Annotated in this window: 52 protein-coding genes and 1 pseudogene (1 of these 53 running past the window's edge); 38 read left to right on the top strand and 15 right to left on the bottom strand. The window is 71.2% G+C overall.

What is annotated here, in order from left to right; all coding sequences use genetic code 11:
* Positions 1–73 precede the first annotated feature (73 nt).
* Positions 74–3,547: a phosphodiester glycosidase family protein gene (locus tag ACX27O_RS24660; RefSeq protein ID WP_358133040.1), complete on the top strand. Its 3,474-nt coding sequence runs from the start codon at positions 74–76 to the stop codon at positions 3,545–3,547.
* A 45-nt stretch (positions 3,548–3,592) separates the two neighbouring features.
* On the opposite strand, the gene ACX27O_RS24655 is transcribed toward ACX27O_RS24660, so the two are convergent.
* A complete protein-coding gene (locus ACX27O_RS24655) occupies positions 3,593–4,489 on the bottom strand; it encodes a phosphatase domain-containing protein (protein ID WP_030333148.1) in 897 nt (298 codons plus the stop codon).
* 275 nt (positions 4,490–4,764) lie between these two features.
* On the opposite strand from ACX27O_RS24655, the gene rpmE reads away from it, so the two are divergent.
* Together rpmE and prfA are read left to right on the top strand one after the other, a co-directional pair.
* A complete protein-coding gene (rpmE, locus tag ACX27O_RS24650; protein ID WP_030333150.1) occupies positions 4,765–4,989 on the top strand; it encodes a 50S ribosomal protein L31 in 225 nt (74 codons plus the stop codon).
* A gap of 133 nt (positions 4,990–5,122) precedes the next feature.
* Positions 5,123–6,211 (top strand): peptide chain release factor 1, encoded by a 1,089-nt coding sequence (gene prfA / locus ACX27O_RS24645; protein WP_030333152.1) that lies wholly within the window; start codon positions 5,123–5,125, stop codon positions 6,209–6,211.
* Positions 6,212–6,271: 60 nt separating this feature from the next.
* Here the strand turns inward: prfA and ACX27O_RS24640 are convergent, their stop codons facing one another.
* Complete coding sequence (locus ACX27O_RS24640; protein ID WP_358125171.1) at positions 6,272–7,816, bottom strand: GGDEF domain-containing protein; 1,545 nt, start codon at positions 7,814–7,816, stop codon at positions 6,272–6,274.
* A 73-nt stretch (positions 7,817–7,889) separates the two neighbouring features.
* Between ACX27O_RS24640 and prmC the strand changes: the two genes are divergently transcribed.
* The 4 genes and pseudogenes from prmC (at position 7,890) to ACX27O_RS24620 (ending at position 12,337) form a co-directional block, all read left to right on the top strand.
* On the top strand, positions 7,890–8,804 hold the full coding sequence (prmC, locus tag ACX27O_RS24635; protein WP_030333155.1) for a peptide chain release factor N(5)-glutamine methyltransferase: 915 nt from the start codon (positions 7,890–7,892) through the stop codon (positions 8,802–8,804).
* Positions 8,770–9,484 (top strand): annotated as a pseudogene (locus tag ACX27O_RS24630) (L-threonylcarbamoyladenylate synthase). The gene prmC and the pseudogene ACX27O_RS24630 overlap by 35 nt, the downstream one beginning before the upstream one ends.
* Positions 9,485–10,096, top strand: a complete 612-nt coding sequence (locus tag ACX27O_RS24625; protein WP_030333159.1) for an arsenate reductase/protein-tyrosine-phosphatase family protein — start codon at positions 9,485–9,487, stop codon at positions 10,094–10,096.
* Positions 10,097–10,225: 129 nt separating this feature from the next.
* On the top strand, positions 10,226–12,337 hold the full coding sequence (locus tag ACX27O_RS24620) for a transglycosylase domain-containing protein (protein WP_030333161.1): 2,112 nt from the start codon (positions 10,226–10,228) through the stop codon (positions 12,335–12,337).
* Between the two features lie 119 nt (positions 12,338–12,456).
* On the opposite strand, the gene ACX27O_RS24615 is transcribed toward ACX27O_RS24620, so the two are convergent.
* On the bottom strand, positions 12,457–13,920 hold the full coding sequence (locus ACX27O_RS24615; RefSeq protein ID WP_030333163.1) for an SDR family oxidoreductase: 1,464 nt from the start codon (positions 13,918–13,920) through the stop codon (positions 12,457–12,459).
* Positions 13,921–13,955: 35 nt separating this feature from the next.
* Here ACX27O_RS24615 and ACX27O_RS24610 point away from each other — a divergent pair, with 35 nt between their 5' ends.
* From ACX27O_RS24610 to ACX27O_RS24550, 13 genes are all read left to right on the top strand, one after another.
* Positions 13,956–15,245 carry a serine hydroxymethyltransferase gene (locus ACX27O_RS24610; protein WP_030333165.1) on the top strand — a complete coding sequence of 430 codons (1,290 nt, stop codon included), beginning with the start codon at positions 13,956–13,958 and terminating at the stop codon, positions 15,243–15,245.
* A complete protein-coding gene (locus tag ACX27O_RS24605; protein WP_030333167.1) occupies positions 15,238–15,663 on the top strand; it encodes a hypothetical protein in 426 nt (141 codons plus the stop codon). The genes ACX27O_RS24610 and ACX27O_RS24605 overlap by 8 nt, the downstream gene beginning before the upstream one ends.
* Positions 15,664–15,844: 181 nt before the next feature.
* Positions 15,845–16,081 carry an AtpZ/AtpI family protein gene (locus tag ACX27O_RS24600; protein ID WP_030333169.1) on the top strand — a complete coding sequence of 79 codons (237 nt, stop codon included), beginning with the start codon at positions 15,845–15,847 and terminating at the stop codon, positions 16,079–16,081.
* A gap of 11 nt (positions 16,082–16,092) precedes the next feature.
* Positions 16,093–16,887, top strand: a complete 795-nt coding sequence (atpB, locus tag ACX27O_RS24595) for a F0F1 ATP synthase subunit A (RefSeq protein ID WP_030333171.1) — start codon at positions 16,093–16,095, stop codon at positions 16,885–16,887.
* Between the two features lie 66 nt (positions 16,888–16,953).
* Positions 16,954–17,196 carry an ATP synthase subunit c family protein gene (locus tag ACX27O_RS24590; protein WP_030333173.1) on the top strand — a complete coding sequence of 81 codons (243 nt, stop codon included), beginning with the start codon at positions 16,954–16,956 and terminating at the stop codon, positions 17,194–17,196.
* Between the two features lie 26 nt (positions 17,197–17,222).
* Positions 17,223–17,762 carry a F0F1 ATP synthase subunit B gene (locus tag ACX27O_RS24585; protein ID WP_030333175.1) on the top strand — a complete coding sequence of 180 codons (540 nt, stop codon included), beginning with the start codon at positions 17,223–17,225 and terminating at the stop codon, positions 17,760–17,762.
* Complete coding sequence (locus tag ACX27O_RS24580) at positions 17,762–18,583, top strand: F0F1 ATP synthase subunit delta (RefSeq protein ID WP_030333177.1); 822 nt, start codon at positions 17,762–17,764, stop codon at positions 18,581–18,583. The genes ACX27O_RS24585 and ACX27O_RS24580 overlap by 1 nt, the downstream gene beginning before the upstream one ends.
* Positions 18,584–18,676: 93 nt before the next feature.
* Positions 18,677–20,329 carry a F0F1 ATP synthase subunit alpha gene (atpA, locus tag ACX27O_RS24575; RefSeq protein ID WP_030333179.1) on the top strand — a complete coding sequence of 551 codons (1,653 nt, stop codon included), beginning with the start codon at positions 18,677–18,679 and terminating at the stop codon, positions 20,327–20,329.
* Positions 20,330–20,333: 4 nt separating this feature from the next.
* On the top strand, positions 20,334–21,263 hold the full coding sequence (locus ACX27O_RS24570; RefSeq protein WP_030333181.1) for a F0F1 ATP synthase subunit gamma: 930 nt from the start codon (positions 20,334–20,336) through the stop codon (positions 21,261–21,263).
* Positions 21,263–22,699: a F0F1 ATP synthase subunit beta gene (gene atpD, locus ACX27O_RS24565; protein WP_030333183.1), complete on the top strand. Its 1,437-nt coding sequence runs from the start codon at positions 21,263–21,265 to the stop codon at positions 22,697–22,699. Before ACX27O_RS24570 ends, atpD begins: the two co-directional genes overlap by 1 nt.
* Before the next feature lie 224 nt (positions 22,700–22,923).
* Entirely contained in the window at positions 22,924–24,066 is a 1,143-nt protein-coding gene (locus ACX27O_RS24560; protein ID WP_458940109.1) for an LCP family protein, read from the top strand.
* Between the two features lie 88 nt (positions 24,067–24,154).
* Positions 24,155–24,436 (top strand): F0F1 ATP synthase subunit epsilon, encoded by a 282-nt coding sequence (locus ACX27O_RS24555; protein WP_030333186.1) that lies wholly within the window; start codon positions 24,155–24,157, stop codon positions 24,434–24,436.
* Between the two features lie 12 nt (positions 24,437–24,448).
* Complete coding sequence (locus tag ACX27O_RS24550) at positions 24,449–24,904, top strand: DUF2550 domain-containing protein (RefSeq protein ID WP_030333188.1); 456 nt, start codon at positions 24,449–24,451, stop codon at positions 24,902–24,904.
* Positions 24,905–25,244: 340 nt separating this feature from the next.
* Here ACX27O_RS24550 and ACX27O_RS24545 read toward each other — a convergent pair whose 3' ends face one another.
* A complete protein-coding gene (locus ACX27O_RS24545; protein ID WP_279519245.1) occupies positions 25,245–25,817 on the bottom strand; it encodes a cob(I)yrinic acid a,c-diamide adenosyltransferase in 573 nt (190 codons plus the stop codon).
* Here ACX27O_RS24545 and murA point away from each other — a divergent pair.
* Together murA and ACX27O_RS24535 are read left to right on the top strand one after the other, a co-directional pair.
* Positions 25,816–27,258 carry a UDP-N-acetylglucosamine 1-carboxyvinyltransferase gene (gene murA, locus ACX27O_RS24540; protein ID WP_030333192.1) on the top strand — a complete coding sequence of 481 codons (1,443 nt, stop codon included), beginning with the start codon at positions 25,816–25,818 and terminating at the stop codon, positions 27,256–27,258. The genes ACX27O_RS24545 and murA overlap by 2 nt on opposite strands.
* A 100-nt stretch (positions 27,259–27,358) precedes the next feature.
* On the top strand, positions 27,359–28,207 hold the full coding sequence (locus ACX27O_RS24535) for a 3-hydroxyacyl-CoA dehydrogenase family protein (RefSeq protein ID WP_458940108.1): 849 nt from the start codon (positions 27,359–27,361) through the stop codon (positions 28,205–28,207).
* A gap of 40 nt (positions 28,208–28,247) precedes the next feature.
* Here the strand turns inward: ACX27O_RS24535 and ACX27O_RS24530 are convergent, their stop codons facing one another.
* Together ACX27O_RS24530 and ACX27O_RS24525 are read right to left on the bottom strand one after the other, a co-directional pair.
* A complete protein-coding gene (locus tag ACX27O_RS24530) occupies positions 28,248–29,093 on the bottom strand; it encodes an ABC transporter permease (RefSeq protein ID WP_030333195.1) in 846 nt (281 codons plus the stop codon).
* A complete protein-coding gene (locus ACX27O_RS24525; RefSeq protein WP_458940107.1) occupies positions 29,090–29,941 on the bottom strand; it encodes an ABC transporter ATP-binding protein in 852 nt (283 codons plus the stop codon). The genes ACX27O_RS24530 and ACX27O_RS24525 overlap by 4 nt, the downstream gene beginning before the upstream one ends.
* A 151-nt stretch (positions 29,942–30,092) precedes the next feature.
* On the opposite strand from ACX27O_RS24525, the gene ACX27O_RS24520 reads away from it, so the two are divergent.
* Positions 30,093–32,099, top strand: coding sequence for a protein meaA (locus ACX27O_RS24520; RefSeq protein ID WP_458940106.1), 2,007 nt, complete (start codon positions 30,093–30,095; stop codon positions 32,097–32,099).
* A gap of 30 nt (positions 32,100–32,129) precedes the next feature.
* Here ACX27O_RS24520 and ACX27O_RS24515 read toward each other — a convergent pair whose 3' ends face one another.
* Both ACX27O_RS24515 and ACX27O_RS24510 read right to left on the bottom strand, forming a co-directional pair.
* The gene (locus ACX27O_RS24515) at positions 32,130–32,426 is read right to left on the bottom strand and encodes a DUF1540 domain-containing protein (protein ID WP_030333201.1); all 297 of its coding nucleotides are present in this window, start codon (positions 32,424–32,426) and stop codon (positions 32,130–32,132) included.
* Positions 32,427–32,506: 80 nt separating this feature from the next.
* Positions 32,507–33,124 (bottom strand): DUF4126 domain-containing protein, encoded by a 618-nt coding sequence (locus ACX27O_RS24510; RefSeq protein ID WP_030333202.1) that lies wholly within the window; start codon positions 33,122–33,124, stop codon positions 32,507–32,509.
* Positions 33,125–33,195: 71 nt separating this feature from the next.
* Here ACX27O_RS24510 and nucS point away from each other — a divergent pair, with 71 nt between their 5' ends.
* Complete coding sequence (gene nucS / locus ACX27O_RS24505) at positions 33,196–33,855, top strand: endonuclease NucS (protein ID WP_030333204.1); 660 nt, start codon at positions 33,196–33,198, stop codon at positions 33,853–33,855.
* A gap of 176 nt (positions 33,856–34,031) precedes the next feature.
* Here the strand turns inward: nucS and ACX27O_RS24500 are convergent, their stop codons facing one another.
* Both ACX27O_RS24500 and ACX27O_RS24495 read right to left on the bottom strand, forming a co-directional pair.
* Positions 34,032–34,688 (bottom strand): methyltransferase domain-containing protein, encoded by a 657-nt coding sequence (locus tag ACX27O_RS24500; RefSeq protein ID WP_030333206.1) that lies wholly within the window; start codon positions 34,686–34,688, stop codon positions 34,032–34,034.
* Between the two features lie 80 nt (positions 34,689–34,768).
* Positions 34,769–36,265: an aldehyde dehydrogenase family protein gene (locus ACX27O_RS24495; RefSeq protein WP_210861178.1), complete on the bottom strand. Its 1,497-nt coding sequence runs from the start codon at positions 36,263–36,265 to the stop codon at positions 34,769–34,771.
* Positions 36,266–36,522: 257 nt separating this feature from the next.
* Here ACX27O_RS24495 and ACX27O_RS24490 point away from each other — a divergent pair, with 257 nt between their 5' ends.
* The 7 genes from ACX27O_RS24490 to ACX27O_RS24460 all read left to right on the top strand — a co-directional run bounded on the left by ACX27O_RS24490 (position 36,523) and on the right by ACX27O_RS24460 (position 42,956).
* Complete coding sequence (locus ACX27O_RS24490) at positions 36,523–36,939, top strand: FHA domain-containing protein (protein WP_210861176.1); 417 nt, start codon at positions 36,523–36,525, stop codon at positions 36,937–36,939.
* Between the two features lie 80 nt (positions 36,940–37,019).
* A complete protein-coding gene (locus ACX27O_RS24485; RefSeq protein ID WP_209444570.1) occupies positions 37,020–38,090 on the top strand; it encodes an alpha/beta hydrolase in 1,071 nt (356 codons plus the stop codon).
* Positions 38,091–38,240: 150 nt separating this feature from the next.
* Positions 38,241–40,031, top strand: coding sequence for a 3-hydroxyacyl-CoA dehydrogenase family protein (locus ACX27O_RS24480; protein WP_210866395.1), 1,791 nt, complete (start codon positions 38,241–38,243; stop codon positions 40,029–40,031).
* Positions 40,032–40,071: 40 nt separating this feature from the next.
* Positions 40,072–40,566: a SigE family RNA polymerase sigma factor gene (locus tag ACX27O_RS24475; protein ID WP_030333215.1), complete on the top strand. Its 495-nt coding sequence runs from the start codon at positions 40,072–40,074 to the stop codon at positions 40,564–40,566.
* Entirely contained in the window at positions 40,563–41,612 is a 1,050-nt protein-coding gene (locus ACX27O_RS24470; RefSeq protein ID WP_458940105.1) for a hypothetical protein, read from the top strand. Before ACX27O_RS24475 ends, ACX27O_RS24470 begins: the two co-directional genes overlap by 4 nt.
* Positions 41,613–41,655: 43 nt before the next feature.
* On the top strand, positions 41,656–41,979 hold the full coding sequence (locus ACX27O_RS24465; protein WP_244236068.1) for a hypothetical protein: 324 nt from the start codon (positions 41,656–41,658) through the stop codon (positions 41,977–41,979).
* A gap of 167 nt (positions 41,980–42,146) precedes the next feature.
* Positions 42,147–42,956, top strand: a complete 810-nt coding sequence (locus ACX27O_RS24460; RefSeq protein WP_030333223.1) for an alpha/beta hydrolase — start codon at positions 42,147–42,149, stop codon at positions 42,954–42,956.
* A gap of 325 nt (positions 42,957–43,281) precedes the next feature.
* Here ACX27O_RS24460 and ACX27O_RS24455 read toward each other — a convergent pair whose 3' ends face one another.
* Positions 43,282–44,361 (bottom strand): AI-2E family transporter, encoded by a 1,080-nt coding sequence (locus ACX27O_RS24455; RefSeq protein WP_030333225.1) that lies wholly within the window; start codon positions 44,359–44,361, stop codon positions 43,282–43,284.
* Between the two features lie 713 nt (positions 44,362–45,074).
* Between ACX27O_RS24455 and ACX27O_RS24450 the strand changes: the two genes are divergently transcribed.
* Positions 45,075–45,500: a DUF559 domain-containing protein gene (locus ACX27O_RS24450; protein WP_458940104.1), complete on the top strand. Its 426-nt coding sequence runs from the start codon at positions 45,075–45,077 to the stop codon at positions 45,498–45,500.
* Between the two features lie 67 nt (positions 45,501–45,567).
* On the opposite strand, the gene ACX27O_RS24445 is transcribed toward ACX27O_RS24450, so the two are convergent.
* From ACX27O_RS24445 to mce, 4 genes are all read right to left on the bottom strand, one after another.
* Positions 45,568–47,673 carry a coiled-coil domain-containing protein gene (locus ACX27O_RS24445; protein ID WP_458940103.1) on the bottom strand — a complete coding sequence of 702 codons (2,106 nt, stop codon included), beginning with the start codon at positions 47,671–47,673 and terminating at the stop codon, positions 45,568–45,570.
* Between the two features lie 177 nt (positions 47,674–47,850).
* Positions 47,851–49,113, bottom strand: a complete 1,263-nt coding sequence (locus ACX27O_RS24440; RefSeq protein ID WP_030333231.1) for a DivIVA domain-containing protein — start codon at positions 49,111–49,113, stop codon at positions 47,851–47,853.
* A 277-nt stretch (positions 49,114–49,390) separates the two neighbouring features.
* The gene (ccrA, locus tag ACX27O_RS24435) at positions 49,391–50,746 is read right to left on the bottom strand and encodes a crotonyl-CoA carboxylase/reductase (protein ID WP_030333233.1); all 1,356 of its coding nucleotides are present in this window, start codon (positions 50,744–50,746) and stop codon (positions 49,391–49,393) included.
* Positions 50,747–51,238: 492 nt separating this feature from the next.
* Positions 51,239–51,712 (bottom strand): methylmalonyl-CoA epimerase, encoded by a 474-nt coding sequence (mce, locus tag ACX27O_RS24430; RefSeq protein WP_030333235.1) that lies wholly within the window; start codon positions 51,710–51,712, stop codon positions 51,239–51,241.
* A 62-nt stretch (positions 51,713–51,774) separates the two neighbouring features.
* Here mce and ACX27O_RS24425 point away from each other — a divergent pair, with 62 nt between their 5' ends.
* The 6 genes from ACX27O_RS24425 to ACX27O_RS24400 form a co-directional block, all read left to right on the top strand.
* Complete coding sequence (locus ACX27O_RS24425; RefSeq protein ID WP_030333237.1) at positions 51,775–52,959, top strand: acetyl-CoA C-acetyltransferase; 1,185 nt, start codon at positions 51,775–51,777, stop codon at positions 52,957–52,959.
* Positions 52,956–53,960: a methylmalonyl Co-A mutase-associated GTPase MeaB gene (meaB, locus tag ACX27O_RS24420; RefSeq protein ID WP_030333239.1), complete on the top strand. Its 1,005-nt coding sequence runs from the start codon at positions 52,956–52,958 to the stop codon at positions 53,958–53,960. Before ACX27O_RS24425 ends, meaB begins: the two co-directional genes overlap by 4 nt.
* A 148-nt stretch (positions 53,961–54,108) precedes the next feature.
* Positions 54,109–54,528, top strand: a complete 420-nt coding sequence (locus tag ACX27O_RS24415; protein ID WP_030333240.1) for an Asp23/Gls24 family envelope stress response protein — start codon at positions 54,109–54,111, stop codon at positions 54,526–54,528.
* A gap of 162 nt (positions 54,529–54,690) precedes the next feature.
* Positions 54,691–55,104 carry an Asp23/Gls24 family envelope stress response protein gene (locus ACX27O_RS24410; protein WP_030333243.1) on the top strand — a complete coding sequence of 138 codons (414 nt, stop codon included), beginning with the start codon at positions 54,691–54,693 and terminating at the stop codon, positions 55,102–55,104.
* A gap of 122 nt (positions 55,105–55,226) precedes the next feature.
* Positions 55,227–56,915 carry an acyl-CoA mutase large subunit family protein gene (locus ACX27O_RS24405; protein ID WP_030333245.1) on the top strand — a complete coding sequence of 563 codons (1,689 nt, stop codon included), beginning with the start codon at positions 55,227–55,229 and terminating at the stop codon, positions 56,913–56,915.
* Between the two features lie 197 nt (positions 56,916–57,112).
* Positions 57,113–57,397 carry the start of a tetratricopeptide repeat protein gene (locus ACX27O_RS24400; RefSeq protein ID WP_210857628.1) on the top strand. 639 nt of this gene lie beyond the right edge of the window, so only the first 285 of its 924 coding nucleotides appear in the window; its start codon is at positions 57,113–57,115; its stop codon lies off the right edge, out of view.

Raw genomic sequence — 57,397 nt, 5'->3', positions numbered from 1 at the left:
CATTGTGGAGTTTTCCTTCGCTTCAGTCCAGGGGTCTTGAAACTTCTATTCAGGACCGGGTTGACTGTCGTCCATGCGTACCCGCAGACGATCCGCCCGCCGCACCGGCGTCCTGCTGCTGACGCCACTGCTCTCGCTGGCCGCGCCGCTGCCGGCCACCGCCGCCCCGCCGGCCCCGTCCACCGTCGCCCCGTCCACCCTCGCCGAGGACGCGCCGTCCGCGTCGTCGTGGCCGTTCGGTTCCGTCGGGCTGGTCACCGACCCCGCCGCGACCGCCTCGACCTCGGCCACCGACGGTCTGGAGCCGGCCGGCGGACTGGAGACCACGAAGACCACCCGACCGGTCGCCCCGGGCGTGCAGCTCACCTCCTTCGACCGGTACGACGCCGACGGCTGGCTGCGCGCCGACGCCCTCACCACCGACCTCGCCGGTGGGTCCACCGTCGACTACGTCAACTCCGGGGCGGTCAGCCGGGCCGAGCCCCTGCGCACGGCGGCGGACGCCACGCGGGCTGTCGCCGCCGTCAACGGTGACTTCTTCGACATCAACAACTCCGGTGCCGCCCAGGGCGTCGGCATCCGCGACGGCGAGCTGATCCAGTCGGCGGTCGGCGGCCACCACAACGCGGTGGCGGTCACCACGAGCGGGCTCGGCCGGGTGATCGAGGTGAACTTCGACGGCAGCGCCACCCTGCCCACCGGGCCGGTGCCGCTGACCCAGTTCAACAACATGGTGCAGGCCGACGGCATCGGCGCGTTCACCGAACTCTGGGGGACGTACTCCCGGCAGCGGGCGGTGGAGGGCGCGGCCCGGGTGGTCGAGGTCACCGTCTCCGGCGGTCGGGTGACCGGGGTGAGCGCTGTGGCCGGCAGCGGACCGATCGCCGCCGGCAGCACCGTGCTGCTCGGCCGGGACGCCGGTGCGGACGCCCTCGCCGGTCTTCGCCCCGGTGACCCGGTGACGGTGGCCTGGCGTCCGAAGCCGTCCGACGGCAGCAGCCTGCACGCTGCCGTCGGAGGCGGCAACGTGCTGGTCCGCGACGGCGTCGTCCAGAGCATCGCCGACCCGACGCTGGCTCCGCGCACCTCCGTCGGCTTCAGCGCCGACGGGCGAAAGATGATCATGTTGACGGTGGACGGCCGGCAGGTCGACAGCCGCGGCGTGACGCAGACCGAGATGGGCCGGATGATGGCCGAACTCGGTGCCCATCACGCGCTCAACCTCGACGGTGGCGGCTCGTCCACGCTGCTGGCCCGGGAGCCGGGCGCACCGGCTGTGCAGGTGGAGAACGGCCCGTCGGACGGGACCGAGCGGGCCGTGCCCAACGGCCTGGCCATCTACGCGCCGAAGGGCAGCGGCCGGCTCACCGGCTACTGGGTCGAGACGGCCAGCGACCCCACCGCCGCCCCGGGCATCTCGCCGGTGCGTGGTGGCCGGCCCGACCGGGTCTTTCCCGGTCTGACCCGCGTCCTCACCGCCGCTGGTTACGACGAGACGTACGGCCCGGCGGCCGGCGCCCCCAGCTGGCGGGTGACCCCGGCGGTACGCGGCCGGGTCGGCGGTGACGGGGTGTTCCACGCCGGCACACCGGGGGCCAGCACGGTCACCGCGGCACGTGGCCGGGCCACCGGCTCGCTGGGTCTCACCGTGCTCGGCCCGCTGACCCGGATCGGCGCCACCGTGCCGCGCGTCGGGCTGACCGGGCGGGACGGCAACGCGGTGGTCGGCGTGGTCGGGTACGACGGCGACGGCAACACCGCGCCGATCGAGCCGGCCGACCTGACCCTCGACTACGACAGGGACCTGCTACGGATCACTCCGACCGCGGACGGCAACCTCGCGGTCAGCGCGCTGCGGGACACCGGCTCCGCCCTGGTCACCGTGCACGTCGGACGGAGCAGCACCGTCCTGCCGGTCACCGTCGGGCTGACCGACGTGCCGGTGGCCGGCTTCGACGACGCCGGATCCTGGCGGTTCAGCCAGGCCCGCGCCAGCGGGTCGGTAGCGCCGGCGCCGGGACACACCGGCACGGGCCTGCGGATGACGTACGACTTCAGCCAGTCCACCGGCACGCGGGCCGCGTACGCCGACCCGCCGGCCTGGATCGAGGTGCCCGGCCAGCCGCAGGCGTTCGGCATGTGGATCCACGGCAACGGCACCGGGGAGTGGCCGAGCCTGCACCTGCACGACGCCCAGGACACCCAGCACGTGCTGCGCGGCCCGCTGATCACCTGGACCGGCTGGCGGTACGTGGAGTTCGCGGTGCCGGCCGGGGTGCAGTACCCGGTGCGGGTGCGCCGGTTCTACGTGGCCGAGACGAACGCCGCGGCGCAGTACACCAGCGAGGTGATCATCGACGACCTGGTGGCGAAGGTGCCCCCGACCGTCGACGTGCCGGCGGTGCCGCCGCGTACCGATCGGGTGGTGGTCCGCGACGGCACCGTGGACGGCGCGCCGTGGCGGTTCGCGGTGCTCTCCGACGCCCAGTTCGTCGCCGCCGACCCGGACAGTGACCTGGTCGCCCAGGCCCGCCGGACGCTGCGCGAGGTCAAGGCCGCCAGGCCGGACTTCCTGCTGATCAACGGTGACTTCGTGGACACCGCCTACCCGGCCGACTTCGCGCTGGCCAAGCGCATCCTCGCCGAGGAACTGGGCGATGCCCTGCCCTGGTACTACGTGCCCGGCAACCACGAGATCATGGGCGCGCCGATCAGCAACTTCGAGGCCGCCTTCGGTGCCACCTCACGGGTGTTCGACCACAACGGCACCCGGTTCGTCACGCTGAACTCGTCCACCGGGACGCTGCGCGGCGGAGGCTTCGACCAGGTGCGGATGCTGCGCGAGACGCTGGACGCGGCGGCCACCGACCGACGCGTGGGTTCGGTCGTCGTGCTGCACCACCACCCGGCGCGCGACCCCAGCCCGGCGCAGGCCAGCCAGCTCGGTGACCGCAAGGAGGCGGCGCTGCTGGAGCAGTGGATGGCCGACTTCCAGCACCGCACCGGAAAGGGCGCGCTGTTCGTGGGCGGGCACGTCGGCACGTTCCACGCCGACCGGGTGGACGGGGTGCCCTACGTCATCAACGGCAACGCCGGCAAGACGCCATCCACCCCCGCCGACCAGGGCGGCTTCACCGGCTGGACGGAGTTCGGCGTGGACCCGGTCACCCCGGCCGAGGCCGAGCGCGCTCGCCGGGACCCGCTCGCCGAGGGGCCGGCCTGGGTGGACGCGGAGTTCCACGCGCACGCCGACCGGCTCACGGTGACCGCCCCGGCCAGCGTCGCGGTGGGCACCCCGGTGTCGGTCAGCGCCACGCTGACCCAGCCCGGCGGGCGTACGGTCCCGGTGGCCGCGCCGGTCAGCGCCGACTGGTCCGGGTCGCCGCAGGTGCACATCGGCTCGGCGGCGGGGGTGCGCCAGTGGCACACCGCCCGCTTCGACCCGGCCACCGGCACCCTGACGGCACTGCGGTCCGGCGCGCCGATACGCCTGATTGTCACTGTCAACGGCCTCAGCGCCGAGGCCACCATCGCCCTCACCCGGTGAGCAGCGGGCGGGGCCCTTCCGGCGCGGAGGGCCCCCGCCCGGGGCTCAGAAGTCCCCCTCGGCCACCTGGAAGACGGTGAGGCCGAGGGCCCGCCACATCTGGACCACCTGGACGCGGTCGTCGAAGACGCCGGCCACCCGGTAACGGTCCCGGATCTCCCGGTCGTAGATCTCCCGCTTGACGATCGAGTCCTTGCGGGAGTCACCGACCGCCCGGAGGTGCAGACCCAGGTAGGGCACTCGTACGTGCCGGGCCAGCCAGGCCTCGGTGGCCGCGCGGGCGGAGGCGTCCCGCCCCGAGCAGAAGACCACCCCGTACCCGGCGGCGTGCATCGCCCGGACCGCCGCGATCACCGCCGGGTTCGGCTGGTCCTCGCCCACCCGGGTCATGTCGTACGGGCTGCGGGAGACGGCCAGCGCGACGGTGCCGTCGATGTCCACCAGAACGATCTCCGGTGGCTCGGTCGACGACGGGTGCACGGTTCCGGGGCGTCCGGTACGTGCCTGTGGCACCGGCAACGGCAGGGTGCGCCCCCGCAGGTACCGCTCGTGCAGCCGGCGGATCGCGTCCGCACCCACCTGGTCGGCGGCCGGACGGGCGGCGTCGCGGCGCAGGCACTCGTCCAGCGGGACGTCGGTGAAGTCGTGCACCTCGAACTGCGCGCCGTGCCGGGCGGCCAGGTCGGCCCAGCCCCGCAGGGTCCGCGAGCGCAGGTTGGTGTCGTCCACGCAGACGTCCGCGCGGGCCCGCAGCAGCGCCTCGACCTGAGCCTGCTGCACGGCGGTCACCTGCGCCTCGGCCCACTGGGTGAACAACCGTTCGCCGTGCAGCATCCGGCGCAGGTCGTCCCGGTTGACCCGCGCGACGGACGGCTGGAGCGTGCGGGCGAAGGTCGTCTTGCCCGAGGCGGGCAGTCCCCGGGTGGCGATCAGGCGGGTCATCGACGCACCTCCGGCTCGACGGGCGTACCCCGGCCGGGGTACCGGGCGGCGGTCCGCCGGGTGCGCGAATGCCCCGTCGGGCGGTGGGAATGCGGACGGGTAGGCACGTGTTGACGATGCCGGACGAGGTGTGCGGCCCGATTACCGGGTCGGCTCAGGCCCATGGCACACTGGTCAATCGGCCACCGGTTCCGGTTCACGCCCGAGCCCGTCGCGTACGGCGCGACGAGCGATGACGGCGACCCGGCGACCACCAACGAGAGGACCGAGGCGAGATGAAGGCAAACATCCACCCGGAGTACGTGACCACCGAGGTCAGCTGCTCCTGTGGCAACACGTTCACGACCCGCAGCACCGCCAAGGGCGGGGCGATCCACGCCGAGACCTGCAGCGCCTGCCACCCGTTCTACACCGGTAAGCAGCGCGTTCTCGACACCGCCGGCCGGGTCGCGAAGTTCCAGCAGAAGTACGCCAAGGTTCAGGCCAAGAAGGCCAAGTAGCTCCTCGTTCGGCGCCCGCGTCCGGTTTTCCGCCGGACGCGGGCGCCGTCCGCATTTCCCTCAGTTTTCCGCCCGGCCGCTGGCCCCCCGGCCCGGCCCGGTCGTCGCGCACCGTCGAAGGAGCATCCGCAGCATGAGCAGCGAGCGTCTGGCCGGCCTTCTCGACGAGTACGCGCAGCTGGAGAAGCGGTTGGCCGACCCGGCCATCCACGCCGACCAGGCCACCGCGCGCAGGGTCGGCCGCCGGTACGCCGAGCTGGTGCCGCTGCACAAGGCCGCCGACGAGTTGGAGCAGGCCCGCGCCGATCTGGCCGCGGCTCGCGAGCTGGCCGCCGAGGACCCGTCCTTCGCGGGTGAGGCGGAGTCCATCGCCGAGTCCCTGCCGGTGCTGGAGGAGCGCCTCGCCGAGCTGCTCATTCCGCGCGACCCGCACGACGCCAAGGACGTGATCGTCGAGATCAAGGCCGGCGAGGGTGGCGAGGAGTCGGCGCTGTTCGCCGGTGATCTGCTGCGGATGTACACCCGCTACGCCGAGCGGCACGGTTGGGTCACCGAGGTGATCGACGCGCAGGATTCCGACCTGGGCGGGGTCAAGGACGTCTCCCTGTCGATCAAGACCAAGGGTGTGCCGGAGGGCGGCAACGGCGTCTGGTCGCGGCTCAAGTGGGAGGGCGGCGTACACCGGGTGCAGCGCGTCCCGGTGACCGAGTCGCAGGGCCGGATCCACACCAGCGCCGCCGGGGTGCTGGTGCTGCCGGAGGCCGAGGACGTCGACGTCACCATCGACCAGAACGACCTGCGCATCGACGTGTTCCGCTCGTCCGGCCCGGGCGGCCAGTCGGTCAACACCACCGACTCGGCGGTGCGGATCACCCACCTGCCGACCGGCATCGTCGTCTCCTGCCAGAACGAGAAGTCCCAGTTGCAGAACCGGGAACAGGCGATGCGGATCCTGCGGGCCCGGCTGCTCGCCGCCGCGCAGGAGCAGGCCGACGCCGCCGCCTCGGACGCGCGCAAGGCGCAGGTACGCACTGTGGACCGCTCGGAGCGGATCCGCACCTACAACTTCCCGCAGAACCGGATCACCGATCACCGGATCGGCTACACCGCGTACAACCTGGACCTGGCGCTCGGCGGCGAGCTGGACGGGGTGCTGGACGCCCTCACCGAGGCCGACCGTGCCGCCCGGCTCGCCGGCGACACCGAGCTGACCCGCCGCTGAGCACGGCGCTCGACCTGGTCGCGGCGCTCGACCCGCCGCTGATCGGGGCGGGCCGGGCGGTCAGCTCGCGCGGGGGCGGGTCTTGGCGCGGAGCATCTCGCGGTCGGCCTGCTCGAACGCGACGCTGAGCGCGTCGCGCAGCCCGCTGCCACCGGAGACCTCGGCGAAGCCGATGCTCACCCCGACCGGGGTGCCCGGCACCAACGATTCCCAGTCCTCCAGTCGGACCGCTGCCTCGATCCGGCGGGCCACCTCGGCGGCCTCGGCCATGCCGGTGTCCGGCAGCACCACCACGAATTCGTCACCGCCGTAGCGGGCCACGAAATCGCCCCGGCGCATCACCCGGTTGATCACGCCGGCGATGCGTTGGAGCACCAGGTCGCCGGAGTGGTGCCCGTGCCGGGTGTTGACCGCCTTGAAGCCGTCCAGGTCGCAGACGCCGATCACCACCCGGTCGCCGCGGGTGACCACAGCGGTGATGTAGCGCTCCAACCGGCGGCGGTTGGGCAGCCCGGTGAGCGGGTCGGTCAACGCCTCGCCCTCGAAGCGCGCCGCCTCGCGGCGCATCTCCTCGTGGTCGATGCGGGCGGCGATGCCGTCGATGTACACGTCGCGCAGCCGGTCGTTGCGCTGCGCGGCGAGCCGGAACGCCAGCCGGTCGGCCCGGTGCGCGGCCAGGTGGTCCCCGGCGCGGGTCAGCGCGATGCTGCGCAGTCGGGCCGGCTCGGCCGCCCCGAGCGTCTCGTTGGACACCTGGACGGTGTCCAGTCGGGCGACCGCTTCGATCGGTCGACCGTCGGCGACCGCGAGGCACACCTGCCCCAGTTGACGCAGGTCGCGGGCACGGGCGCTGTCCCCACCGTGGCTGATCAACCGGGCTGGCTCGGTGCCCTCGGTCGCCACCTGGTCGCCGAGCGCGGCCTGTCGGGCGGCCGCGTAGCCGTACGCGGCGAGGCTGCTCGGGCGCAGCTGCCCGGCCCGCCCGGCGCGAACGAAGCGGGCCAGGTCGGCCGCCACGTCCCGCAGCACCCGCAGACAACCGTCGCTGTCGCCGTTGTGGTCCAGGGCCACGGCGTTGCGCAGCCGGATGCCCGGTGCGGCGAACGTCTCCTCCGGGATCCCGGCGGTCAGCCCGAGCTGCCGGGCCCGCTCGATGGCGCCCAGCGCGTACCCGTGGAAGCTCAGGTAGCTGTAGGCCATGGCCAGGTCGTGCCAGCCCCAGGCGGTGTCCCGGTCCGGGTCGGCGACGGCGCCCAGCGCGCGGGCCGCTCGGACGAGGTGCATGACGCAGCGGTCCAGCGCTCCCTGGTGGTGCGCGGCGAGCGCGGCCAGCGCGTTGAGGTGACCGTGCAGGTACGGCTCGGCGAGGTCGCGGACGGCCGCCGACGCCTCCTCGATGGCCCTGGTGAACTCCGCGGTTCGACCGAGATTGATCAGCGCGGAGAGGCGCTGCACCATGGCGTCCGCTCGCGCCGCCGGGTCGTTGGTGGTGCGGATCACCCGCTCCAGCAGGACGTACGACTCCGCGGAGCGGCTGGCCTCCTGCAACGCCCGGGCGTGCGTGAGGGCGTCAACCTGGTCCTCGACCCGGTCGAGCCAGCCCACCCGCCAACCTCCTGTCGTGCGCGCCAGGGCGCACCTGTTCGTCACGTCGCCCGCGACGCTTCATGATTATGTCGTGAGTACTTTGCCGCAACACCCCCCCGAAGGGACAGGCCCGGTCCGGCCGTCCGCCGCGGTGGCCCGGGCGGCCCGCTCGCTCGCCGCCGCCGGGGTCGGCTCCGCCCGGGTGGAGGCCGAGTTGTTGGCGGCGTACGTGCTGGGGGTTCCCCGGGGCCGGCTGGCGCTCGCCGACGACCTCAGCGGCGACCAGCTGGTGCGGCTCGACGAGCTGACCCGCCGCCGCGCGGCGCGTGAGCCGTTGCAGCACCTGACCGGTCGGGCCGGGTTCCGGCACCTGGAGCTGTCGGTCGGCCCGGGTGTCTTCGTGCCCCGGCCGGAGACCGAGCTGCTGGCCGGCTGGGGCATCGAGCAGGCCCAGGGTCGGCCGGAGCCGCTGGTGGTGGACCTGTGCAGCGGCTCGGGCGCGATCGCCCTGGCGGTGGCCCAGGAGTTGCCGGCGGCGCGGGTGATCGCTGTGGAACGGTCCCCGGCGGCGCTGACCTGGCTGCGGCGCAACGCGGCGGAGCGGGCGGCCGCGGGGGACCGGCCGATCGAGGTGGTCGAGGCCGACGTGACCGCGCCGGACCTGCTGGCCGAGCTGGTGGGCCGGGTGGACGTGCTGCTGTGCAACCCGCCGTACGTGCCGGACGACGTGGTGGTCCCGCCCGAGGTGGCCGGGCACGACCCGGCGGAGGCGGTCTTCGGTGGCGCGGACGGTCTGGTGGTGATCCGGCCGGTCGTCGCCCGGGCGGCGGTGCTGTTGCGCCCTGGAGGCGTGCTCGGCGTCGAGCACGACGACACCCACGGGGTGGCGGTGCCCGGGCTGCTCGCCGAGGACGGCGGCTTCACCGCCGTGGCGGAGCATCCGGACCTCACCGGGCGTCCCCGCTTCGCGACTGCGTCCCGACGGGCGGACGGCCAGCGGGCCTAGATCGGGGCGGCGTGGCAGACTGACTCCTCGTGATGCTCTACGACTGCCGGTCGCCCGCCGATCGGGACCGCGGCATCGCTGCGGCGATCGAGGCGGTCAAGAACGGCGAGCTGGTTGTTCTTCCGACCGACACGGTGTACGGGATCGGCGCGGACGCGTTCACCCCGTACGCGGTGAAGGCGCTGCTGGATGCCAAGGGCCGGGGTCGGCAGATGCCGCCGCCGGTGCTGATCGGCTCGCGGCACACCCTCGACGGGTTGGTCTTCTCGCTGCCCACCGCCGCCCGGGACCTGGTGGAGGCGTTCTGGCCGGGTGCGTTGACGATCGTGGTCGAGCACTCGCCGAGCCTGCAGTGGGACCTGGGCGACAAGACCGGCACGGTGGCGGTGCGGATGCCGCTGCACCCGGTGGCGTTGGAGGTGCTGCGCGAGACCGGCCCGATGGCGGTGTCGTCGGCGAACAAGACCGGCCAGCCGGCCGCTGTCACCGCCAACGAGGCGCGTGATCAGCTCAGCTACTCGGTGCGGGCCTATCTGGAGGCCGGGCCGTGCCCGGACCCGGTGCCCTCCACGATCGTGGATCTGACCGGTGAGGTGCCGCAGCTGTTGCGGGCCGGGGCGATCCCTCTGGAGAAGCTGCGCGACGTGGTTCCGGATCTCGTCGACGGTCGGGCGGTCTGAGTGCCCCCGTTCACGGTTCTGCACGTGTGCATGGGCAACATCTGCCGCTCGCCGATGGCGGAGCGGCTGCTCGCCCTGGCGGTGCGGGAGCGCCTGACCCGCCGTGGGCAGGACCCGGCCCAGGCCGAGGAGCTGGTGCACAGCCACAGCGCCGGCACGGGTGGCTGGCACGCGGGCGAGGAGATGAACCCGCCGGCGGCACGGCAGGTCACCGGCCGTGGCGGGGACGTGGCCGGGTTCGCGGCGCGCAAGCTGCGCTCGGACCACATCGACGCCGCCGACCTGGTCCTGACCGCCACCGCCGACCAGCAGGAGTACGTGGTGGCGCTCCGCCCGGACGCGGCGGCCCGCACGTTCGTGCTCGGCGAGTTCAGTCGGCTGCTGGCGGCGGTGGACGCCGCCGCGCTGCCGCCGGGCGACGCCACCCCGGAGGCCGTGTACGCCCGGGGCGTGGCAGTGGTGGCGGCGGCCCACGACGCGCGGCTGGGTACTTCGGCGCTGCCCACCGATGACCTGGACGACCCGTGGGGTCGTGGCGACCAGTGCTTCAGCCGGGTCGCCGACGAGATCGAGGAGACGGTCCACCCGCTGGCCGGCGTACTGCTGCCCTGAGCGTGGTGCGCGCTGCCGCCCGGGCGTGGTGCGAGTTTCCTCCGGGTTTGGGGAAAACCCGGGGCTAAAGGGGTGTTCCGGGTCATTCTGAACGGGTCCTAGCGTGACCGGCTCCTGCGGGGAGAGCTGATGATCCGGGCCCAACTCGACAAACTGCTGACCGTGGTGATCGCCGGCGTGCTGGCCGGGCTGGTGCTGGCCGCCGCCGCCCTGCCCGTCGCCCTGGTCTTCGGGATCGGCTTCAGCGCCCTGTCGACGCCGTACTCGGAGCTGCCGAACACACTCCGTACGCCGCCCACCGCGCAGCGGTCCAACCTCTACGCCAACGACGGCACCACCCTGATCACCTCCTTCTACCAGGAGGACCGGGTGGACGTGCCACTGCACGAGGTGGCCCCGGTGATGCGCCAGGCGATAGTGGCCGCCGAGGACGTCCGGTTCTACCAGCACAGCGGGGTCGACCTGCGGGGCGTGGTGCGCGCGTTCACCGTCAACAAACGCGACGGCCAGACCCGGCAGGGCGCCTCCACGCTGACCATGCAGTACGTGCGCAACGTGCTCAGCAACGACCCCCGACTCACCGAGGCCCAACGGGAAGCCGCCACCGAACTCACCACCGTCCGCAAGCTCCAGGAGATGCGGTACGCGCTCGCCCTGGAACGGGAGCTCGACAAGGACGAGATCCTGACCCGCTACCTCAACATCGCCTACTTCGGCGCCGGGGCGTACGGCATCGCGGCGGCCAGCAAGCGGTACTTCTCCCGGTCCCCGGCCGAGTTGACCCTGGCCCAGGCGGCGCTGCTCGCCGGCCTGGTGCGCTCGCCGGACAGCGACGACCCGATCAACGGCGACGCCGACAGCGCGGTGGCCCGGCGGTCGTACGTCCTGGAACGGCTGGTGGAGTCGGGGCAGGTGCCGGCGGACGCGGCAGCGGCAGCGCGCGCCGAACCCCTGCAGCTGCGACCCAGCGAGACCCCGAACGACTGCACCGGGGTGCCCGACGCGCACAACGACTGGGGCTTCTTCTGCGACTGGTTCACCCGCTGGTGGAGCAGCCAGTCCGCGTTCGGGGCGACCGCCGACGAGCGGCAGCGCGCGCTGCGCCGGGGCGGGTTCTCCATCGTCTCGTCGCTGGACCCGGGAGTGCAGCGGGCCACCACCGAGCAGGTGTTGAAGATCTATCCCATGAGCCGGGCCGAGGCGGTGCCCACCGCCGTCGTGCAACCGGGCACCGGGCGGGTGCTGGCGATGTCGGTGAACCGCGCGTACAGCGTGGCGGACAACCCGGTCGGGCAGAAGAACCACCCGAACACCGTCAACCAGTTGATCGCCGGCGGTGGCGCGATCGAGGGATACCAGGGCGGTTCGACGTTCAAGCTCTTCACCCTGCTGGCGGCGTTGGAGTCCGGCCTGCCGCTGTCGACCGAGTTCGTGGCGCCGACCCAGCTGCTCACCCGCTTCCCGGTGACCGGGGCGGCGAGTTGCGACGGCCGCTGGTGCCCGGCGAACGCCAGCCCGTCGTCGATGGACGGCCCCCGCACCATGTGGAGCGCGTTCGGCCGCTCGGTGAACACGTACTTCGCCTGGCTCACCGAGAAGGTCGGTGCCGACCGGGTGGTGGAGATGGCCGAGCGGCTCGGCATCGTGCTGCGGGCCAAGTCCGACGCCGAGCTGGCCCGCTACGGCGCGAAGGACTGGGGTCCGTTCACCCTGGGCGTGGCCGCGACGACCCCGCTGGACCTGGCCAGCGCGTACGCGACGGTGGCGGCCGAGGGGACCTCGTGCGCGCCGCTGCCGGTGGTCTCGATCGCCGACTCGAACGGCCGGCCGGTCGACGCCGCCAAGCCGGACTGCCGGCAGGTGCTCGACGCCGACGTGGCGCGGGCGGCCACCGACGCGGCTCGCTGCCCGGTCGGGGACCAGTCGATGTACGGGCGCTGCGACGGTGCCACCGCACCGGGGCTGCGGGCGAAGCTCGGCCGCCCGGTGGCCGGCAAGACCGGCAGCTCGGAACGGTACGAGACGGAGACGGTGGTGGCGTTCACGCCGCAGCTCGCGGTCGCCTCGATGGCCGCCAACCCGGACGATCCCCGCGACGCGGTCGGTCAGGCGGTGCAGGCCCAGATGGTGAACGCGGTCGGTGCGGTGCTGTCCTACGCCCTGCGCGACGAACCGGTCCGCGACTTCGTCCCGCCGAGCGAGCGAACGGCCTTCCAAACCCAACCCCAAGCCGGCAACTAACCCCCCGCACCTGTCACCCACGCGATCTTGCACTTTCTGCCCAGACAAAAGGCGCGAAAGTTCGTGATTCGACGACAGGAAGTGCAAGATCGCCGGGTAGGGGGGCGGGGCGGGCGACGTCAGCGGGGTTGTTCGGCGTTGCGGGCGATGTTGCGGGCCATCCCGCCGAAGACCACAGCGTGGAACGGGGCCACCGACCCCCAGTAGGCGTGCCCGGCGAGGCCGCGTGGCAGGAAGACAGCGCGTTGCTGGTAGCGGCTGCGGCCGTCGTCGGTGGGTAGCACGCGCATCTCCAGCCAGGCCCGGCCGGGCAGCCGCATCTCGGCACGCAGTCGCAGCAACTCGCCCGGGACGATCTCCTCGACCCGCCAGAAGTCCAGCGCCTCACCGACCTGGAGGCGGTGCGGGTCGCGTCGACCCCGCCGCAGCCCGACCCCACCGACCAGCCGGTCCAGCCAGCCCCGGATCGACCAGGCGAGGGGGAAGGAGTACCAGCCGTGTTCGCCGCCGACGCCCTCGACGACCCGCCAGAGCGCCGCCGGTGGGGCGTCCACCACCCGCTCCCGGACGTCGGTGTAGGCGGTGCCGCCGGACCAGTCCGGGTCGCTGGGCAGCGGCTCGGCGGGCGCGTCCGGGCCGCTCGCGGTGGACCAGCGGGTCTCCACCTGGGCGTCGCGTACCTTGGCCAGCGCAAGCGCCACCGCCTGGTCGAACCCGGTCAGGCCGTCGGGCGGGTCCGGGACGTAGCGGGCGATGTCGTGTTCGTGGGCGACCGCCTCGTGGATCAGGCTCTCCACCAGCGGGCGGGCGATCTTGTTCGGCACCGGGGTGACCAGACCGACCCAGTGCGACGAGAGCGACGGGGTGAGCGGACGGACCGGCACGATGACGCGTCGGCGCAGCTCGGCCACCCGCGCGTAGCGCTGCATCATCTCGCGGAAGGTCAGCACGTCCGGCCCGCCGACGTCGAAGCCCCGGTTGACCTCGGCCGGCAGATCGGCGCAGCCGGCCAGGTAGCGCAGCACGTCGCGGACCGCTATCGGTTGGATCCGGTTGTGCACCCAACGCGGAGTGACCATGACGGGCAGTCGCTCGGTCAGGTAGCGCAGCATCTCGAACGACGCCGAGCCGGACCCGATGATCACCGCGGCCCGGAGCACCGCCGTGGGCACTCCGCTGGCCAGCAGGATCCGGCCCACCTCGGCGCGGGAACGCAGGTGCGGGGACGGCACCTCAGCATCGGAGGCCGGTTCCGGGCCGCCCAGGTAGACGATCCGCCGGACGCCGGCCGCCCGCGCCGCCGCCGCGAAGTTGGTCGCCGCCGCCCGGTCGGCCGCCTCGAAGTCGGACCGGCCCAGCGAGTGCACCAGGAAGTACGCGACGTCCACGTCGGCGAACGCGGCGGCCAGCGTCTCCGGTCGGCTCAGGTCGCCCTCGACGATCTCGGCCGCCGAGGCCCAGGGGACGTCGCGCAGCCGCACCGCCTTACGGGCGAGGCAGCGCACGGTGTGCCCGTTGGCGAGCAGCAGCGGCGTCAGCCGCCCGCCGATGTAGCCGGTCGCTCCGGTGACGAGGCATCTCACGGGTCCCAGTCTGCTGCCCCCTAGACTCGTTTGCTGTGGAGACCGAGACGAGCACCTTCTGGGGGCCGGATTTCGCCCAGCTCAGGGCCACCGATCCGGAGATCGCCGGGGTGGTCCTCGGCGAGTTGGACCGGTTGCGGGGCGGCCTGCAGCTGATCGCCAGCGAGAATCTGACCTCGCCCGCGGTGCTGGCGGCGCTCGGTTCGACGCTGACCAACAAGTACGCCGAGGGCTACCCGGGCCGGCGCTACTACGGCGGCTGCGCCGAGGTGGACCGGGCGGAGGAGATCGGCATCGCCCGGGCCAAGGAGCTCTTCGGGGCCGAGCACGCCAACCTCCAGCCGCACTCCGGGGCGAGCGCCAACCTGGCCGCGTACGCCGCGCTGGTGCAGCCGGGGGACACGGTGCTGGCGATGGACCTGCCGCACGGCGGGCACCTCACCCACGGCAGCCGGGTGAACTTCTCCGGCAAGTGGTTCCACCCGGTCGGCTATCCGGTCCGGCCGGACACCGAGCTGATCGACTACGACGAGGTACGGGACCTGGCACGGGCGCACCGACCGAAGTTGATCATCTGTGGGGCCACCGCCTACCCGCGCCTGATCGACTTCGCCCGGTTCCGGGAGATCGCCGACGAGGTCGGCGCGTACCTGATGGTGGACGCGGCGCACTTCATCGGCCTGGTCGCCGGCCGGGCGATCCCGTCGCCGGTGCCGTACGCCGACGTCGTCTGCGCCACCACCCACAAGGTGCTGCGTGGCCCGCGCGGCGGCATGATCCTGTGCCGCGAGTCGTTGGCGCAGCGGATCGACAAGGCGGTCTTCCCGTTCACCCAGGGCGGCCCGCTGATGCACGCGGTCGCGGCCAAGGCGGTCGCGCTGCGCGAGGCCGCCCAGCCCGAGTTCCAGACGTACGCCCGGCAGGTGGTCAGCAACGCCCAGGCGCTCGCCGCCGGGCTGGCCGACGAGGGGATGCGCCCGGTGTCCGGTGGCACCGACACCCACCTCGCCCTGATCGACCTGCGGGAGCTGGGGGTGACCGGCACCGAGGCCGAGCGTCGCTGCGACGCCGCCTCGATCACCCTGAACAAGAACGCGATCCCGTACGACCCGCAGCCGCCGATGGTGGCCTCCGGCATCCGGGTCGGCACACCGAGCGTGACCACGCAGGGGATGCGCGAGGGGGAGCTGCGCCAGGTGGCGACGATGATCGCCCGCGCGGTGCGCACCGATCCCGGCACTCCGGGCGGGGCTGACCAGCTGACCCGGCTCGGCGCCGAGGTGGCCGAGCTGGTCGCGACGTTCCCGGCGTACCCCCGTGGCTGAGCCCGGGGTGGTCGAGCCGGACACCGACCGGCGGTGGCGGCTGCGGCACCTGCCGGTGCTGCTGGCCGCGTCGGCGGTGCTGGCCGCGGTCGCCGCGCTGGTGGGCGGGGTGACCGGCGGTCTGACCGGGGCGCTCGGCGCGGCGGCCGGCGTGGGTGTCACGGTGTTCAGCTACACCCTGACCACTGTGGTGCTGGCCCGGGCCGACCAGATCAACCCGCAGTTGCTGCTGCCGCTCGGCGTGGGGCTGTACGTGCTGAAGTTCAGCCTGCTGGGTGGGGTGCTGGTGGCGGTGGCGTCGACCGGCTGGTCCGGGTTGATCCCGCTTTGCCTCGGCATCGTCGCCGGGGTGGCAGTGTGGACGGCGGTACACATCTGGTGGCTGACCACGGTGCACGCTCGTCGGGCGCACAGCTGACCTGACGGTCGTCCCACTTTTCGGACGCGCCGCAATGTGTCGGCCTCCGGTCATTTTCCGACGGGCGGAAGGGGAGTAGCGTGCCCACAGACGACGGCGCCCACGAGAAGCCCACACAACGACGGTTGTGCGGGGGGTGAGGCACAGCCTCGTCTTCCCGGCTGATATCGTTCGCCCCGTCATGGCTGGTGACCAAACCCCCCGTCCCGCCGGTGAACCGGACGATTATCCGTCCGGCGCCGGTCAGGGTTGGACCGCGCTCAGCTACCTCGTCGGAGGCATGCTCGTGTGGGGTTTCATCGGCTGGTTGGTTGACCAGTGGCTCGACACCGGTGGCGTCGCCACCGGCATCGGAGTCGTGCTCGGTATGGCCGGGGGGATCATCCTGGTCGTTCGCCGGCTCGGCACGCCAACTTAGGAAGGGACGCGGTGTTCGGACAGGCGAACGTTCTGGCAGCGGGCCAGGCGGGATTCCCACCCACGGTGGACGACTTCTACCTGCCCAGCATCCTGCCCTGGGGTCAGGACTCAATCTGGTTCACCAAGATCACGGCGATGGTCTGGATCGCGGTCGGCGTCCTGATCATCTTCTTCCTGGCGACCTACCGGAACCCGCAACTGGTACCGACGAAGAAGCAGTGGTTCGCCGAGTCGATCTACGGCTTCGTGCGCAACAACATCGCCGTCGACATGATCGGTCACCAGGGGGTGCGGTTCGCCCCGTACTTCACGACCCTGTTCTGCTTCGTGCTGCTGACGAACGCGTTCGCGATCATCCCGTTCTTCCAGATCTCGCCGAACTCGCACATCGCCTTCCCGGCGATCCTCGCGATCATCAGCTACGTGCTGTTCAACTACATCGGCATCAAGAAGCACGGCTTCGTCAAATACTTCAAGAACTCGCTGATCCCGCCGGCACCGTGGTACATCCTGCCGCTGCTGATCCCGATCGAGCTCTTCTCGACCTTCATCGTCCGGCCGTTCTCGCTCGCGGTTCGTCTCTTCGCGAACATGTTCGCCGGTCACATGCTCCTGCTGGTCTTCACGCTCGGCGGTTTCGCGATGCTGAGCGCCAACGCCTGGCTGGCTCCGGTCTCGGTGCTCTCCTGGGTGATGACCATCGCGCTCACCTTCCTCGAGTTCCTGGTGATCTGCCTGCAGGCATACGTCTTCACCGTCCTCACCGCCAGCTACGTGCAGGGCGCGCTCGCCGACGAGCACTGATCCACCGCACCAACCGTTGTCGTCCCGCGTGAGAGTCACGCGTGATAACCAGGAGGAACCACACCAATGGACGCTAGCGTTCTCGCCGAGGTCACCGGTAGCACCGCTGCCATCGGCTACGGCCTCGCCGCCATCGGCCCCGGCATCGGCGTCGGCCTGGTCTTCGCCGCCTACATCCAGTCGACCGCCCGCCAGCCGGAGTCGTCCCGGATGACCCTGCCGTACGTCTGGATCGGCTTCGCCGTCATCGAGGCGCTGGCGCTGCTGGGCATCGCCTTCGGCTTCATCTGGGCCGGTTCGGCTTCCTGATCCCGCCCCTAGACCGGGAGGCAATCATGTACTTCCTCGCCGCTGAGGGTGGTGAGTCCGCCCACAACCCGATCATCCCGCTCTGGCAGGAGGTCGTGGTCGGTTCGGTGGCCTTCGCCGTGCTCTGCTTCGTGTTGATGAAGTTCGTCTTCCCGCGCATGGAGCAGACGTTCCAGGCTCGGGTCGACGCGATCGAGGGCGGCATCAAGCGCGCCGAGGCCGCCCAGGCCGAGGCGAACCAGCTGCTCGAGCAGTACCGTGCCCAGCTCGCTGAGGCCCGGACCGACGCCGCCAAGATCCGTGACGACGCGCGGGCCGACGCCGAGGGCATCCGGCAGGACATCCTCGCCAAGGCGCGGGAGGAGTCCGACCGGGTCATCCAGGCCGGCAAGGACGCGCTCGCCGCCGAGCGGGCCACCATCGTGCGCGAGCTGCGCGCGGAGGTCGGCACCATCGCGGTGGACCTGGCCAGCAAGATCGTCGGCGAGTCGCTCGCTGACGAGGCACGGCGCAAGGGCACCGTCGACCGGTTCCTGAGCGGTCTCGAGAGCACGGGGGCCCGCTGATGCAGGCCGCCAGCCGGGAGTCGTACAAGATCGCGGCCGAGCGCCTCGACGAGTACGTCCGCGGCGCGGAGCCGTCGGCGGTGGCCTCCACCGCCGACGCCATCCTCTCCGTGGCGTCCCTGCTGCGGCGGGAGCCGCGGCTGCGTCGGGCGCTGTCCGAGCCGGCCCGTTCCGGTGCGGACCGCGGCGCGCTGCTCGGCGACATGCTGGGTGGGCGGATCGGCGCCGACGCGCTCGACCTGCTCGTCTCGCTGGTCTCCGGCCGTTGGTCGGCACCGTCGGAGTTGCTCGACGGCACCGAGCGCCTCGGCGTGGAGGCGCTGCTCGCCAGCGCCGACAAGGCCGGCGAGCTGGGCGAGGTCGAGGACGAGCTGTTCCGCTTCGGCCAGGTCGTGGCCGGTCAGCCGGCGCTGAGCAACGCGCTCGCCGACCCGGTCGCCCCGATCGAGCAGCGGGCCACCCTGGCCCGCGAGCTGCTCGCCGACAAGGCCCGTCCGGTCACCGTCCGCCTCGTCGAGGCGGCGCTCGGCGGGTTCGGGGGACGCTCCTTCAGCGGAGCGCTCACCCGGCTGGTCGAGCTGGCCGCCGACCGGCGTGACCGGCAGGTGGCGTACGTGACCGTCGCGGCCCCGTTGAGTGACGAGGACGAGCGTCGGCTGGGTGCGAGCCTCACCGCGATATACGGTCGAGAGGTGTCCGTCAAGCAGACGGTCGACCCCGCCGTCCTCGGTGGCGTGAGCGTCCGGGTCGGCTCCGACCTGTACGACGGCACCATCCTGCGCCGCCTCAACGAGACCCGCAACGCGCTCGCGAAGCGCTGAACGGCTTCGCCGCCCAGCGCCCGGATTGACAGACGCCATTCGGACCGGTTGGTACTAGGTATCCCGGGCCCCTGAATTTTAAGGAAGCAGAGGATGGCCGAGCTGACCATCTCGACGGAGGAGATCCGCGGCGCCCTGGAGCGCTACGTCTCCTCCTACACGTCCGACGTCTCCCGCGAGGAGGTCGGCACCGTCGCCGACACCGGTGACGGCATCGCCCACGTCGAGGGCCTGCCCTCGACCAAGACCAACGAGCTCCTGGAGTTCGAGGACGGCACGCTCGGCGTGGCGTTGAACCTCGACGTGCGGGAGATCGGCGTCGTCGTCCTCGGTGACTCCGCCAAGCTGGAGGAGGGGCAGCGGGTCAAGCGCACCAACCGGGTGCTCTCGGTTCCGGTCGGTGACGCCTTCCTCGGCCGCGTGGTCAACGCGCTCGGCCAGCCGATCGACGGGCTCGGCGACATCGCCGACGAGGGCTACCGCGAGCTGGAGCTGCAGGCTCCGAACGTGATGTCCCGGCAGTCGGTGTTCGAGCCGCTGCAGACCGGCATCAAGGCGATCGACGCGATGACCCCGATCGGTCGGGGCCAGCGGCAGCTGATCATCGGTGACCGGAAGACGGGCAAGACCACCGTCGCCCTGGACGCCATCCTCAACCAGCGCGACAACTGGCGCACCGGCGACCCGAAGAAGCAGGTTCGCTGCATCTACGTCGCCATCGGCCAGAAGGCCTCCACCATCGCCTCGATCAAGGGGCAGCTGGAGGAGGCGGGCGCGCTGGAATACACCACCATCGTCGCCTCGCCGGCGTCCGACCCGGCCGGCTTCAAGTACCTCGCCCCGTACACCGGCTCGTCCATCGGACAGCACTGGATGTACGGCGGCAAGCACGTCCTGATCGTCTTCGACGACCTGAGCAAGCAGGCCGAGGCGTACCGGGCCGTGTCGCTGCTGCTGCGTCGCCCGCCGGGCCGTGAGGCGTACCCGGGTGACGTCTTCTACCTGCACTCCCGCCTGCTGGAGCGCTGCGCGAAGCTCTCCGACGAGCTGGGTGGCGGCTCGATGACCGGTCTGCCGATCATCGAGACGAAGGCCAACGACATCTCGGCCTTCATCCCGACCAACGTCATCTCGATCACCGACGGCCAGATCTTCCTGGAGACCGACCTGTTCAACCAGGGCGTTCGTCCGGCGATCAACGTCGGCACCTCGGTCTCCCGGGTCGGCGGCGCCGCCCAGGTGAAGCCGATGCGCAAGGTCGCCGGCTCGCTGCGGCTCAACCTGGCCCAGTACCGCGAGCTGGAGGCGTTCGCCGCCTTCGCCTCCGACCTGGACCGGGCCTCCCGGGCCCAGCTGGACCGCGGTGTCCGGCTGGTCGAGCTGCTCAAGCAGCCGAACTACTCGCCGTACCCGGTGCAGGAAGAGGTCGTCTCGGTCTGGGCCGGCACCGAGGGCAAGCTGGACGACATCCCGGTGGGTGACATCCGGCGCTTCGAGGCCGAGTTCCTCCAGTACCTGCGGCACAAGCACGAGGGTGTGCTGGCCGGGATCGCCGACAACCAGTGGGGCGACGACATCGTCAGCTCGCTGGACACGGCGATCACCGAGTTCAAGCAGGTCTTCCTCAACAAGGACGAGGAGCGTCGGGTCAACGACGCGCCGGCCGCGCCGCTTGAGGGCGACGAGAACCGCGAGACGGTGACCCGCTTCCGCGACGGCGCGACCGACCGCCCGGCCGAGAGCTGATCTGATGGCGGCCCAGGTACGCGTTCTTCGTCAACGGATCCGCTCGGCGAAGTCGATGAAGAAGATCACCAAGGCGATGGAGCTCGTGGCGACGAGCCGGATCGCCAAGGCTCAGGCCCGGGTGCAGGCGTCCCTGCCGTACGCCCAGGCCATCACCGGTGTGCTCACGGCGCTGGCGTCCAACGCGCGGATCGACCACCCGCTGCTCACCCCGCGCGAGCGGGTGCGGCGGGCCGGCGTCCTGTTGGTCACCAGCGACCGTGGCCTGGCCGGTGGTTACAGCTCCAACGCGATCAGGATGGCCGAGTCGCTGATCGCACGCCTCAAGGCGGACGGCAAGGAGCCCGTGCTCTACGTCATCGGGCGTAAGGGTGTCGGGTTCTACCGGTTCCGCGACCGGCCGATCGAGGCGAACTGGACCGGGTTCAGCGAGCAGCCGTCGTTCGAGGACGCCCGCGCCGTGGGTGAGACGCTGATCAAGGCGTTCACCGCCGGTGCGGACGACGTCGACGGCGGTGCCGGTGCGGACGGGGTGCTCGGCGTCGACGAGTTGCACATCGTCTACACCGAGTTCCACTCGCTCATGACGCAGAACCCGGTTACCAAGATCATTGGTCCGATGCAGGTGGAGGACCGGCCGCGCTCCGAGGGGCTGCTGCCGGCGTACGAGTTCGAGCCGGAGGCGGAGGCGCTGCTCGACGCCCTCCTGCCGAGGTACATCAACACGCGGATCTACGCGGCGTTGATCGAGTCGGCGGCGAGTGAGTCGGCGGCACGGCGGCGGGCGATGAAGAGCGCCACCGACAACGCCGAAGACATGATCGAGAAGTACACGCGTGAGATGAACTCGGCTCGCCAGGCCGGGATCACCCAGGAGATCAGCGAGATCGTCGGCGGCGCCAACGCGCTGGCCGCGTCGGGAAGTGAAGTGTGATGACTGCCCCAGTAGAGACCAAGACGGCCACGGGTCGCGTGGTCCGGGTCATCGGCCCGGTCGTCGACGCCGAGTTCCCGCGCGACGCCATGCCTGCCCTGTTCAACGCCCTGAACGTCACCGTGGACCTGTCCGGCGGTGAGAAGACGCTGACCCTGGAGGTCGCCCAGCACCTGGGTGACAACCTGGTCCGCGCCATCTCGATGCAGCCGACGGACGGCCTGGTCCGCGGCGCGGAGGTTCGTGACCGCGGCGAGCCGATCACCGTTCCGGTGGGCGACGCGGTCAAGGGCCACGTGTTCAACGCGATCGGCGAGGTGCTCAACCTCAAGGAGGGCGAGACCCTCACCCCGGACGACCGCTGGGGTATCCACCGCAAGGCCCCGGCCTTCGCGGACCTGGAGCCGAAGACCGAGATGCTGGAGACCGGCATCAAGGTCATCGACCTGCTCGCCCCGTACGTCAAGGGCGGCAAGATCGGCCTGTTCGGCGGCGCGGGCGTGGGCAAGACGGTGCTCATCCAGGAGATGATCACCCGTGTTGCCCGTAACTTCGGTGGTACCTCGGTCTTCGCCGGCGTGGGTGAGCGCACCCGTGAGGGCAACGACCTCATCGCCGAGATGACCGAGTCCGGCGTCATCGACAAGACCGCGCTGGTCTACGGCCAGATGGACGAGCCGCCGGGCACCCGTCTGCGGGTGGCGCTCTCCGCGCTGACCATGGCGGAGTACTTCCGGGACGTGAAGAAGCAGGAGGTGCTGCTCTTCATCGACAACATCTTCCGCTTCACCCAGGCCGGTTCGGAGGTGTCCACCCTGCTCGGCCGGATGCCGAGCGCCGTCGGTTACCAGCCGACCCTGGCCGACGAGATGGGCGAGCTCCAGGAGCGGATCACCTCCGTCCGGGGCCAGGCCATCACCTCGATGCAGGCGATCTACGTGCCGGCGGACGACTACACCGACCCCGCCCCGGCCACCACGTTCGCCCACCTGGACGCGACCACCAACCTGGAGCGGTCGATCTCCGACAAGGGCATCTACCCGGCAGTGGACCCGCTGGCGTCCTCGTCCCGGATCCTCGCCCCGGAGTTCGTCGGCCAGGAGCACTTCCAGGTCGCCACCGAGGTGAAGCGGATCCTGCAGCGCTACAAGGACCTGCAGGACATCATCGCCATCCTCGGTATCGAGGAGCTCTCCGAGGAAGACAAGATCACCGTGGCCCGGGCCCGGCGGATCGAGCGCTTCCTGTCGCAGAACACGTACGCGGCGGAGCAGTTCACCGGCGTTCCGGGCTCGACGGTCCCGATCAAGGAGACCATCGAGGCGTTCCGCAAGATCAGCGAGGGTGAGTACGATCACTTCCCCGAGCAGGCGTTCTTCATGTGCGGCGGTCTCGACGACCTGGAGAAGAAGGCTGAGGAGCTGATGAAGGGCTGACCAGCCCCATCTGATCCGCAACAAAAAGACTGCCCCGGCAATGCCGGGGCAGTCTTTTGTTCATGTTCGCGTCCTACCATCGTCGCGGTCCGTTACTCGTGGTCGGCACTTACGCGACTGCCGAGCTACGGTTCGTTCCGCGCGCTCACCTGAACGAGCGTTGATCTTTGCAACCTTTCGAGGACGTGCGCCCGTCTTTCTCGTCGTGGGCGTAACGAACGGAGATGCTCGTGGGTAAGGCCGGCAAGCGTGGCCGCAAGCCGTCCATCTGGCGAGGTGTGCCACGGTGGGCCAGGATCTGCACGGTGTTCGGCGCCGTGCTGACAGTGCTCAGCGGTGCGGTGCTGGTTGGCACCGAGGTGCTCATGGCCCGCTACGAGGGGGCCGTCGGCAAGGCCGACCTGTTCGGCGACCAGGCGGCGGGTGCCCAGGCGAAGAAGAGCGAGATCAAGGGTCCGCTCAACATCCTGCTCGTCGGCATCGACCCGCGTACGCCGGCGGCCGCGCCACTGGCCGACTCGATCATGGTGCTGCACGTGCCGGCGTCGATGGACCGGGCCTACCTGTTCTCGCTGCCGCGCGACCTCTACGTGCAGATCCCAGCGTTCAAGAAGGCCGAGTTCCCGGGCGAGACCACGAAGATCAACGCTGCCATGTCGTTCGGCAGCAGGGTGCCGGGTGCCAACCCCGACGCAGCACGGGGCTTCGAGCTGCTGGCCACCACAGTGCAGAAGGTGACCGGCATCAAGCGCTTCGACGCTGGCGCGATCATCAACTTCACCGGCTTCCAGAAGATCGTCGACGCCATGGGCGGCGTCGACATGTACATCGAGCGCGACGTGAGGTCCGAGCACAAGAAGCCGGACGGCACGCCGCGTCCGGGCAACACCCGTGGTGAGGGCTACGTCGGCCCGCAGGCGGTCTACAAAAAGGGCAACCAGCACCTGAGTGGGTGGCAGGCGTTGGACTACGTCCGGCAGCGCTACCCGAAGAACGGCGTTCCGGACTCCGACTACGGGCGGCAGCGCCACCAGCAGCAGTTCGTCAAGGCCATGGTCGGCCAGGCGTTCAGCGCCGACGTGGTGTCCAATCCCATCAAGCTGGACAAGGTGCTCCGCGCCGCCGGGCAGTCGCTGATCTTCAACGGTCGGGGAAACAGCGTGGTCGACTTCGGGATCGCCCTGAAGGACATCCGCCCGAACACCATCGAGATGATCAAGCTGCCCGGTGGTGGCGTCTTCGACGGTAAGAAGTACCTGGGTGAGCAGTTCAAGGAAGGGGTCCCGGACTTCTTCACCGCCCTGCACAACGAGCAACTCGACCCGTTCCTGCTCGAGCACCCGGAATTCGTCAACAAGGCCAAGTAGTCCCGGCGTCGTTGTCCCCACCCGCGTTGGGCGCGCCGCGCCGTCAGGCTAGACTTTCGGCAATCCGTAGCCGCAGCAAGGAGACAGCGTGGCACAGCAGCTTCACGTCGAGCTCGTCGCCGTCGAGGAGAAGGTCTGGTCCGGTGACGCCGAGATGGTCGTCGCCCGGACGACCGAGGGCGAGCTCGGTGTCCTGCCGGGGCACGCGCCGCTTCTCGGCCAGCTCGCCGAGCCCGGCCAGGTGCGCATCAAGCTCGCCGGCGGTGAGCAGGTCGCCTACGAGGTGGCCGGTGGCTTCCTCTCGGTGAGCGCCGACGGTGTCACCGTGCTGGCCGAGAGCGCTACCCCGGTCTCCGCGCAGAGCCGCTGAGCCACACCGGGGATGGAGATCGTCGAAGGTTTCGGAATCGGCGTTGTCGTCATCCTCGGCGCGCTTCTGATCCTCTTCGTCCGGCGAGCTCTGGTCACCCGCAGCGGTGGCATCATCCGGCTCAGCGTCCGGGTCTCCACCATGCTCGACGGCCGTGGCTGGTCGCCCGGCTTCGGTCGGTTCGTCGGTGACGAGCTGCGCTGGTACCGCATGTTCAGCTTCGCCATCCGGCCCAAGCGGGTGCTCTCCCGTAAAGGGCTGGCCGTGGAGCGCCGCCGGTTGCCCGAAGGTCAGGAACGGTTCTCCATGCCGGCCGACTGGGTGATTCTCCGCTGTACCAGTCACCACGCACCGGTGGAGATTGCCATGGCGCGATCGACAGTTACCGGTTTTCTCTCTTGGCTCGAGGCCGCCCCTCCGGGGGCGGTCTCGCCGCGTATGGCCTCCCAGGACTGGCCTGCTGCCTGATCTGCTCTTCGATGGTTGCTCTTTCGGGTTGCCCCGGAAACCCGTCCGCCACGCCGTGCGTCGTTCCGGCGTGGTTATCAATCCCCTGCCGTTGCCTGAGAAAGTCGAGTCTCGCCTGTTCAGTGGCCGGGCGCGGTGATCGACTCGGGTTTCTTGAAACCGTGGTGTCCTGGTGGCCAGGATGGCCCGACTTCATGGAACCCGAGTCGATCTAGACACTGAACCGTCAGGAGGTCAGCCCTGGCCGTGGCGGGGCGCCGGAGGACGAGTCGGCCTTGGCGACGCGTGGCAGCGGTCAGATCGGGAATCCCCCTCTTGACGTGGTGCGGAGTGCCGACGTTCAGCGCTTGCCGCCCGGCACCCATAGCACATCTCCTGCCGGATTTGCCGTTCTTGACAGGATAAAGAGCAGATCGGAGAGCCGGTTGAGATACTTTGCCGGGAGCGTGCTGGTTCGGTCCGGATCGTGGGCGACCAGCGCCCACGCCGCCCGTTCGGCACGCCGGGCGACGGTCCGCGCCACGTGCAGCAGCGCCGCGCCTGCGGTGCCGCCGGGGAGGATGAAGGAGTCGAGCTTGCTCAGGCGCGCGTTGTACTCGTCGCACCAGCCCTCCAGGCGCTCGACGTACTCCTCGGTCACCCGCAGCGGCGGGTACTTCGGCTCCGGCTCGACCGGGGTGGACAGGTCGGCGCCGACGTCGAACAGGTCGTTCTGCACCGACCCCAGCACGCCGCGAAGCTCCTCGTCGAGGTTTCCCAGCGCGAGCGCGACGCCGATCGCCGCGTTGCACTCGTCGACATCCGCGTACGCGGCGATCCGCGGATCGGTCTTCGGCACCTGCTCGTTGTTGCTCAGCCTGGTCATGCCGGCATCGCCGGCCTTGGTGTAGATGCGCGTGAGGTGGACGGCCATGACGCACAGCCTACGGATACCCGACCTGACGATCCCGGCGCGGCCGGACAGCACCGCCGGCTGGCCGGTGGTGGTGGGCCCCGGCGACGCCGGCGATCCGGCGGTCAACGACGTCGACGTCATCCGGGTCCGCGGTGACGCCCGACTGGCCGGCACCGTGCACGTGGTCGGTGCCAAGAACTCGGCGTTGAAGCTGATGGCGGCGGCGCTGCTCGCCCCCGGCCGCAGCGTGATCACCAACGTGCCCCGGATCACCGACATCGCGATCATGGGGGAGGTGCTGCGCCGGCTGGGCTGCGACGTCCAGTTCGACGCGGATGACCCGGTCGACCCGATGGTCGCTCGTGGTGGCGTGGCCCGGTCCCGGTCGGTGACGATCGACGTACCCGAACAGCCGGGCGCGGAGGCCGACTACGACCTGGTCCGCCGGTTGCGCGCGTCGATCTGCGTGCTCGGCCCGCTGCTGGCGCGCCGGGGGTACGTGCGGGTGGCCCATCCCGGCGGCGACGCGATCGGGTCGCGGGGGTTGGACATGCACATCTCCGGGCTGACCCGGATGGGCGCCGAGATCTCCGGTGAGCACGGGTTCGTCATCGCGTCCGCCCCGCACGGGCTGCGTGGCGCGGACATCATGCTGGACTTTCCCAGCGTCGGCGCCACCGAGAACCTGGTGATGGCGGCGGTGCTGGCCCAGGGCACCACGATGATCGACAATGCGGCGCGCGAGCCGGAGATCGTCGACATCTGCACGATGCTCAACCAGATGGGCGCGCGCATCGCCGGCGCGGGCACGTCCACGTTGCGGATCACCGGTGTGCCCGGTCTGCGCCCGGTGCGCCACGCCACGGTGGGGGACCGGATCGTTGCCGGCACCTGGGCGTTCGGCGCGGCGATGACCCGGGGCGACGTGACGGTGACCGGGCTGGACCCGGCCTTCCTGGAGGTCGCGCTGGACAAGGTGGTCGCCGCCGGCGGGCTGGTGGAGACGCGGGGGGACGGCTTCCGGGTACGGATGGACGAGCGGCCCCGGGCGGTGGACGTGGTGACGCTGCCGTACCCCGGCTTCGCCACCGACCTGCTGCCGATGGCGATCGGGCTGGCGGCGGTCAGTGACGGCGCGTCGCTGATCACCGAGAACATCTTCGACGGCCGGTTCATGTTCGCCAACGAGATGATGCGGCTCGGCGCGGACATCAAGACCGACGGGCATCACGCCGTGGTCCGGGGACGGGACCGGCTCTCCGGCGCCCCGGTGCGGGCCACCGACATCCGTGCCGGCGCGGGGCTGATCATCGCCGGGCTCTGCGCGGACGGGGTCACCGAGGTTTCCCACGTGCATCACGTCGACCGGGGCTACCCGGACTTCGTGGCCGACCTGCGGGCGCTCGGGGTGGCTGTCGAGCGGGGCACCACGCCGGAGGAGCCGGCGCTGGAGATCTGAGGTCGGCTCTCAGCGACCCGTCCCGACCGCCACTTAGCCATCGTTCAGGCTCGCCGACTAGGGTGCAGGCAGGCACTCAATCGCAGCGAGGGAGAAGCAGATGGCGGGTCGACTCGCGGTCGTCGGGGCCGGGCTGATGGGCTCCGGCATCGCCCAGGTGGCGGCGCAGGCGGGCTGGCAGGTGACGCTGCGCGACCTGGACGACGCGGCCACCACCCGGGGTCTGGGCGGCATTCGGAAGTCACTGGAGAAGTTCGCCGAGAAGGGCAAGATCGAGGCGTCCGAGGCCGAGGCGACGCTGGCGCGGATCACCCCGACCACCGACCTGGAGGCGGCGGCGGACGCGGACATCGTGGTCGAGGCGGTCTTCGAGCGCCTGGAGATCAAGCACGAGGTGTTCCGTGCCCTGGACAAGATCTGCAAGTCGGACGCGGTGCTCGCCACCAACACGTCGGCCATTCCGGTCACCCAGATCGCCGCGGTGACCGAGCGGCCCGAGGCGGTCGTCGGCACCCACTTCTTCTCCCCGGTGCCGATGATGCAGCTCTGCGAGCTGGTTCGCGGCTACAAGACCACCGACGCCACCCTGGACACCGCGCGGGCCTTCGCCGAGGAGATCGGCAAGACGGTCGTGGTGGTCAACCGGGACATCGCCGGTTTCGTCACCACCCGGCTGATCTCCGCCCTGGTGATGGAGGCGGTCAAGCTGGTCGAGTCCGGCGTGGTGTCGGCGGAGGACCTGGACACCGCCTGCCGGCTGGGCTTCGGGCACGCCATGGGCCCGCTGGCCACCACCGACCTGACCGGCGTGGACGTGCTGCTGCACGCCTCGAAGAACATCTACACCGACACGGCCGACGAGAAGTTCTTCCCGCCGGAGCTGCTCCAGCGGATGGTCACCGCCGGTGACCTGGGCCGCAAGACCGGCAAGGGCTTCTACACGTACTGAGGTGTGGCGGCCGGGGCGGTCAACCGCCCCGGCCGGCCGCTCAGCCGTCGCGCTTGGTGGTCCAGCGGAAGGTGGTCAGGCAGACCACCAGGCCGATCACGCACCACAGGGCGAGCACCAGCGCCACCCGGCCCAGCTCGAACGACCCGCCCGGCTCCTGGGCGCCGAAGCTTTCCGGTAGGAAGACCGCCCGCAGCCCCTGGCACATCCACTTGAGCGGGAACAGCGCCGCCACCTGCTGCATCCAGGTGGGCAGGTCGGTGAAGACGAAGAACACCCCGGAGATGAACTGAAGGATCAGCGAGACCGGGGTGACCACCGCCGAGCCGCTGCGGGCGGTGCGGGCCAGCGACGAGATGGCGATGCCGGACAGGGTGCACGCGGTCACCCCGAGCACGGCGACCCAGCCGAAGGTAAGCCACTTCCCGGCGGTGCCCGGCAGGTCGAGGTCGAACAGCGCCACCGCGAAGGCCAGCAGCAGCGCCGTCTCGGCGATGCCGATCACGATCACCATGATCACCTTGCCGGCGAACCAGACCCACTTCGGCATCGGCGTGCCCCGGTAGCGCTTGAGCACGCCCCGATCCCGTTCGACGGGGATCCAGATACCGAGGTTCTGGAAGCTCACCGTCATCAGGCCGGTCGCGATCATGCCGGTGATGAAGTACTGGGTGAACTTCACTCCGCCGCCGATCGTCCCGTCGAAGATCGACGCGAAGATCAGGATCATGATGACCGGGAACCCCATCGTGAAGACGACGGACTCCCGGCTGCGCAGGAACTGGGTGATCTCCAGTCGGCCCTGGCGCAGGGCGAGCGCGCCGGCGCCCGGCCGCCGGCCGCGGGTCGCGGTGACCGGCGTCGCCGGCTTCGTCGTGGTCGTCATCGCGAGTGTCCGATCATCGTGAGGTAGACGTCCTCCAGGGTCGGCCGGGTCACCGTGAGACCGGGGACCTCACCGCCGTGGCGCGCGGCGAGGTCGGCCACGAAGGCCGTCGGCGTCGCGGTCTGCGCGCTCTCCACTGTCCCTTCCGGGGTACGCCAGGCAACCGTGGCGAGGGCCTCCTGTCGATTGCCCAGCCGGTTGGGAGCGGCCACCTCCACCAGTCGACCGCCGGCGATCACGCCGACCCGGTCGGCGAGGGCCTCGGCCTCGTCCAGGTAGTGGGTGGTGAGCACGATGGTGGTGCCGGCGGCGGCGAGGTCGCGGATCAGCTCCCAGAACTCGCGGCGGGCCTCCGGGTCGAAGCCGGTGGTCGGCTCGTCGAGGAAGAGCAGCTCCGGTCGGCCGATGATGCCCAGCGCCACGTCCAGGCGGCGCTTCTGCCCGCCGGAGAGGGTGTGCGTCCGGGCCTTCGCCTTGCCGGCCAACCCGACCCGCTCGATCACCTTCGCCGGGTCGTCGGCGTCGGCATAGAAGCCGGAGAAGTGCCGAATCACCTCGGCCACTGTCAGCTCGTCGAACTCGCCGGTGCCCTGGAGCACGATGCCGACCCGGGAGCGCCAGTCGATGTCCGGGTGGGCCGGGTCCGCGCCGAGCACGGAGACCTCGCCGGCATCCCGGTGCCGGTAACCCTCCAGGATCTCCACGGTGGTGGTCTTGCCGGCGCCGTTCGGGCCGAGCAACGCGAACACCTCGCCGCGGTGCACGTCGAGATCCACGCCCGCCACCGCTACGTTGTCGCCGTACGCCTTGCGCAGCCCTCGTACGGAGATGGCCAGCTCGTCATCCATGCCGTCCAGTGTGCGTCCTGACCCGGCCCGCATGGTGCCCGGGGTGTGGCGGTCCGCGCCACTGCGGGAACTTGACACCCGGACGTCCCCGACATGGACCTGTGTGGTTTTGCACAGCCCTTTTTACTGAACGGTAACTTAGACTCCGGCCATGGATGAGACGGCATTCCCGGGGCGGCTGCCCGAGCGGGACCGCCCGTGGGTGATGCGCACCTACGCCGGCCACTCGTCGGCAGCGGCGACCAACGCCCTCTTCCGCCGCAACCTGGCGAAGGGGCAGACCGGGCTCTCGGTCGCCTTCGACCTGCCCACCCAGACCGGGTACGACCCGGACCACGAACTCGCCGCCGGTGAGGTCGGACGGGTCGGTGTGCCGGTGGCCCACCTCGGCGACATGCGGGCGCTCTTCGACGGTCTCCCGCTCGCCGACACGAACACCTCGATGACCATCAACGCCCCGGCGATGTGGCTGCTCGCCCTGTACGGCACCGTCGGGCTGGAGCAGGGCGCCGACCTGACCCGCTGCGCCGGCACCACCCAGAACGACATCATCAAGGAGTACCTGTCCCGGGGCACCTACATCTTTCCGCCGGCGGCGTCGCTGCGGCTCACCGCCGACGTGGTGGCGTACACGCTGCGCGAGATGCCCCGGTGGAACCCGGTCAACATCTGCTCGTACCACCTGCAGGAGGCCGGCGCCACGCCCGTGCAGGAGGTCGGCTTCGCGCTGGCCACCGCGGTCGCCGTGCTCGACGCGGTCCGCGACTCCGGCCAGGTGCCCGCCGAACGGATGGGCGACGTGGTCCAGCGGATCTCGTTCTTCGTCAACGCCGGGGTGCGCTTCGTCGAGGAGATCGCCAAGATGCGCGCGTTCGGCGTGCTCTGGGACGAGATCACCCGGGACCGGTACGGGGTCACCGACGCCCGACAGCGGCGGTTCCGCTACGGCGTGCAGGTCAACTCGCTCGGCCTCACCGAGGCGCAGCCGGAGAACAACATCCAGCGCATCGTGCTGGAGATGCTCGGCGTGACGATGTCCCGTGACGCCCGGGCCCGGGCGGTCCAACTGCCCGCCTGGAACGAGGCGCTCGGCCTGCCCCGCCCCTGGGACCAGCAGTGGTCGCTGCGGATGCAGCAGGTCCTGGCGTACGAGTCGGATCTGCTCGAATATCCCGACCTCTTCGCCGGCTCGCACGTGATGACCGCGCTGGTCGACGACATCGTCACCGGGGCGCGGACCGAGCTGGACAAGGTGCTGGAACTGGGCGGTGTCGTCGCCGCCGTGGAGACCGGCTACCTCAAGAGCGCGCTGGTCGCCTCGCTGGCCGACCGTCGTCGCCGGATGGAGTCCGGTGCCGATGTGGTGGTCGGGGTCAACAGGTACACCGAGACCGAACCCTCGCCGCTGACCGCCGCCGGTGCGGGCGCCGTCGAACAGGTCGATCCCGCCGTCGAGGCGGCCGCCGTGGATGGCGTACGCCGGTGGCGGGCCGACCGGGAGGCGGCAGTGGTCGACGCGGCGCTGACCCGGCTCCGCGCGGACGCCGCGACCACCGCCAACCTGATGCCGGCGACACTGGAGTGCGTGCGGGCCGGGGTGACCACCGGCGAGTGGGCCGGCGCGCTGCGCCAGGTCTTCGGCGAGTACCGGGCACCGACCGGCCTGGCCGGTGCGACCGGTGGCGGCGGGGAGCCGGGTCTCGCGGCGGTCCGTGAGCGGGTCACCGCCACCGCTCGGGAGCTGGGCAGCGGCCGGCTGCGGCTGCTGGTCGGCAAGCCCGGCCTGGACGGGCACTCCAACGGTGCGGAACAGATCGCGGTACGTGCACGCGACGCCGGCTTCGAGGTGGTCTACCAGGGCATCCGGTTGACCGCGGGGCAGATCGTGGCCGCCGCGGTGGAGGAGGACGTCGACCTGGTCGGGCTCTCCGTGCTCTCCGGGTCGCACCTGGCCGCCGTGCCCGCGGTGCTCGACGGGCTGCGCGCCGCCGGACGGGCGGACCTGCCGGTGGTGGTGGGCGGCATCATCCCGGCCGGTGACGCGGACACCCTGCGGGCGGCCGGGGTCGCCCGGGTCTTCACGCCGAAGGACTTCGCCCTCACCGGCATCATCGACGACCTGGTGACGGTCATCCGTCGCGCCAACGACCTGCCCTGATCACTCGTCACCCCGGCGGGCCGGCGCGGGTCAGCGGCCGGCGTAGGTCATGCAGTCGGCCATGTCGTTGTCCGGGCCGACCCTGATCGACGACGCGTGGCACTCCAACTGCTCGTTGTGCCGGCAGTCGGCGCGCTGGCAGGCGCCGACCTGCGCGATCAGGCTCTCCACACCGCCCTGCACCGGCGACTCGACGAAGGTGTGGCAGTGCGCGTGATCCATGCTGCCGATCGTGATCGCGAAGGCGTGGCAGTCACCTGACCTGTTGTACGCGCAGGCGGCGACCACGCATTCCTGGACTCGGGGCATCTCCAACGCTGCGGTCATGCCGACCTCCTCTAGGCTCCTGCCCCGATACTAGGCTTTTGTCGGCCTGACGAACCCCGGTACGGCGAGCCCGCCCGCCGTCAGACGCGGAAGCCGGCGGCGCGGGCAGCCTCCCGTTCACGACGTCGTTCGCCACGTCGGCGGATGAACCAGAAGATGAAGAAGGCCAGGCCGACCAGGAAGACGAGCACCAGCACCGGCAGGATGATCGCCACCAGGGAAACCACCACACTGGTGGCGTCCTCGGCGGTGCTGGCCACCGGGGCGCCGAAACCGGCGGTGGCCGCGTTGACGACGGGCCGGGCCGCCGACTTGAGCAGGTGCACGCCCAGCGCCAGCAGTACGCCCGTGACGACCGGCACCCACTGGTGGGACGAGAAGAAGCTGCCCGGGTCGCTGACCGTCACCGTCTCCGACGAGGAGCCGGCACCGAAGGCCAGGCCACCGGCGGTGGGTCGGACCACTGTCTGCACCACGTCGTTGATGTGGTCGACCACTGGCACCTTGTCCGCCACCACCTCCACGGCGAGCAGTACGGCCATGATGACGATGACCCAGCCGTTGCCGAGCCAGGTCCAGCCGCTGGGCAGGTCGATCAGGTCGGTGTAGCGGCCGAGCAGACCGAGGATGAGCAGGGGTATGTAGGCGTTCAGCCCCGCCGAGGCGGCGAGACCGGTGCCGGTGAGGACTTCGAACACGATCTCAGCATCGCATCGACGCGCCAGTGCCGCTCGCTGGCGACCGGTGGGTGCTCGGCTACCCTCGTCGGGTGCGGTTGGTCATTGCGAAGTGCTCGGTGGACTACGTCGGACGGCTCTCGGCTCACCTGCCGCTGGCCACCCGGTTGCTGATGGTGAAGGCGGACGGGTCGGTGTCCATTCACGCCGACGACCGGGCGTACAAGCCGTTGAACTGGATGAGCCCACCCTGCCGGCTGGAGGAGGCCCCCGGGGTGTGGCGGGTCGTCAACAAGGCCGGCGAGGAGCTGCGGATCACCCTGGAGGAGATCTTCCAGGACACCTCGTACGAGTTGGGGGTGGATCCGGGTCTGCGCAAGGACGGGGTGGAGGCGCACCTGCAGGAGTTGCTGGCCGCCAACCCGAGTGCCCTGGGTGAGGGGTTCACCCTGGTCCGCCGCGAGTACATGACGGCGATCGGCCCGGTGGACCTGCTCTGCCGGGACGCCAACTCCGGTTCGGTGGCCGTCGAGGTCAAGCGGCGTGGCGACATCGACGGGGTGGAGCAGCTGACCCGCTATCTGGAGTTGATGAACCGCGACCCGCTGCTCAGCCCGGTCGTCGGGGTCTTCGCCGCTCAGGAGATCAAGCCGCAGGCCCGGGTGCTCGCCACCGACCGGGGCATCCGCTGTGTGGTGGTGGACTACGACAAGCTGCGCGGCATCGTGAAGGACGAGCTGACCCTCTTCTGACCCTCGGCGCCTTAGGGCCTGTTTCGTAGGAACTGGCCGGCCTGCGGCGGGCCCGGACGACGACCGGCGGCGTTGCGGTTTCGTCCGGGTACAACACCGGTATCCGGACGAAACCCCGCCTTGCCGGATCGCCGCCCGGACTCCGCCTCGGCTCGACCGCCCCTACGAAACAGGCCCTACCCGTTGCGCACCGCGATCAGCGACTTTGGCAGGCCGAACACCCGCTCCACCAGCATGGTGGAGTCGGGGAAGTAGTGCCGCATCTGCGAGCGGTCCAACAACTCGGTCCAGAGCACCTGGTGGATGGCGGCGTCGTGGCTGCGGGTGGGCTTGTGCCCCAACGGCCAGCGGCGGGCGAACGCGGTGCGCAGCCGGACCGGCAGGAACTGCATGCCCGGCGCGATCCAGTGTGGCTCGATGGGGAAGTAGCGGTAGGGCGTCTGCACCCAGTGCCGGTCGGCAAGGGAGCGGGCGGCGGCGGCGAAGCGGATCCGGCGTTCGTGCCCGCCCACGTGCTCCAGCACGGAGTTCGAGAAGACCAGGTCGTAGCTGCCCTTGACGAGGTGCGGGGGCAGGTCGCAGGCGTCGGCCTGCTCGACGTGGGCCCAGTCCGGGACGACGGTGGGCGGCGACTCCAGGTTGACGACTGTCACGCGGGCCGGCCGGACGGTGGCACGGTGCCAGGTGCCGAGCCGGCCACCGAGATCGACGACGTGCATGTCGCCGATGTCCGGGAAGGTGCGCGCCAGCCAGTCCGAGCGGTGCCGACGCCGTCGGGCGCTCCACGACTGGTCACTGTCGACAAGGCGGTAGCGCAATCGATTGGGGCCCATTTAACGCAATGTACCGCCGCGACCACGGCGTATAAACATGTGGATACGCCGATCCTTCTTGATGATCGGTTATCCGACACTTACCTCCCGTACATGACCTTGATGGCCTTGACGAGCCGGGCCACGTCGGTGGGGGTGCGGTCGAAGGTCATCGACGGCAGCAGCGACCGGGCGCGGCGTCGGGTGATCGCCTTGGTCCGACCGAACTCACGCAGGCCGTCCTCCCCGTGGATCCGGCCGAAACCGGAGTCACCGACACCGCCGAACGGCAGGGTGGACATGCCGGCGAAGGTCAGCGTGGAGTTGATCGACGCCATCCCGGAGCGCAGCCGCCGGGCGATGGACACCGCGCGCCGCCGGCCGAAGACCGAACCACCGAGGCCGTACGACAGGGCGTTGGCGCGGGTGACGGCCTCGTCGGCGTCGCGGACCCGGCTGATGGTCAGCGTGGGGCCGAAGGTCTCCTCGCGGACCGCGGCCGAGTCCTCCGGGACGTCCACCAGCACTGTGGGGTGGACGTACGGCGGCTGCACGGCGCTCGGGCCGCCGAGCACGGCGCGCCCACCGGACGTGATCGCGGCGTCGATGTGCCGACGGATCACGTCGATCTGCTGGGGCATGGTGATCGGGCCGATGTCGGTGCCCTGCGGCCCGACCGTCAGCCGACCGGCGCGGGCCACCACCTTGTCGACGAAGGTGTCGAAGACGGCGTCGACCGCGTACACCCGCTCGATGCCGATGCAGGTCTGCCCCGCGTTGGTCATGCCGCCCCAGACGCACGCCTCGGCGGCGGCGTCCAGGTCGGCGTCGCTGTCGACGATCATGGCGTCCTTGCCGCCGCCCTCGATGAGCACCGGGGTCAGCGACTCGGCGCAGGCGGCCATCACCTTGCGGGCGGTGGCGGTGGAGCCGGTGAAGGCCAGCTTGTCGACGCCGGAGCGGCACAACGCGGCGCCCACGTCGCCCTGCCCGTGCACGGCGGTGAACACCGGCTGCTCGGGCACCACCTCGGCGAAGCTGTCCACCAGCCACTGGCCGACGGCCGGGGTGTACTCGCTCGGCTTGAGCACCACGCCGTTACCGGCGGCGAGGGCGTACGCGGCGGAGCCGATGGGCGTGAAGACCGGATAGTTCCACGGCCCGATGACGCCGACCACCCCGTACGGCTGGTATTCGAGGTGCCCGGAGAACTCGGCGAGGATGAGCCGGGACCGCACCCGGCGTGGGCCGAGCACGCGCCCGGCGTTACGGGCGGCCCAGTCGATGTGCTCGATCGCGGTGACGATCTCGACGATGGCGTCGGCGACCGGCTTTCCGCCCTCGACGTGCACCAACTCGGCCAACTGCTCGATGCGCGTGGCGAGCAGGGCGCGCCAGCGCAGCATCCGCTGACGGCGGCCGGTGAAACCCAGGCTGGCCCACCACTCGCCGGCGGCGCGGGTGCGGGCGACGGCCTGCCGTACGTCGGCGTCGGTGGCGACCGGGAAGCGACCGGCCTCGACGCCGGTCGCCGGGCTGGTGGAGACCAACTGACCCGCTTCGATGACCGGAACGCCCGGGATATGCACTGCCGTCATGGCGGAAGTCTAGACCCGAGGATTACTCACCGGTAGGGTCGCCGATTCGGGGCCGGGGGGCCGGCGTCGCACCAACCCGGCCGATCGTTGATCAGTGCAGGTCAGCGTGGTGGTGGCGAACGCGGCCCGCCCGAATCGTCGAACGGCAGGTGGCCGGGAGGTGACGAGAGGCTGACCGGCCGGTCGGTATTGACGACTACCGTCTGATGGCAAGCTGACGCGCGGAGTGACGGTGTGGGGTGGAGGGCTGACTGTCCATGGAGGAACATCCGGAACTGATGCCGCTGTTGACGGTCGCGGGTGGGCCGATGCGCGGCGCGAGTTTTCGTATGCGAGCCGAGATACAGGTGATCGGCCGAGCGCCGACCGGCCAGGTGGTCATCAACGACCCGCACCTGAGCCGTCGCCACGCCGAGGTGTGGCTGGCGCCGGAAGGGCCGTCCCTGCGGGACCTCGGCTCGACAAACGGCACCTGGCTCAACGACCGGCGGATCACCGAGGTGGAACGACTCTCCGACGGTGACGTGATCCGGCTGGGCCGTACCGAACTGCGCCTGTTCGACCCCGGGGTGGCGCTCACCGACCCGGTGGGGCTCAGCTTCGGCCCGTCCCGGCGCGACGTCCGGCCGACAGTGCCGCTGCCCCTGGCCACACCACCGGGCACCCGCCGCTGACCGCCTGGCGGTCAGCCACACCGGGCCGCCGCGCTGGATGGCGATCCGACACCTGGACCGGCGCGAACACCCGTGGCAGCATGCCGCGGATGGAAACCGAGCAGCGGATCGTGACGGCGAACGGCATCACCCAGGCGGTACGGGTGGCCGGTCCGCCGGACGGCGCGCCGGTGCTGCTGATCCACGGCAACTGCTCGTCCGCGCTGTTCTGGGAGCCGCTGGTCCGCCGGCTGCCATCGACGCTACGGGTGGTCGCCCCCGACCTGCGGGGGTACGGCGACTCCGCGACCGCTCCGGTGGACGCCACCCGGGGCCTGCGGGACTTCGCCGACGACGTCGCCGCCCTGCTGGCCGACCCCACGCTCTTCGCCGCCGACGCGCGCCCGGTGGTGGTCGGGCACTCCCTCGGCGGCGGGGTGGCGATGAGCCTGCTGGTCGACCACCCGCACCGGGTGGGGGCGTTGCTGCTCGCCGCGCCGGTCTCCCCGTACGGCTTCGGCGGCACCCGCGACCTGACCGGCACGCCGACCACCCCCGACTTCGCCGGCACCGGCGCGGGCACCGCGAACCGGGACTTCGTGGCCCGACTCGCCGCCCGTGACCGGAGCGCCGACGCGCCGGCCAGCCCGCGCGCCGTCCTGCGAAGCACCTATGTGGCCGATCCCGCCTCGCTCGGCGCGGACGAGGAACTGCTGCTGGACACCGTGCTCTCCACAGCGACCGGGGACGACAACTACCCGGGCACGGCGGTGTCGTCGGAGAACTGGCCGGGCACCGCGCCGGGGGAGCGCGGCGTGCTCAACGCGCTCGCGCCGACCTGGTTCCGGCTCGCCGACGACCTGGTGGCCGTCGCCGAGAAACCGCCGGTCACCTGGGTACGCGGCGACGCCGACGTCATCGTCTCGGACACCTCGCTGTTCGACCTGGCGTACCTCGGGTCGCTGGACCTGGTGCCCGGCTGGCCCGGCGCGGACGCCTGCCCGCCGCAGCCGATGGTCGGCCAGACCCGGGCGGTGCTCGACCGGTACGCGGCGGCCGGCGGGGCGTACCACGAGGTGGTGCTGCCCGCCTGCGGACACAGCCCGCACCTGGAGCGCCCGGCGGAGTTCGTCGCCGAGTTGTTGGCCCTGACCAGCGGGTCGACCGCCTGACCGACGGCCCGACGGTCGGCCGGAAAGCAGCGCCGTGCCGTGGGTGAAATATGCCACGGCGTCTCGACAACTCACCGTCACGTGGCAGACTCGCGCGCATAACCTTAGCGGCCGTTCAGTGGTCGTGCGGAGTCTCTGGGGAGGCCGGTCGTGGCGCGCGAGTTCAGCACCGTAGGCGTGGTCGGGCTGGGCACCATGGGTGCTGGCATCGTCGAGGTCTTCGCCCGCAACGGCATCGACGTGGTGGCCGTGGAGATCTCCGCACCCGCCCTGGAACGCGGCCGGGCCACCCTGAAGGGCTCCACCGACCGGGCGGTCGCCAAGGGCAAGCTCGCCGAGGCGGACCGCGACGCCCTGCACGAGCGGGTGCACTTCGCGGTCGGGCTGGACGCGCTGCACTCCGTCGACCTGGTCATCGAGGCGGTGCCCGAGCACCTGGACCTCAAGCAGCGGATCTTCGCGGAGCTGGACCGGGTCTGCCGCCCCGACACGATCCTCGCCACCAACACCTCGTCGCTGAGCGTCACCGAGATCTCGGTGGCCACCAGCCGACCCAACCAGGTCATCGGCATCCACTTCTTCAACCCGGCCCCGGTGATGAAGCTGGTCGAGGTGGTCCGCACCGTCGTCACCGCGCCCGAGGTGGTCGCCGACGTGGAGGCGCTCTGCGCCCGGCTCGGCAAGGTCGACGTCACCATCAACGACCGGGCCGGCTTCATCGCCAACGCGCTGCTCTTCGGCTACCTCAACCACGCCGTCGGCATGTTCGAGTCGCACTACGCGACCCGGGAGGACATCGACGCCGCGATGAAGCTCGGCTGCGGCCTGCCGATGGGCCCGCTGGCGCTGATGGACCTCATCGGTCTGGACACCGCGTACGAGATCCTCGACACCATGTACCGGCGCGGCGGGCGGGACCGCCGGCACGCCCCGGTGCCGCTGCTCAAGCAGATGGTGACGGCGGGACTGCTCGGCCGGAAGTCCGGCCGGGGCTTCTACACCTACGAGCGGCCCGGCTCCCCGGTGGTCGTACCGGATGAGGCGACGCCGCTGGCCACGGAGTCGGCGCTCGCCGACGGGGCTCGCGCCATCGCGAAGGTGGGCGTGGTGGGTTCCGGGACGATGGCCACCGGGATCATCGAGGTGTTCGCGAAGGCCGGCTACGAGGTCGTCTCGGTCACCCGCGGCGCGGAGAAGTCCGCGAAGGTCTGTGAGGCGGTGAAGACCTCGCTGAACAAGGGCGTGGTGCGCGGCAAGCTCGCCGAGGCCGACCGGGACGCCGCGCTGGGCCGGATCAGCTGGTCCGCCACGCTCGACCACCTCGCCGACGTCGACCTGGTGGTCGAGGCGGTCGTCGAGGAGTTGAGTGTCAAGAAGGCCCTCTTCGCCAGCCTCGACGAGATCTGCAAGCCGGGCGTCGTGCTGGCCACCACCACCTCGTCGCTGCCGGTGATCGACGTGGCGATGGCCACCCAGCGGCCGGCCGACGTGGTGGGGCTGCACTTCTTCAATCCGGCGCCGGTCATGCCGCTGGTCGAGGTCGTCCGCACCATCCGCACCTCCCCGGAGGCCACCGCCACCGCCCGCGCCGTCTGCGCCGCCCTCGGCAAGACCGGCGTGGTCTGCGGCGACCGGTCCGGGTTCATCGTCAACGCGCTGCTCTTCCCGTACCTGAACGACGCGGTGAAGATGCTGGAGGCCAGCTACTCCACGGCCGACGACATCGACCACGCCATGAAGCTGGGCTGCGGCTACCCGATGGGCCCGTTCGAGCTGCTGGACGTGGTGGGGCTGGACGTCTCCCTGGCCATCCAACGCGAGCTGTACCTGGAGCTGCGCGAGCCGGGCTTCGCGCCCGCGCCGCTGCTGGAGCACCTGGTCACCGCCGGCTATCTGGGCCGCAAGACCCGCCGCGGCTTCCGCGACCACTCACACCGCTGACCGGGTCAACGCTCGCGGGCGCTGGGCGCGTCTGCAGGGTGTGACCTTCGAGGAGTACGTCAGCAGCCGGGGTCCGGCGCTGGTCCGGCTCGCCCGGCTGCTGACCGGTGACGAGCACCGGGCCGAGGACCTTGCCCAGGACGTGCTGTCCCAGGCGTACGTGCAGTGGCGCCGGATCGCCCGTGCCGACCGTCCGGACGTGTACGTGCGCCGGATGCTGGTCAACGCCAACATCTCCTGGTGGAGGCGACGGTCCAGCCGGGAACTGGTCGTCGACACCTTCGCCGAGCGGGCGCACCGGGGCGACCTGGGCGGCGAAGCGGCCGACCGGGACGAGATGTGGCGGCTGATCCTGGGCCTGCCCGACCGTCAGCGGGCGGTCCTGGTGCTGCGCTACTACGAGGACCTCGACGACGCGACGATCGCGCAGATCCTGAACTGCTCGCCGGTCACCGTCCGTACCCACGCGATGCGGGCGCTCGCCAACCTCCGGGAGCGCTGCGGTGCCCCGGCCAGCAACGGGAGCCGACCGTGACAGACCTCGACGAGCGGATCATCTCTACCCTGCGGAAGCACGCCGAGGGTCAGGTGGACATCAGCCGGTTGACCAGCGGGGCGGTTGCCCGGGGCCGGGCCCGGCGGATGCGGCGACGGGCCGCGGTGGGCGGGACGGCGCTCGGCGTGGTGACCGTGCTCGGCCTCGGCGTGGCGGGCGGCGGTGGGCTGCCCGTGCGGGTGCCGTGGACGGGGGCGAAACCGGCAGACCAGGCGGCCACGCCGGCGGCGGCCCCCGGGGTGCCGGGGGCACTCACCCGGCCTGATCTGGTCGGAAAGGACCCTGGTCTGCTGCACTTCGGCGTCGACCCGGCTCACGCCCGCTACCTGAGCTGGCGGTCGGCGGCCGGCCTGGAGAGCGCCCAACTGGATCTCGGCGGTGCGGCGCCGGTCAGTTTCTCCCTCGCCCGCAGCGCCGCCGTCGCCGAGGAGGTCCACCTGGAGGGCGACAGGTACGTCCCGCAACCGGCGGACCCGCCCTACGACGGTCAGTTGAATCGGTTCTCCCTGGACGTGGCCGACAGTGACCCGATCTGGGTGCTGCGGTGGCAGCCGGTGCCCGGCCTCTTCGCCCGCCTGCGCACGGTGGCGCCCACCGACGCGGCGCTGCAGGCGGCCAGGAGCGCGCTGCGGCTGGATGTGGCGCACCGGTGCAGTGCCCCGATGCGGCTCGCCGCGATGCCGGCCGGGGCGTGGAGTGCCGGATGCGAGGTCACCGTGGCCAACCTCCCGGCCGCGCTGGACGTCTCGCTGGTCGTCAACGGGAGCGGGTTCCGCTCGATGGAGGTGCGGCTCCGATCCCCGCACAGCATCGTCGGTGACCGCCCAGAACCCAACGCGACGGCGGCCGGGCGGCCGGTCTACGTCGACCCGAAAGGCGAGACGATGGAGTTGCTCGACGTACCGAAGGCCCAAGTCACCGCCGGTTGGGGCCGGCCGAACGAGGGTTTCACCGAGGAGGACGCGGCGACGGTGCTGGGCGGGGTGCAGGTCGCCGAGCACCTGGACCGACCCACGACCTGGTGACCGCCCCGGGCGGCCGCACCCGCCGGACGTACGCTTGGTGACTGTGAGCCCCCGTCGCAACCGCCCTCGCCGGGACGAGAACGCCAACCTGGACGCCGACCGGGTCCGGCAGGGCGTCGCCTCGGTGCAGCAATGGACCGACGGCGCCTGGCAGGTACGCGGCATCGGCGCCGGCGCGTCGGTCAAGACGTACCGTTGCCCCGGTTGTGACCAGGAGATCCGACCCGGGGTGGCGCACCTGGTGGCCTGGCCGGCGGACGGCCTGGGTGACCTGACCGACCGGCGGCACTGGCACAGCGGCTGCTGGCGGGCCCGGGACCGGCGCGGCCCGGCGGTGCAGCGCGGCCGGGGCACCCCGCGCTACTGAGCTGGCGGGCCCGGGACCGGCGCGGCCCGGCGGTGCAGCGCTGCCCGGGCACCCCGCGCTACTGAGCTGGCCCACCGGGACGCCTCGCGCGTGCGGCCCGAGCGACCTGGGTCACCCTCTTCCCGCCTGGGCGGGCGGCGGCGGCGACTTCGCGACAGACTTGGGCGGTGAGCACAGCGATCCGCGCGTCGTCGATCCTGCCCGGCCGCCGGGAGGACATCGAGCTGCACACCGCCGACGGTCTGCGACTGGTCGGTGAGCTGGCCCTGCCGGCCGACCGGCCGCCGGTGGCCACCCTGGTCTGCCTGCACCCGCTGCCCACCCACGGCGGAATGATGGACAGCCACGTGTTCCGCAAGGCGGCCTGGCGGCTGCCCGCGCTGGCCGACCTGGCGGTGCTGCGGTTCAACACCCGGGGCACCAGCAGCGTGCGCGGCACCAGCGAGGGAGCCTTCGACGGCGCGGTGGGCGAGCGGTACGACGTGGCCGCCGCCATCGAGTACGCGGAGTTCGCCGAACTGCCCAACATCTGGCTCGTCGGCTGGTCGTTCGGCACCGACCTGGCGCTGAAGTACGGCTGCGACCCGGCGATCGCCGGGGCGATCCTGCTCTCCCCGCCGCTGCGCTTCTCCGCCCCGGAGGACCTGGCCACCTGGGCCAGTTCGGGTCGGCCGCTGGTGGCGCTGGTGCCGGAGTTCGACGACTACCTGCGCCCCACCGAGGCGGGGGAGCGGTTCGCCGCCGTGCCGCAGGCCGAGGTGGTCGGGGTCCCGGGTGCCAAGCACCTCTGGGTGGGCGACGCGGAGACGGTCCTCGATGAGATCGTCCGGCGGGTCAACCCGGCCGTCGAGGTGCCGCTGCCGACCACCTGGGACGGCCCGATGGAGGCCGGCGACGTCAGCGCGTACGCCGACCGTACGGTGGCTGCCTTCGCCGACACGCCCGTCCCCGGCCCGGCCGCCGGTCAGGCCGACTGACCCGGACGTCTCCCGCTCCCGGTCCCGGTCCCGGTCCCGGTCCCGGTCCCGGTCCCGGTCCCGGTCCCGGTCCCGGTCCCGGTCCCGGTCCCGGTCCCGGTCCCGGTCCCGGTCCCGCGCATCCTCGCGTGCCCGCACCAAGATCGTGCTCGATCCTGGTTGTAGTGGCATCAGAAGATGGCGAGGCCACTACTTCCGGGATCGAGCACGATCTCGGCGGGGCGGCGCGGGCCGGCGCGGGACCTGGGCGGCGTGGGACCTGGGCGGCGCGGGACGGGGCGGTGCGGGCAGCGCGGGGCGCGGCGGGCTGGCGCGGGGTGCGACCTCAGCGGCGTTGCTGGCGGGGCAGCACCACCTCGCGCAGGATCAGTTGCAGGGCGGCCACCGTGGGGATGGCGATCAGCGCGCCCACCACGCCCAGCAGTGACACCCCGAGCAGCGCGGCCAGCAGGGCGGCCACCTCGTTGACCTCCACCGAGCGCCGCATCACCTTCGGGTAGATGAGGTAGTTCTCCACCTGCTGGTAGATGAGGAAGAAGACCGCGCAGGCGATGCCGGTGGGCAGGTCGGCGGCGAAGCCGACCAGGCTCACGATCACCGCGCCGAGGGTGGCGCCGATCTGCGGGATCAGGTCGGTCACCGCGACGACCACGGCCAGCGCGAACGGGTACGGCAGGTCGACGATCAGCGCGAAGACGAAGGTGGTCGCGCCGGCCAGCACCGCGATGCTCAGCGCGCCGACCATGTAGGAGCCGACCTTTGCCAAAATTTCGTCACCGATCAGCTGCACCCGTTCCCTGCGCGACCGGGGCACCAACGAGTAGCCCAGCGAGCGCAACCGGTCGAAATAGGCCAGGAAGTAGATCGTCAGCACCAGCACGGTCAGCGTCCGGAACACCGTGCCGAAGATCAGTTGTGCGCCGCCCAGCACCCCGCCGAGCGCCCGCCCGACCGTCTGGGCGTTGGCGGCGTTCTGCACCCGCTCCACCACGTCGTACCGCTCCACCAGGTCATTGACCGTCGGGTTGCGGCGCAGCTCGTCGAGCAGGCTCGGGATCTGATCGATGAACTGCCCCGACTGGGTGACGATCGGCGGGACCAGCGCCACCACGCCGCCGCAGAGCAGCAACACCACTGTCAACGCCACCGCGGCCACCGCCAGGCCGTGCGGCACACCCCAGCGGCCCAGCCGGACCACCGCCGGGTTGAGACCGACAGCGAGGAAGAGCGCGATCACCACCAGCACCAGGATGCCGCCGGCATTGCGAATCCCCAGATAGAGGGTGTACGCCAGCAGCACGCCCAGCGCGCCGGTGAAACCGATCAGGAAACTGCTGCGGCGCAGTGGCCGCCCCGGCGTGCCGAACTTTCCGGACGGGACCGCGGGCGGCTCGTCCGGGTCGATCCCCGGGGCGGGAACCGGCACCGGCGGTGGCGTCTGCACCGGCTGCGGACTTGCCGCCCGCTGTGCTTGCGCTGCCTGCGGAGTTTCCGCTGGGTGCGGTGTTTCCGCCGGCTCGGGTGTTTGCGCCGGCTGCGGTGTTTGCGCTGGCGGGGGACCGGCGGTCACGTCCGGGTCGTCGCCAGCCGGGTCGTGCTGTGGCACCAGGGACCTCCCGGCTCAGGCCGTCGGACGACGGGCGACGACCACGAACGCCCGCCACGCGGCAGGCGCGAACACCAGCACCGGGCCGGTCAGGTCCATGAGGTCACGACTTCCTTCATCAGTTCGATCGACTGGCGGCGGGACAACCGCACCGTTTCTGATCATCTCCCCACGCGCCAGCAGCGTAGCCACCTCATGGTCGCCATCGACCACGCGACCGTCAATCCGGTGTGCCCCATGTGCCCCACCCAACCACCGTCAGAGCCCCCGGCCGGACTGAACGGTCCGGAAAGCCGACGACACCCGGATGTCGACCAGGCTCGTAGATCTTGGACAGTTTCCGTCACGTCCTGACGGAAACTGTCCAAGATCTGGTGGTGAGGCGGCGTCCCGGCGGTGAAGGCTGTTCAGATGCTGCCCGCCGACGACGCCGACGCCCTCGACTGGCTCGCCTTCGAGCAGGCGGGCGTGCTGACCACCGAGCAGGTCGCCGGGCTGCTCAGCGAGGGGCGGTGCGGGGCCGCATCCGCACCGGCCGATGGCGGTCGATCGGGCAGACGGTCGGCGACATCGCGGGCGGCGCACAGGCGCTCTCCGAGATCGATTTTCTGCGGCTGTGCCGCCGGCACCGGCTGCCCGCACCCGATCTCCAGGAACACCGGGTTGACGCGGCCGGCCGCAACCGCTGGCTGGACGCGTACTGGCGGAAGTGGCGGGTGCAGGTGGAGGTCGACGGGGCGCACCACATGGACGCCAGGCAGTGGGCGGCGGACATGCGTCGGCCGAACGACGTCTGGACCAGCGGCGACCGGATCCTGCGCTTCCCGGCCTGGCTGGTCCGTGCCCGCCCGGACGAGGTCGCCGACACCGTCCGCCGCGCTTTCGTAGCGGCCGGCTGGACCACCACCCCACCGCTGCGCCACCCAACGGCAAAGTGAAATCTTGGACACTTTCCGTCAACACCTGACGGAAAGTGTCCAAGATCTCGAAGCCTGGATGGGGCGGTCAGTCCTTGTCGAGGGTGACCTTGCTGGGCTTGGCGCTGCGCTCGTCGGTGGTCGGCTTACTGGGTCGCTTGCCGTTCTCGCCGGTGCTAGTGATCTTGGTGGGCTTGGCGCCCCGGCCACCCTCGCCCGGAACGGCGGCCACTGTCGGCTCCCCGTCCACCCCGGCGCTCGCCGTCCCACCGTCCAGGGTGGTCACCGGCTCGGCCACCGGCCGCGTCGTTGGCTGCCCCGACTCGTCCGCACTCGCGTTCACCGGTTGCCGGGTGTCGGCGGGCTCTGCCTTCAGCCCGGTGCCCGTACCCGACTCGCCCGGACCCGACCGGGCGCCGGTGCCGGCGGAAACGCTCACGCCGTCGTCCCCACCACCGGACAGGTCCGCGCTCGCGTCGGACGCCGCGTCCGGTGCGGTAGGGCCGTCGATCGGGCCGGCGACACTCTGCAACCGCAGCTCGGACATCTGACGCTGGAGCTCGTCGGACTCCTGCCGGGCCTTCCAGGTCTCCTGCCGCAGATCCGCGAGCTGCTGCTGGGCCTGGGCGATCTCCAGCATCACCTGGGCCAACTGCTGCCGGCCCGCCGCCGCCTCCTGCTGCGTCGCCGCCAGGTGCTGCTGGGTGGTGGCCAGGTGCTGCTGCGTGGTGGCCGCGTACTCCTCGAACTGCCGCCGGGACGCCGCGACATGCTCGTCGGCCTTGCGGCGCTTGTCGCCGGCCTCGGTCTCGGCCCGGCTCAGCAGCTCGGTGGCCTCCGCCTCGGACCGCTGGCGCAGCGCCGCCGCGTCCTGCTCGGCCGCCTGACGGATGCCGGCCGCACCCTGTTCGATCTCGTTCTTGCGGGCGGTGTACGCGGTCTCCAGCTCGTTCTTGCGGGTGGAGTACTCCGTCTCCAACTCGTCGCGGCGGGTGGTGAGGTCGCGCTCCAGCTCCTGCTGACGGCTGGTGAACGCGGCTTCCAGCTCCTGCTGGCGTGCCGCGTGCTGCTTGTCCAACTCGTCGCGGCGCTTGGCGAACTCCTGCTCGGCCGCGGACCGTCGCTGCGCCAGCTCCCGGTCGGCCGCCTCCCGACGGGAGTTGACCTCCTGTTCCACCCCGGCCCGCCACGCGCCCAGTTCCTGCTGGGTCTGCGCCCGGGTCTGCTGCACGTACGCCTCGGTCTCGGTGCGCATCCGCTGCACGTACGCCTCGGTCTCGGCGCGGCTGCGCTTCGCCGACTCGGTGGCCTGCGTCGTCAGCCGCTCGGCCTCCTGCTGCGCCTTGGCGCGGGTGGCCCGCCCGGCCATCGACGCGTCGTCGATGATCTGCTTGGCCTCCTGCTGCGCCTTGGCGTGGGTGGCCCGCCCGGCCTCGGTCGCGGTGTCGGTGAGCCGTTTGGCCTCCTGGAGGGCCTTGGCATGCACCTCCTTGGCCGCATCGCGCAGATCGCTGGCCTCCTGCCGGGCGTTGGCCAGCGTCTCGCGGGCCGTCTCGCGCAGCTTGGTGGCTTCCTGCTGGGCCCGGGTGTGGATCTCCTTGGCGGAATCCCGCAGCTGGGTGGCCTCCTGCTGGGCCTTCGCCAGCGCGTCCTGCGCCGCCTTGCGCAACTGCGCCGACTCGTCCTTGGCCGACCGCAGGGTTTCCTCCGCCTCGGCCCGCCGGGCGGCGCTGTGCCGCTCCTCCTCCGCGCGTCGGGCGGCGAGAGCGATCTCGAAGTCCTTCAGCGCCCGCGCGGCCTGCTCGCGGGCCTCCTCGATGATGTGCTCGGCGGCGGCGCGGCGGGCATCGAGCTCCCCATTGGCGTCGGCGAGGATCTGCTCGGCCTGCTCCTCGGCGAGAGTGAGGATCGACTCGACCCGCGGGCCGAGATGGCGGAACGACGCCCGGTCGACCACGTTCATCTGCTTGCGCACCTGGGTCAGGTCACGCTGCAGAACCTCGACCTGGCCGGCGAGCTTGTGGATCTGTGTGTACGCCTGTTCCCGTTCGGAGGCGAGGGTCGCTATCTCGTGCTCAGCACGCGCGACATAACGGTCGACCTGTTTCTTCTCGTACCCCCGCAGAGCGGACTCGAAGCTGGGCTCCGTCGTCACGTCCCCGCCAAGGGCGAACAGTTCCTCGCCGTGCGACATGCCCCCATCCTCACACGCAACGGGCCCTGCTGGGGCGATACGGACGGGCCTTGTGGGAGCTACTTCACTCCGTCGCGGCTGACGGATACCACGGGTAGGGAAACGCATACGGCGCGAGGTGGCACCGGTTACCCGGTGTCACCTCGCGCCGTCGATGCCCCGACCTGACGCCTCGCGTCAGCCGGCGGTCTCCGCGGGCACCCGCTCCTGACCGTCGTCGTTCTTCTTGGCGTCCGGCTTGGCAGCCGGAGCGGCCTGCGCCGGCATTCCCGGAACGATGCCGGCGAGCCCGGAGAGCATCTGACCCAGCTGAGAGGTGACAGCGTCCTTCTGCCGGGTGAGGTCCTCGACCTCGCGGCGGGCGGCCTGCGTGGTCAGCTCCGCCTCGGTGCGAGCCTCGGTGAGCAGACGCTGCGACTCGGCCTTCGCCTCGTTGAGGGTCTTCTCCGAGTGGGCCTTGGCCTTGTCGATCGTCTCGGCGGCGTTGCGCTCCGACTCGATCCGCCGCGCCTCGGCGCGCTGCTCGATCTCCTTGGCCCGCTCCTGCGCGGCCCGGGCCCGCTGCTCGGCCTCGCTGACCATCTTCTGGGTCTGCGCGACCTGGGCGGCGTGGCGCTCGGACTCCTCGCGTTCGGCCTTCTCCCGCCGCTCGGCCAGCTGAAGCTCCAGAGCCTGCAGGTCCTTGTCGCGCTTGTCCCGCGCGTCGGTGAGCAGCTTGGTCGCCTCGGCGCGCTTCTCCTCAGCTTCGCGGGCGGCCTTCGCCCGCTGCTGGGTGATCTCCCGCTCGGCGGTGGCCCGCAGGGTCGCGACCTCCCGCTCGACAGTCGACTTCAGCTCGGCCACCTCGTGCGCGGTGACGGTACGCAGCTGCTTGGTCTCACGGTCGGCGTCGGCGCGCAGCGTGTCAGCCTCGCGGCGGGCCTGCACCCGGACCTCGGCGGCCTCACGCTCGGCGGCCGTGCGCAGGTTGCCCGCCTCGCGCTCGGCGCTCGCCTTCATGGCAGCGGCCTCGGCGCGGGCCTTGTCGGTGATCTCGCGGGCCTCGAGGCGGGCGGCGGAGAGGATGCCCTCCGACTCGCGCTTGGCCTCGTTGCGGTGGTCGTTGGCCTGCTCCTCGGCGAGCCGCAGGATCTGCTCGACGCGGGTGCCGAGCCCGGAGAGGGTGGGCCGGCTGTTCTCTTCGAGCTGCTTGTTCGTGTCGGTGAGCTTCTGCTCCAGCGCACTCATGCGCTGCTCGGCCTGGCGGAGCCGACGCTGGGCGTCGTTCATCCGCTGCTCGGCCTCGGCACGGGCCTGCTCGGACTGGGTCAGCGCGGCGGTCATCCGGCCGAGGAAGTCGTCGACCTGATGAGTGTTGTATCCGCGCAGGCCAACGGTGAAATCTGGCTGCGAGTTCGCGTTATCGAAGAACGCGAGAGGGGAGGACTGCTGCTGGGGCATTGGGACATACTGGCAGACGCCCCAGGGTGCTTCGCAAGAGCGGTGGGAAGCTTTCGTGCCCTCTTTACATGGTCAACTCCTGGTGTCGACGAGGTCGGACCAATCGGCGATCTTGGCAGGTCCCGGCCTGTCGGACGCCACGCAGCGTGACGCGGAAAAGGGCCCCGGGGTTACCCCGAGGCCCTTTGTTCGATCCGGGTGGGTTATCCGCTAATGAGGGCGGAAGAACAATGAGCGATCATCGCAATGGTCATCCCGCGTTCCCCCGTCCGGCCGGTCAGTGACCGCGGAACCGGTTGATCGCGTCCTCGTGCCGGGCCCGCAGCTCCCCGTCGCGTACGCCCAGCCCGTCGGCGGGCGCGAGGCAGCGCACGCCGACCTTGCCCTGGTGGGCGTTGCGGTGCACCTCGTACGCGGCCTGGCCGGTCTGCTCCAACGGGTAGGTGCGGGACACCGTCGGGTGCACCTTGCCGAGCGCCACCAGGCGGTTGGCCTGCCACGCCTCGTGGTAGTTGGCGAAGTGGCTGCCGACGATCCGCTTGAGGTGCATCCACAGGTAGCGGTTGTCGTACTGGTGCTGGAAGCCGCTCGTGGAGGCGCAGGTGACGATGGTCCCACCGCGTCGGGCCACGTAGACGCTGGCGCCGAACGTCTCCCGTCCCGGGTGCTCGAACACGATGTCCGGGTCCTCGCCGCCGGTCAGCTCGCGGATCCGCTCGCCGAAGCGCCGCCACTCGTCCGGGTCCTGGGTCTCCTCGTCCTTCCAGAAGCGGAAGCCCTCAGCGGCCCGGTCGATGACGAGATCCGCGCCCATCCGGCGGCACAGCTCGGCCTTCTCCGGTGAGGACACCACGCAGACCGGGATCGCGCCGCCGTTGAGCGCCATCTGCGTGGCGTACCCGCCGAGGCCGCCGGAGGCGCCCCAGATCAGCACCACGTCGCCCTGTTTCATGTTGGCGCCATGGTGCGAGACGAGCTGCCGGTACGCGGTGGAGTTGACCAGCCCGGGGCTGGCCGCCTCCTCCCAGCTCAGGTGCCGTGGCTTGGGCATCAGCTGGTTGGCCTTGACGATGGCCAGCTCGGCGAGCCCGCCGAAGTTGGTCTCGAAGCCCCAGATCCGCTGCTGCGGGTCGAGCATGGTGTCGTCGTGGCCGGCCGCGTCCTCCAGCTCGACGGAGAGGCAGTGCGCGACCACCTCGTCGCCGGGCGCCCAGCGGGTCACCCCGGGGCCGGTGCGCAGCACCACGCCGGCCGCGTCCGAGCCGACCACGTGGTACGGCAGGTCGTGCCGGCGGGTCAGCTCGGAGACCCGGCCGTAGCGCTCCAGGAACCTGAAGGTGGACACCGGCTCGAAGATGCTTGTCCACACCGTGTTGTAGTTGATCGCGCTGGCCATCACCGCGATCAGCGCCTCACCCGGCGCCAGCTGCGGTGTCGGCACCTCCTGCACGTGCAGTGCCTTGCGCGGGTCCTTGTCCCGGGTGGCCATGCCGTCGAACATCCGGGCTTCCTCGGCGCGGACGACCACGCCCCGGTAGCTCTCCGGTACGGGCAGTCCGGCGACGCCGGCGAGTTCGCGGTCCGGATCGTTCGATTCCTCCGCCGCCATGATCGCTTCGAGGATGTCCTGCACGGTGACCTCCGGTTCGTCCGCACCCGCACGGGCCCGGGTGCTGCCATCGTCGGCGCCGGTGGGCACGACCGCCATGTCGGCATTCGACACATCCGGCACCGGTCGCGCTCCTGTGGGGCCGGACGTTACTGAACGGTAGCTAGGCCGGGAAGTCCTCTGTGAAAAACTGCATCCACCGATGCGTGAAGGTGTCCGGCCACCCCGCCAACCGCGCACTGACGTGCGCGCGCAGCCCCCGCGATCCCCAGCCCGCCCTCGACCCGCGCCCGCCCTCGACCCGCGCCCGCCCTCGACCCGCCCCCCGGCCCGCCGACTCGTCAAGATCGTGCTCGATCCTTGATGTAGTGGTGTCACGGCGGTGGGAGACCACTAGATCCCTGTTGCAGCGCGATCACGGCGTGCGGCGTGCGGCGTGCGGTGTCGCCGTGTCGCACGTGGTGCGCAGCAGTGCGGCGCGGGGTGGGGCGGCAGGGGGCGGGGCGGGGCGCAGGGCTAGTGGGCTGCGGCGGGCTCGACCAGTTCGACGAGGACGCCGCCGGCGTCCTTCGGGTGGACGAAGTTGATCCGGCTGTCCGCAGTGCCGCGCCTCGGGGCGTCGTAGAGAAGCCGCATGCCGCGCTCGCGCAGTGCCGCGCAGGCCGCGTCGATGTCCACCACGGTGTACGCGACCTGCTGCACGCCCGGCCCGTTGCGGTCCAGGAACTTCGCGATCGTCGACTCCGGGGTGAGCGGGGCGAGCAACTGCACGCAGCCGCCCTCGGTGGTCGGCCCGACGGCCAGCATCGCTTCCCGGACGCCCTGCTCGGCGTTGGTCTCCACGTGTACGCAGCGCATCCCGAACGTCCGCTGGTAGAAGTCGATCGCGGCGTCCAGGTCGGCCACGGCTATCCCGACGTGGTCAATCTTGCGAAGCCCGATGTCTGTGACGTAGTCCGCACCGGGCTCGACGGGGGAGTTCTCTGCCATGGCGCTAGTCTGGCCGAACAATCGTTAAGGCGTACAGCTCGGCACCCCCCTCGGAGGCAGGCATGGCTTCGGTGATCGTCAGCGGCGCGCGGACCCCGATGGGCCGGCTGCTGGGCAACCTCAAGGACCTTCCCGCCACCAAGCTCGGCGGGATCGCCATCAAGGCGGCGCTGGAGCGGGCCGGCGTCAGCCCGGACCAGGTCCAGTACGTGATCATGGGGCAGGTGTTGCAGGCCGGCGCCGGTCAGATCCCGGCCCGGCAGGCGGCGGTCGAGGCCGGCGTACCGATGTCGGTGCCGGCGCTGACCATCAACAAGGTCTGCCTCTCCGGCCTGGACGCGATCGCCCTGGCCGACCAGCTGATCCGGGCCGGCGAGTTCGACATCGTGGTGGCCGGCGGCATGGAGTCGATGACCAACGCCCCGCACCTGCTGATGGGCCAGCGCACCGGCTACAAGTACGGCGACGTGGTGGTCAAGGACCACATGGCGCACGACGGGCTCAGCGACGCCTGGGACTGCTGCTCGATGGGCGAGTCGACCGAGCGGCTCGGCGTCAAGCACGGCATCTCCCGCACGGAGCAGGACGCCTTCGCCGCCGCCAGCCACCAGCGGGCCGCCGCCGCGCAGAAGAACGGCCACTTCGCCGACGAGATCACCCCTGTGGTCATCCCGCAGCGCAAGGGTGACCCGCTGGTGATCAGCGAGGACGAGGGCATCCGCCCGGACACCACCGTCGAGTCGCTGGCCAAGCTGCGCCCCGCCTTCGCGAAGGACGGCACCATCACCGCGGGCAGCTCGTCGCCGATCTCCGACGGCGCCGCCGCGGTGCTCGTCATGAGCAAGGCCAAGGCGAAGGAGCTGGGGCTGACCTGGCTGGCCGAGATCGGCGCGCACGGCAACGTGGCGGGCCCGGACAACTCCCTGCACTCGCAGCCGTCTAACGCGATCAACCACGCCCTGAAGAAGGGTGGCCTGAGCGTCGCGGACCTGGACCTCATCGAGATCAACGAGGCGTTCGCCCAGGTCGGCATCCAGTCCACCCGGGACCTCGGGATCAGCCCGGACAAGGTGAACGTCAACGGTGGCGCGATCGCGCTCGGCCACCCGATCGGCATGTCCGGCGCGCGTCTCGTCCTCACCCTCGCCCTGGAGCTGAAGCGGCGCGGCGGTGGCACCGGCGCGGCGGCGCTCTGCGGCGGCGGTGGGCAGGGCGACGCGCTGATCATCCACGTGCCGGGCCAGTGAGCGGAGCGGCCGAGCCCGTCCCGGCGGCGGGCAGCACGTCGGTGCGCCGTAGTCGGGACGTACCGCTGCTGGTCGAGCGGGCCCGCGCGGGTGACCCCCGCGCGGTGGCCCGCCTGATCACCCTGGTGGAGAACGGCGACGAGCTGCTTCCGGCGATCGCCGCGGCGCTGGCGCCGTACGCGGGGCAGGCGCAGGTGGTCGGGCTGACCGGTTCACCCGGGGTGGGCAAGTCGACCACCACGAACGAGCTGGTCCGGGCGCTGCGGGCGCAGGGGCACCGGGTCGGTGTGCTGGCGGTCGACCCGTCCAGCCCGTTCACGGGTGGGGCGATCCTCGGTGACCGGGTGCGGATGCAGGACCACGCCACCGATCCGGGCGTCTACATCCGGTCGATGTCCAGTCGGGGACACCTCGGCGGGTTGGCAGCGGCGACGCCGCAGGCGGTCCGGGTGCTGGAGGGCGCCGGCTGCGACGTGGTGCTGGTGGAGACCGTCGGCGTCGGGCAGGCCGAGGTGGAGGTCGCCTCGCTGGCCGACACGACGCTGGTGCTGCTCGCACCGGGGATGGGTGACGCGATCCAGGCGGTCAAGGCCGGCATCCTGGAGATCGCCGACGTGTTCGTGGTCAACAAGGCGGACCGGGACGGCGTCGACGCCACCGTCCGGGACATCCAGGGCATGATCGCTCTCGGTGAGCGCGGCCCGGGGCAGTGGCGGCCGCAGGTGGTCCGGTCGGTCGCCGCGCGCGGCGAGGGCATCGACGACATCGCCGCCGCCATCGACAAGCACCGGGGCTGGCTGGTCGAGCACGGCGAGCTGCGCCGCCGCCAGGAGGCGCGGGCCGCCGCCGAGATCGAGGCGATCGCGCTCGGCACCCTCCGCGCCCGGATCGGGTCCCTTCGCGACGGTACGCAGTTGTCCACTCTCGCCGCCCGGGTGGCCGAGGGCGCGACCGACCCGTACACGGCGGCGGACGAGTTGCTCGCCCAGCTCGCCCGCTGACCGGCAGGCGCGCCGGCACCGAGCGCCCGGACGCGAAGTTGGCTCCGGTTTTAGTAGGCTCGCGGCGCGTGGCCGGCGGTCGGCCGCCGCGCGGCGGGCTGACGAGACGGTCGGTCCACATCGCACCGGGACCAGGGGAGATGTGATCATGACGGACGCGGTGGAGAACGCCGGTGCGGTGTCGCCCGCGACGGGCGCGGCCCGGGGGGCCACGTCGGTTTCCGACGAGGTCGTGGAGAAGATCGCCGGTGCGGCCGCTCGTACCGTGCCCGGTGTCGCCGATCTCGGTGGTGACGTGTCCCGGTTCTTCAACAGCGTGTTGGACAAGGTCGGCCTGGACCAGGTGGGCGACGCTCGGCGGGGCGTGTCGGCCGACGTGAAGGGCGGTTCCGTCGTCATCAACGTGGTCCTGGTGATCGACGCCGGGCACGTCGTGACCGACGTGACCGAGGCGGTGCGGGCCGCGGTGATCGAGGCGGTGGAGAAGTACGGCCTCACTGTCACCCAGGTCAACGTCACTGTGGACGACATCGAGCTGAACCAGCCCGGGGCGACTGCCGGGGCCTGAGGCGTACCTGCCCGGCGGCCGGTGACGGCTGGTGGGCCGTCCGTTGACCATCCACCGGGGACAGCCCGGGGCCGCACCGTCGCAGTAGGCTCGCACCGCCCACCGTCGTCGGAGGGCAGGACGTGCCCCCAGCCGCGGTGGTGCGAGGAGCAGGGAGCGACTGTGGACCTGGAAGCAACGCAGAAGCTGACCAGGGCGTCGGTGCCGGCCGGTGGCACGACCCAGGTCGCGGACGAGGTGATCGAGAAGATCGCCGTCGCGGCTGCCCGCGCGGTGCCCGGCGTGGCCGACCTGGGCGGGGACGTCGCCCGGTTCTTCAACGCGGTTCTCGACCGGGTCGGGCTGGACCAGGTGGGTGACGCCCGGCGGGGTTGCTCGGCCCATGTGACAGGGGACGCCGCCGTGGTCAACCTGGTGTTGGTGATCGAGGCAGGTCGGCCGGTGCCGGAGATCACCGGTCAGGTACGCGCCCAGGTGACCGAGGCGGTCGAGGCGTACGGGCTGCGGGTGGACGAGGTCAACATCCGGGTCGACGACGTGGCGATGGGCGGGTCCGTGGGGTCGCCGACGGTCTGAGTCGGGTTGCGGCCGTCCCGTGCGGCGGGGTGTTACTTGCCGGTACGACACGACTTAGCGATCGTTCAGGTGGGGGCCTTACACTCGACGTGCAGTCGAGGACCCGAGGAGGAGCCCTGCTCATGGACGCCGACGAGATCGACGCCGGCCGGGCGCGCTGGCAGGCCCGGTACGACGCCGCGCGCAAGCGGGACGCGGACTTCACCACGCTCTCCGGGATGCCGGTGGAGCCCGTCTACGGGCCACCCGAGGGCAGCGCGTACCCGGGCTTCGAACGGATCGGCTGGCCGGGCGAGTACCCGTACACCAGGGGTCTGTATCCGACCGGCTACCGCGGGCGGACCTGGACGATCCGGCAGTTCGCCGGCTTCGGCAACGCCCAGCAGACCAACGAGCGTTACAAGATGATCCTGGGCGCCGGTGGCGGCGGCCTGTCGGTCGCGTTCGACATGCCGACGCTGATGGGCCGCGACTCGGACGACCCGCAGGCGCTCGGCGAGGTCGGCCACTGCGGCGTGGCCATCGACACCGCCACCGACATGCAGGCACTCTTCGACGGCATCGACCTGTCCGGCGTCACCACCTCGATGACCATCTCCGGCCCGGCCGTGCCGGTGTTCTGCATGTACCTGGTCGCCGCCGAGCGGCAGGGCGCCGACCTGTCCAAGCTGGACGGCACCCTGCAGACGGACATCTTCAAGGAGTACATCGCGCAGAAGGAGTGGCTCTTCGACCCGGAGCCGCACCTGCGCCTGATCGGCGACCTGATGGAGTACTGCGCCCGGGAGATCCCGCGCTACAAGCCGCTGTCGGTCTCCGGCTACCACATCCGCGAGGCCGGCTCGACCGCCGCGCAGGAGTTGGCGTACACCCTGGCGGACGGCTTCGGCTACGTCGAGCTGGGTCTGTCGCGCGGGCTGGACGTGAACGTCTTCGCCCCGGGGCTGAGCTTCTTCTTCGACTCGCACCTCGACTTCTTCGAGGAGATCGCCAAGTTCCGGGCCGCCCGCCGGATCTGGGCCCGCTGGCTGCGTGACGTGTACGGCGCGACCAGTGAGAAGGCCCTGTGGCTGCGGTTCCACACGCAGACCGCCGGGGTGTCGCTGACCGCCCAGCAGCCGGTCAACAACGTGGTACGCACCGCCGTCGAGGCGCTCGCGGCGGTGCTCGGCGGCACGAACTCGCTGCACACCAACGCGCTGGACGAGACCCTGGCGCTGCCCACCGACGAGTCCGCCGAGATCGCCCTGCGTACCCAGCAGGTGCTGATGGAGGAGACCGGTGTGGTCAACGTGGCCGACCCGCTCGGCGGCTCCTGGTACGTCGAGGCGCTGACCGACAAGATCGAGGCCGAGGCGGAGGAGATCTTCGCCCGGATCCGGCAGCTCGGCGGGGACGGGCCGCACCAGATCGGTCCGATGACCTCGGGCATCCTGCGCGGCATCGAGGACGGCTGGTTCACCGGGCACATCGCCGAGTCGGCCTTCGTCTACCAGCAGGCCCTCGAAAAGGGCGACAAGAAGATCGTCGGGGTCAACTGCCACACCGGCACCGTCGCCAAGGAGCTGGAGATCCTGCGCATCTCGCACGAGGTGGAGCTGGAGCAGCGTCGGGTGCTCGCCGAGCGCAAGAGCGCGCGGGACGAGTCGGCGGTCCGCGCGGCGGTGACCCGGATGATCGAGGCGAGCCGTACCGACGAGAACATGATCCCCGCCATGCTCGACGCGGTCCGCGCCGAGGCGACGTTGGGCGAGATCTGCGACGCCCTGCGCGCCGAGTGGGGCACCTACCGAGAGCCAGCACGCTTCTAACCCTCCCTCCCTCCCTCCCTCACCCGCGTCGATCTTGCGGTTTCGGTGCCGTCATAAGGCGTGAATGTGGCGTATCGGCGACAGAATGTGCAAGATCGCGGGGGTGAGGGCGGGGGTGCGGGTGGGGGCGTGAGAGTTGCAACGTCGGGGTTGCGGGTGAGCTGAGATCGGGGGCTCACGTGCGAGACTAGGTAACCATGAGCGACCCACGGATCACCTCGTCGATCTTCACCCGCGGCGCGGTCGACCTCAGCACGCTGCGTGGCCCCGCACCAGCAGGTACCCGCCCCGGCACGCCCCCTCAGGGCGGCCCGTCCAACGGCACACCCGGTGCGCCCTCCGCTGGCGGTGACACCGCCATCGTGGACGTCACCGAGGCGACCATCCAGTCCGACGTGCTCGAACGCTCGATGGCCACGCCCGTCGTCGTGTTCTTCGGCGCGGCCGGCTTCCCGGAGAGCGACGAGTTCGCCCCGGTCCTG

It is taken from the genome of Micromonospora sp. SD19 (assembly GCF_054462275.1).
Note: the sequence above shows the minus strand (reverse complement) of the source record. Positions and strands in the feature narration are given on the sequence as shown.

Bases quoted from the DNA above. Each gene is read 5' to 3' on its own strand.
- ACX27O_RS24590 (WP_030333173.1), top strand. From the start codon at position 16,954: ATGGACGCTAGCGTTCTCGCCGAGGTCACCGGTAGCACCGCTGCCATC.
- ACX27O_RS24570 (WP_030333181.1), top strand. From the start codon at position 20,334: ATGGCGGCCCAGGTACGCGTTCTTCGTCAACGGATCCGCTCGGCGAAG.
- ACX27O_RS24495 (WP_210861178.1), bottom strand. From the start codon at position 36,265: ATGACGGCAGTGCATATCCCGGGCGTTCCGGTCATCGAAGCGGGTCAG.
- ACX27O_RS24415 (WP_030333240.1), top strand. From the start codon at position 54,109: ATGACGGACGCGGTGGAGAACGCCGGTGCGGTGTCGCCCGCGACGGGC.
- prfA (WP_030333152.1), top strand. From the start codon at position 5,123: ATGAGCAGCGAGCGTCTGGCCGGCCTTCTCGACGAGTACGCGCAGCTG.
- ACX27O_RS24535 (WP_458940108.1), top strand. From the start codon at position 27,359: ATGGCGGGTCGACTCGCGGTCGTCGGGGCCGGGCTGATGGGCTCCGGC.
- ACX27O_RS24580 (WP_030333177.1), top strand. From the start codon at position 17,762: ATGCAGGCCGCCAGCCGGGAGTCGTACAAGATCGCGGCCGAGCGCCTC.
- ACX27O_RS24660 (WP_358133040.1), top strand. From the start codon at position 74: ATGCGTACCCGCAGACGATCCGCCCGCCGCACCGGCGTCCTGCTGCTG.
- ACX27O_RS24550 (WP_030333188.1), top strand. From the start codon at position 24,449: ATGGAGATCGTCGAAGGTTTCGGAATCGGCGTTGTCGTCATCCTCGGC.
- atpD (WP_030333183.1), top strand. From the start codon at position 21,263: ATGACTGCCCCAGTAGAGACCAAGACGGCCACGGGTCGCGTGGTCCGG.
- ACX27O_RS24425 (WP_030333237.1), top strand. From the start codon at position 51,775: ATGGCTTCGGTGATCGTCAGCGGCGCGCGGACCCCGATGGGCCGGCTG.
- ACX27O_RS24445 (WP_458940103.1), bottom strand. From the start codon at position 47,673: ATGTCGCACGGCGAGGAACTGTTCGCCCTTGGCGGGGACGTGACGACG.
- ACX27O_RS24485 (WP_209444570.1), top strand. From the start codon at position 37,020: ATGCCGCGGATGGAAACCGAGCAGCGGATCGTGACGGCGAACGGCATC.
- ACX27O_RS24500 (WP_030333206.1), bottom strand. From the start codon at position 34,688: ATGGGCCCCAATCGATTGCGCTACCGCCTTGTCGACAGTGACCAGTCG.
- ACX27O_RS24405 (WP_030333245.1), top strand. From the start codon at position 55,227: ATGGACGCCGACGAGATCGACGCCGGCCGGGCGCGCTGGCAGGCCCGG.
- mce (WP_030333235.1), bottom strand. From the start codon at position 51,712: ATGGCAGAGAACTCCCCCGTCGAGCCCGGTGCGGACTACGTCACAGAC.
- ACX27O_RS24515 (WP_030333201.1), bottom strand. From the start codon at position 32,426: ATGACCGCAGCGTTGGAGATGCCCCGAGTCCAGGAATGCGTGGTCGCC.
- ACX27O_RS24440 (WP_030333231.1), bottom strand. From the start codon at position 49,113: ATGCCCCAGCAGCAGTCCTCCCCTCTCGCGTTCTTCGATAACGCGAAC.
- ACX27O_RS24545 (WP_279519245.1), bottom strand. From the start codon at position 25,817: ATGGCCGTCCACCTCACGCGCATCTACACCAAGGCCGGCGATGCCGGC.
- ACX27O_RS24525 (WP_458940107.1), bottom strand. From the start codon at position 29,941: ATGGATGACGAGCTGGCCATCTCCGTACGAGGGCTGCGCAAGGCGTAC.
- rpmE (WP_030333150.1), top strand. From the start codon at position 4,765: ATGAAGGCAAACATCCACCCGGAGTACGTGACCACCGAGGTCAGCTGC.
- ACX27O_RS24620 (WP_030333161.1), top strand. From the start codon at position 10,226: ATGATCCGGGCCCAACTCGACAAACTGCTGACCGTGGTGATCGCCGGC.
- ACX27O_RS24585 (WP_030333175.1), top strand. From the start codon at position 17,223: ATGTACTTCCTCGCCGCTGAGGGTGGTGAGTCCGCCCACAACCCGATC.
- ACX27O_RS24655 (WP_030333148.1), bottom strand. From the start codon at position 4,489: ATGACCCGCCTGATCGCCACCCGGGGACTGCCCGCCTCGGGCAAGACG.
- ACX27O_RS24490 (WP_210861176.1), top strand. From the start codon at position 36,523: ATGGAGGAACATCCGGAACTGATGCCGCTGTTGACGGTCGCGGGTGGG.
- ACX27O_RS24560 (WP_458940109.1), top strand. From the start codon at position 22,924: ATGCTCGTGGGTAAGGCCGGCAAGCGTGGCCGCAAGCCGTCCATCTGG.
- atpA (WP_030333179.1), top strand. From the start codon at position 18,677: ATGGCCGAGCTGACCATCTCGACGGAGGAGATCCGCGGCGCCCTGGAG.
- ACX27O_RS24530 (WP_030333195.1), bottom strand. From the start codon at position 29,093: ATGACGACCACGACGAAGCCGGCGACGCCGGTCACCGCGACCCGCGGC.
- murA (WP_030333192.1), top strand. From the start codon at position 25,816: ATGACGCACAGCCTACGGATACCCGACCTGACGATCCCGGCGCGGCCG.
- ACX27O_RS24520 (WP_458940106.1), top strand. From the start codon at position 30,093: ATGGATGAGACGGCATTCCCGGGGCGGCTGCCCGAGCGGGACCGCCCG.
- ACX27O_RS24600 (WP_030333169.1), top strand. From the start codon at position 15,845: ATGGCTGGTGACCAAACCCCCCGTCCCGCCGGTGAACCGGACGATTAT.